This window comes from Pseudoxanthomonas sp. 134C1, assembly GCF_057773065.1.
Genome location: NZ_JBYMTH010000002.1, coordinates 564,940 through 621,995, shown reverse-complemented (window position 1 = coordinate 621,995; position 57,056 = coordinate 564,940). Strand labels below are relative to the sequence as shown.

Sequence of the window (57,056 nt, the reverse complement as noted above, 5' to 3'; positions counted from 1 at the left end):
GCGCAATGCCAGATGGAATGCGGGCTGTCCCACGCTGCCGGGATTCAGGCAGCGCCGTTCGGCGAGAATCCAGTCCTCGTAACGCGGCGTGTCCCAGTCCGGGAGTTCGCTGACACCGCCCAGTTGCCCCAGATGGTGCTGCCAGTGGCGCAATGCGCTCTCGTCGGCGTTGTCGACATCCACGCGATCGAACAGGGGCTGCGCGCCGTGTTGCCGCAGCCAGTCATCGAGTTGATGGCCGAAGGCGCAGAACTGCGCATATTCGCGATCGCCCAGCGCCAGCACCGCATAACGCAGATTCCGCAGCGTCGCCGTTTGTGGCATCACCCGGCGGACGAAGGCCAGGGCGTGATCCGGGGGATCGCCTTCGCCGGTGGTGCTGACCACGAACAGGATCCGGCCGTGGCCGAGATCGGCGGCCTGCAGGGTATCGATGGCCTGTACGTGTGCGGGAACACCCGCGGCGACCAGGCTCTCGGCCGTGCGGTTGGCGAGGACATGCGCGAATCCGGTCTGGCTGGCGTAGACGATCCGCAACGTGTCGGCGGTCGCGACGACATGCGTATCGCCATCGCTGCGCCGATGGCGCGCCGCCAGCCATGCCCAGGCGCCAACGTAGGCCACCAGGACCGCGCCCGCGGCGAACCAGCGGTCACTGCGCGGTGACGCGAGCCACCAGCCTTCGCCCTGAAGTCCCGCCAGCAGCATCACCACGACGAGCAGCCCCGCGAAGACCAGCAGGTTGCCGAGGACCGCGAACGACACGGGAGTAGCGTCGGCGCGGATGTTCATGGCGCCAGATGGGCCGCGAATCGCGTGCTGGCGCGCTCTTCCAGCGAGCCGTGTACGCGGATCACGAAACGCGCGGCCAGTCCCTGGTGCTCGGCGAGTCGCAGGCCGGCGTCGGCACCCAGCACGGTCAACGCGGTCGCCCAGCCATCGGCTTCCATCGCGGTGGAGGCCAGTACCGTCACCGCGGCACGGGTATCGGCGACGGCGAGACCGGTGCGCGGATCGATGGTGTGGGCATGGCGTTGGCCGTCCTGTTCGAACCAATGCCAGCGATCTCCCGATGTGGCGACCGCCAGATCGTCAAGGATGGCAATCCGTGGCGCGAGGCCGGCGGCTTCTTCTTCCTCGGGAGCGGATTCGATCAGCACGCGCCAGGGTTCGCCGTCCGGCTTGCGGCCATAGCCATGGAGTTCACCGCCGATTTCGACCAGCGCCGCGGCGATACCGCGCGCGCGCAGCGCGGCGGCCACGGCATCGACCGCATGGCCCTTGGCGATAGCGGACAGATCCAGTTTCACGCCGCCCGGCTGCAGCAGGCGGCGATGGCCGGCGTCCAGGGACAACCGTTGCCAGCCGACCTCATCGCGGATTGCGGTACGCGCGGCTTCGTCCGGAACTTCGCGCGCACCGGCTTGCGCCCCAAAGCCCCACAGGCCGACCAGCGGGCCCACGGTCGGATCGAAAGCTCCTTCGCTGGCTTCCGCGATCGCGAGCGCGCAGTGCAATACGGTGAAGAAATCCGTTGGCAGGTCCTGCCAATGCCCGGCGGGCGCGCGGTTGAAGCGGCTGATGTCCGAATCTGCTTCCCAGGTGCTCATCTGCGCCACCACCCGGTCCAGTTCCGCCTGGATCACCGCATGCAGGACATGCAGATCCGCGCGCGGCGAAGCAACCAGCCGGACCGACCAGTTCGTGCCCATGGTTTCGCCATGCAGCGCGTGCAGCACCGTGGCGGGAGCGGGGGAGGACAAGGGAACACTCATGCCGTTCGGCGCGTCCCCGGGGGACGCGCCGGCGCCGTGGTTATTGCGGCAGGACTTCCAGCGTGGCCACGTAGCTGAGGCGGCGCTGCCTGGCCTGCGGCAACGAGGTCTTGTCGTCCTGCGCGGTGGTTTCCAGCCAGTACATGCCGGCTTCCGGCCAGGTCACGCTGAATTCGCCGTTGGCGTCGGTGGTGACCTTGATCTCGTCCTGCGCGTTGCGATAGCGCGTGCCGCCGCGGGTGATCTCGAATTCCAGTCCCGCCGCGGGCTTGCCATCCTTGAGCATGCGGAACTTGGCGGGCTCGCCGGCGAACAGATCATTCGGATGGGTGACCGGCACCAGTTCGAGCCCTTCGCCGGTGGTCTTGAGCGCGGTGTCGTTGGGCGAGCCATTGGTCACGAAGGTTTCGATGCGTCCGACCGACTGCGAGACCTGCAGGTTCTTGGCGTCCTTCGGCACCTCGGTGGCGAAGGTGGCGGGGGTGCCGCGCCAGCGCTTGGGCTTGCCGTTTTCTTCCCAGCTGCCGAACAGGCCGCTGTTGACCACCGCGATGCGGTAGGTGCCCTGCTGCTTCAACTCGACGTCGAACACCGTGCGGTACTTGCCGGTGGTCAGGTTCTGCGCATCGACCTTGCTGCCGTCCGGCGCGGTGATGGCCAGGCCTTCGGTGCGCAGCGGCACGTGGTTGAAGTAGAACAGGTCGTTGGACACCGCGGCGTCCACGGTGATCCACGGATTCTGGCCGGCGATCACCGTCTGCGACGGCTGCAGCCAGGCCTTGTGCGCGAACGCGCTCAGCGGCAGTGCGGACGCCAGCGCCATGGCGAGGGTCAGGGAACGCTTCATCGGTTGCTCCGGCTTTCGTTGGGGATGGGAAGACACGGACGCGGTGGCGTCCGCGCGGGAATCACGGCTTGACACTCAGCGTGACCGCGCCGAGCTCGGTGCTGCCTTGCGCCTTGCCGTTCTGGGCGGCGCCCTTGGCCGGCCAGGTGAAGGGAATCTTCAGCAGTTCGCGGCCGCCCACTTCGCGTGCGGCTTCCACTACCAGTGTGTACTGGCCGGGTGCGAGCTGGGCCAGCTGCGGTTGCTTGTCGGTGAACTTCAGCGCGTGCTTGCCGACCGGGCGGGTCGGGCCGGTAACGCCATCCACCGGCACCTTGAGCGTGCGGCCGGACTTGCGCCACCACTGCCGCATGTCCGGCAGCCACTTGGTGCCGTGGCCTTCGGCGGTATCGCGCTGCTGGTACCAGACCGACAGATTCGCGGCGACCTTCTGATCGGTGCCTTCCAGCCAGATGGCGACGTAGGGCCGGTGGTACTCGGCGACGTTGAGCTGCGGCACTTCGACGTTGATGTGCAGTTCGCCGGCATACGCTGGAACGGTCAGCAGCCCGCTCAACGCGAACGTCAGGGTCAGGGACACGGTGGTCTTGGTCATGGGCGGGCTCGTGGAAAGGTCAGTGGATGAAGATCAGGGCCAGCAGTAGCGGCACCACCAGACCCAGGCCGACCATCGGCCAGGTGAGGCGTCGTTGGCGCGCATGCAGTTGCAGTAGGAACAGGCCGGTGATGCAGAACACCAGGCAGGCGACCGCGAAGATGTCGAGGAACCATCCCCACGCCGCGCCGGCGTTGCGGCCCTTGTGCAGGTCATTGAAGTAGGAGACCCAGCCGCGCTCGGTGCTTTCGTATTCCACCGCGCCGGTCTCGCGATCGATGCTCAGCCACGCATCCGCGCCCGGGCGTGGCATCGAAAGATAGATTTCCACGTCCGACCATTCGGCCGGGCGACGGCCGACGCCGATGGAGAACTCGTCGCCCAGCCAGGTGGCGATCGGCGTGGGCAGCGGCGCGTTGCCTTCCTGGCGGTCGCCCAGTTTGGCCAGCAGGGCCGCGGGCAACTGCGCCTGCCGGTTCACCACCTGCGGCTTGGCCTCGATTTTCGAGGCGTGGTTGAGGGTGATGCCGGTGGCCGCGAACAGCAGCATGCCGATGAGGCAGATCGCCGAACTGATCCAATGCCATTGGTGCAGCGTGCGCAGCCAGTAACCCCGGCGCTGCTGCTGGCTGGTGACGGATTTTGCGGGCGCTGGGCTCAAGCGGGCGGGACGGGTCGAAGGGAAGGTGAATTAGACCACAAATGAGAATGCCTCTCAATTGAGGCGGCCGGTCCGCGTGCGGGCGGACCGGCCGGATGCCCGGATCAGAAGCGCAGGTTCAGCGACACCCAGAAGCTGCGGCGCTGCTCCTTCACTGCGTAGTCGTCCACGCAGCTGTACTCGCTCGGGCTGATCAACAGGCAGGACTGCGATACGAAATCCTTGTCGAACACGTTGTTCACCCGGGCATTGAGGGTCAGCGCGTCGGTGGCCTTCCAACTGCCGCCCAGATGGAACACGGTGTAGTCCTCGTAGTAGCGAACGTTCGAGACGGCCGCGCCGTTGACCGATGTGACCACGGTGTCGCGATAGCGGTCGTAGCGGCCCTCGCCGATCAGCGACAGGCTCAGGGCGTCGCTGATCCGCCAGTTCAGACTGGCATTGGCCATGTGTTTGGCCGGGTTGCCCGCGATGGGTGTGCCCTTGGCCGTGCCGCTGGTCTGCTCGGACTTGGTGTACGTGTAGTTGCCGCGCAGTTCCAGGTTGTCCAGCAGATCCACGTGCGCGGCCAGCTCGACGCCGCGGGTCTCGGCTTCGTCTATGTTCACGCTCTGCCCGAAGGTGCTGTAGCCCAGCTCGGCCCAGCCGGGACCGACATCCACGCAATAGCCGCTGCCGGCGGGGGCGACCTCGCAGTTCGGGAAACTGCCGCCACTGGCGATCTTGTCGTCGAACCGGTTGAAGAAACCGGTGACGTTGAAGCCGAAGCGATTGCCCTCGTAATAGGCGGCGAGTTCGTAATTGGTGCTGGTTTCCGGCTTCAGGTTCGGCGAACCGACCAGGGGCAGCACGCCCTGGCCACCGAAGCCGGTCACGCCGGGGAACAGCTGATCCGGACGCGGGGTCTTGTAGCCGGTGCTGACGCCACCCTTGACGGTCCAGGCGTCACTGGCATTCCAGACCAGATAGGCGCGCGGACTGACGTGGCTGCCGAAAATGTTGTGGTCGTCGTAGCGCACGCCCAGGGTGGCGGTCAGCGTATCGGTGAACGACCAGTTGTCCTCGGCGAACACCGACCACATCCGGTGCTTCTGCTTGACGTCGCTTCTGTAGCCGCCGCCATCCATGCCGAACACGCCGTCGATCATGTCGGTGTCGTTGTACTGTCCGCCGACGGTCAGCTTGTGCGTACCGAAGGTCATGTCCAGCATCGTGTCCAGTACATAGCCTTCCAGTTCCATCTTGCGCAGCGGGCGAGGCAGGAACGCGGCCAGGCGCGCGCGTTCGGCGTCGTTGAGCACGCTCAGGTTGCCGCTGGCCATGTTGCAACGGACGGCCTGGCCGCGGCGCGCGCAGACATCGTTCCACAGCGTCTGCAGGTCCGCGCGTTCCTCCAGGGTCAGCGGCAGCGACCGGCCCAGATTGTTGCTGGTGGCGCGGGTCAGGCTGGTCTGCCAGGTGCCGAAGTCATAGCGGCCCTGATGGCTGAGCGACCATTGATCACGCTCGTAGCGCTGCCATGCGGTATAGCCCACACGAGGCTGCACCACCCGACGGGTGACGGTGCCGGCGCCGTCGGGATTGGGAACGGTGGCATTGCCGCTGCGCCACAGGCTTTCCAGGCTGTCGAGGGTACCCGTCTGACCCTTGCGGTTGTCGTACTTCTGCCGCGAGATGTCGTAGTCCAGCCAGAAATCATTGTGCTCATCGAGGCTGAAATTCAGGCGCACGCCGGCATTCCAACGCGTGCTGGCGACCGCCTTGCCGCCGCCGCCGAAGCCCAGCGTGCGTTCCCACATCGAACCGTCCGGCAACGGCAACGCCTTCCATTCCGGGTTCGATTCGTCGGTGTCGTACCAACTGCCGCGCACCGCCAGGCCCAACCGATCCTTCACCAACGGGCCGCTCAGATAGAGGTCGGTGGTGCGCGCATCGCCGAACTGATCTTCCTGCTGGACGGTGAAGCCCTGGGTGATCGAGCCGTGCCACGCGTCCTGGTTGCGGCGGGTGATGATGTTGATGACGCCGCCCATCGCATCCGAGCCGTACAGCGTGGACATCGGGCCGCGCACCACCTCGATGCGTTCGATGGCATCCAGCGGCGGCACGTAGGCAAACTGGCCGCCGCCGAAGTTGTTCGGGTAGAGCTGGCCGACATTGCTCTGGCGGCGTCCGTCGATCAGGACCAGCGTGTACTCCGACGGCATGCCGCGCATGCTGACCGTGGCGGCGCCGTTCTTGTCGGTGGTTTCCATGCCGACGTCGATGCCTTCCACATCGCGCAGCGCGTCGATCAGGTTGGTATAGGGACGTTGGCTGAGTTCCTCGCGGGTGACCACGCTGATGCTGGCCGGCGCGTCGACGATTTTCTGTTCGAAGCCGGCGGCCGTGACAACGACGGTGTCGAGGGTATTGGGGCGGCTGGAGCCGTCCGGCAGATCCTGGGCCATGGCCGGGAGGGACAGCGAGAGCAGCAGGCCGATGGCGAGCCGGTTGCGGCGGGGGAACAGCGGGGACTGAATCGTCTGGGAGCGGATCATGGTCATCGGATAGGCGTATGGATGCCGTTCCGCGCATCGGCGGAACAGGGCGATCGAAGAAAGAAAGGGTGGGAACGCAGGAGCCGCGCGCGCTGCGGCGGCCCGGTCGCGAGCGGATCGTCAGCCGATCAGGCGGTGCGGATCAGGAGAGAAGCGGCAGGAGGCGCCTGGCCGCGATGGCGCTGGCGCGCGGGCGCCGGTTTGGCCGGCGCGCGATCGGGATCATGCAGCGAGGCCTCGCCCGTCCCTAGAACGCGTGGCGGGGACGGCAGGATGATGTCGATGAATATCGCCGGCAAAGAGGCCGGCGCAGGTTCCGCCTGCCGGGAAACCACCTGCGTGCCCGCCCGCCGCTTCTTGGCGGGCTGGTCATCGTGAAGACCGGCCTCGGGGCCGTCTTCATCCGGCGCCTGCTGGAACAGGCCGGAAACGTCCGGCCAATGCCCGAAACCATGGGGCTTGTGACCCGCGATTGCGCCCAGGTGGACGGTGGACAACAGCAGGCACAGCGTCGCCAGCACCGACAGCCAGGCCGCGCCCGGACGCACCTGGCGACGCGCCCGGCGAGCGGGAAGGACAGCGTGGCGAATCGCCTGGAACAAACCGGACCCCTGGGAGACGGCCACCTCGATGGGTGGCAAGCGCGGGGATTTTAATGAGAATCGTTATCAGATGCAAATGAGAGGCAACACGGTTGCCCGGCTCAGGTCTCCGCCCAGCGTCGCAGCAGGTTGTGGTACACGCCCGTCAGCCGGACCAACGCGGCGTTGTCGGCACCGGTGGCGCGCAGCGTCTCCAGCGAAGTGTCCATCTCGAACAGCAGGCGGCGGCAGGCATCGTCGCGGACCATGCTCTGCACCCAGAAGAAGGAGGCGAGGCGCGCGCCGCGGGTCACCGGCTGGACCTTGTGCAGGCTGCTGGACGGATACATCACCAGGTCGCCGGCGGCCAGCTTCACTTCGTGCTCGCCATAGGTGTCGCTGATGATCAGCTCGCCACCCTCGTATTCGTCCGGCTCGCACAGGAACAGCGTGCAGGACACGTCGGAACGGATCGATTGGCCGCGGCCATCCGGCGCGCGGGTGAGCATCACCGAACCGTCGATGTGGAAACCGTACTCGCCGCCGCCCTGGTAGCGGTTGAAACGCGGCGGCACGGTGCGCAGCGGCAGCGCGGCGGCGAAGTAAAGCGGATTGCGTTCGAGCGCGGCGAGGATGCGCTGGCCCAGTTGCTCGCGCAGCGGTGAGGCGTCAGGCAATTGTTCATTGCGCTTGACCTGCGCGCCCTGGACGCCGACGGTCTCGCGGCCATCGGTCCAGTCGGCCTGATCCAGCGCCTGCCGCATTGCCGATATCTCCTGCGGAGCGAGCACCTGGGGGATATGCAGCAGCATGTCTTGCTCCTTGGAAGAAAGCGGGGAGGCTTCCGCCTCCCCGCCGTGACCGCATCAGAACCGCAGGTTCAGGCTCAGCAGCACCGAACGCGGTGTGCCCGGGGTGTAACGGTAGCCGCTCTTGTTGATCGCCGCCACGTAGTCCTTGTCGAACAGGTTGTAGGCATTCAAACGCAGGTCCAGGTTCTGGTTGAACGCGTAGCTGACCACCGCGTCCCACACGGTGTACGACTTGACGAAGTTCGGGGTGCCGACGGCGCCGTCGGTGCCGCGCTTCATCTCGCCGGAGTAGCGCACGCCACCGCCGACGGTCAGGCCGAACGGCAGTTCGTAGGTGGTCCAGGCGGTGAAGGCGCTGTCGGGGGTGTAGCCCAGATCGCGGGTCCTGTCGTTGGCCACGGTCGGGCCGTCCTTCACGGTGGCATCCATCGCGGTGTAGCCGGCCGAGACCGACCAGTCGTCGGTGAGCTTGCCGACCGCCGAGATTTCCACGCCGCGCACGCGCTTTTCGCCGCCCTGGAACGTCACGCCATTCTCGGTGATCACTTCGTTGCTGACGTCGGTCTGGAACACCGCCAGCGTCAGCAGCAGATCATCGTTCAGCAGGTTCCACTTGCTGCCGACCTCGAAGGTCTTGGCCTTCTGCGGGTCGTACTTCGGGTTGTTGGCACTGTTGTCCGCGTTGCTGAGTTCCAGCGCGGTGCCACCCGGAGGCTGCTGCGAAAGCGCGTAGTTGGCGTACAGGCTGGCGACGTTGCCCACCTTGTAGACCGCGCCCAGCTTCCAGTTGACCAGCGTATCGGACGCATCCCGGTCCACGCCCGGCACGATGGTGCCGGCCGGCAGGCTGCCGCAGGTGGGACCACCGCGGCCGCCGCAGGCGACCAGGCTGCTGAAGTCCGTCTTGTAGTGATCCAGACGCACGCCGGCGGTCAGCAGGAAAGCTTCATTGAACTTCAGGGTATCGAAGGCATACAGCGACGAAGTGGTGATCTCGCCCTTGCTGTGCGCGCCATTGTGGCCCCAGCGCAGGCCGCTGGCGTCGGGATCGGGGTTGTACAGATTGGCCGGCGCCCAGGCGGTGCCCGGGATCGTGGCGACGCCCCGGCTTTCCAGTTCCTCGCGCGCGAACTCCAGTCCGGTGCTCAGGTTGTGCTGCACGCGGCCGGTGGTGAAGTCGGCGCGCAGGTTCAGCTGGTTGGTGGCGATCGTGTATTCCTGATCCTTGAAGGTGGGCAGGCTGCGATTGACCGTCCAACCATAGGGATTGTTGATGGCGGGGATGTTCAGCGTGGGCGTGGCGCCGGTGGCGGACAGCATGAATGCAGTCAGCATGTAGTCCTGTTCGTTCTTGCCCCAACGCGCGGTGTTGGTCAGCTTGAGCGTGTCGGAGAAGTCGTGCTCGAAGCGGAAGGTCGCCATCTGCGCGGTCACGTCGTCGTGATCGAAGCGGGTGCCGTAGAAGTTCTCGCTGTCCACGCGCGGTGCCCGCGCGATCTGCGGACGGGCGGGGTCCGGCGAGCTGTAGCCCGGCAGACCGATGGTGGGTACGCCGCCATCGGGCACGTTGTCCTGCTTCACGTACAGCAGATTGAGGAAGTAACGGGTATCCGAGCCCAGACCGAACGCCAGCGACGGCGCCACGCCCCAGCGCTTGTTGTTCACCATGTCGCGACCGGGAACGTCGCTGTCCTGGGCCATCACGTTGAGGCGGAACGCCGCGCCCGGGATGCCGAGTGACTGGTTCCAGTCGGCGGTGATGCGCTTCTGGTCGTCGCTGCCGACGGACAGGGTCGCGCTGATGGCGTCCTTGCGCGAGGCCTGCTTGCTGACCATGTTGATGGCGCCGGTCGGCGCGCTGCGGCCATTGTCGGTGCCGGCCGGACCTTTCTCCACTTCGATCTGCTCGACGTTGAACACGTCGCGCGAGATCGAACCGAGATCACGCACGCCATCGACGAAGATGCTGCTGGAGCTGTCGAAGCCACGCATGAACAGGGTGTCACCGGTGGTGGTGTTGCCGTTCTCGCCGACGAAGAAGGTGCCCACGCCCGGGCTGTTGCGCAGCGCTTCGGTCAGCGTGGTCGCGCCCTGCTGGTTGAACAGGTCGTCGGTGATGATCTGGATGGTCTGCGGCGTGTCCTGCAGCGACTGGGTGAACTTGGGCGAGGCCAGCTTGTCGGCCTTGTACTCGCCGACCGAAGTGCCTTCGACGTGCACTTCCGGCAGGGTGGTCGGATCGGGTTTGGGCGTGTTGTCCGAGGCGACCTGGGCGGTGGCGGGGACGGCCAGCGCCAGGCCGGTCAGCAGGGTGGCGGTGGCAAGGCCGTTCGCCGAACGGGATGCGGGGGAGGCGTGCTTGCGCGACTTGATCGGGGTCATGGGAGTTTGAGTGGTCTGGAAGGGAATTCCCGGAGGCGCGGGGCCACGGGGCAAAGGAATGCGCGGGCGGGTCGTTCCGGAGAGGAACGACCGGGCTGGCTCAGGCGTGGGGAGGTGCGTGGCCGGGGGGCGGGAGACAGCCCCGGGGCCGGAACCGGGAGTCGCGGCCTGATGCGGAGGCGATGCGGCGGATTGGCTGGTCGCGCCGGCGGGCGGCAGGCGTCACGGTCGTGGGATCGGATTCGCGATCCGGAAGCGGTTCGATGGCCGCCACGTCCGTTTCGGGTGGCGCTTGCCATCCCGGGTGGACCGCCTCGTCGGCGCCCGGACGGCTTGCCGGGGGCTCCGGTGCTTCCGCATTCACGAGACGGACGTTTTCGCTGGCAGGGGCGATGTCGGCGGCCTGCGCGAACGGAAGCACGATCAGCCAGGCCAGCGCCCACGACAGCAGCAGCGCCGGCCAGGAAAGGACACGACGGGGGGCGCAGCGGATGCGGGCGGTAAGCGGATGCAAGGGAGCCGGGCGGGTCAGCCGGATAACGAATTTATAATCTTAATGATAATTGTTCTCTTTCGCAAAGGCATTTCGCCGAACGGAAGGCATGGGGCAGCAAAAAGGGCGGATTCCGTGGAATCCACCCTTCAAGAGGTACCGCGGGCTTACTCCCCCGGTCAGTCGCGGTCGTCGCGGGTCCACAGCCCGCCATGTTCCTGCTTGACCGGGAATTTGGGCACCGGCGAATAGGCCGGGGCGCACAGGGCGCGTCCGTCACGGATATCGAACCTGGCGCCATGCAGGATGCATTCGATGGTGGCCTCGTCGCTGTCGTAGTTGCCGGAGGACAGTTCGAAGTCTTCGTGGCTGCAGCGATCTTCCAGTGCGTAGAAATCGCCGTCGTAGTTCATCACCAGGATGGGGGTGCCGGTGACTTCGTCGAACACGGTGCGCATTTCGCCGGGCAGCATCTCGCCCAGCGCGCAGACGAAGGTCCAGTTCCCGCTCACAGTGCCTTCTCCAGGACCTCGAAACGCAGGTCGTCGCGCCTGGGGATGCCGAAGCGCGCGTCGCCATACGGGAACGGCTTCTTGATGCCGGTGCGTGCGTAGCCACGGCGCTCATAGAAGGCGATGAGTTCCTCGCGCACATCGATGACGCTCATCCGGATGGCCGGCTGCCGCCAGTCTTCGCGGGCGACGCGTTCGGCCTCGGCGATCACCGCCTTGCCCACGCCGCTGCCCTGCAGATCCGGCCGGACCGAGAACATGCCGAAATAGCCCGCGCCGTTCTCCACCGCGACATGCGCGCAGGCCAGCAACTGTCCGTCGCGCTCGGCGATCAGGATCCGGCTCCGCGCGCGTTCGATGTCGTGAAGCAGGCCTTCGGGATCGATGCGCTGGCCATCCAGCAGATCGGCTTCGGTGGTCCAGCCCTGCTTGCTGACCTCGCCGCGATAGGCGGAGGTCACCAGGGAGACGAGGGCGGGGATGTCCGCGGCGGTGGCGGTACGGAAGGTCAGCGTGCTCATGCGCCGATCTTACGGAAAACCGCCTCCCAACTGTAGGAGCGACGTCAGTCGCGACCGGGATCCCGGATGGCCCATGCATCCGGACGCGACTGACGTCGCTCCTGCGAGGGAGGCAGGGACGCCGGACTCAGGCCAGCAGGCCGCGTGCCTTTTTCAGCGCGGCGACGAACGCCTCGATTTCGGCGTGCGTGTTGTAGAAGGCCAGCGACGCGCGGCAGGTGGCGGCCACGCCGAAGAACTGCAGCAGTGGATGCGCGCAGTGCTGGCCGGAGCGGATCGCCACGCCTTCCAGATCCAGCAGGGTCGCCAGGTCGTGCGCGTGGGCGCCCTCGATCAGGAACGAAATCACCGCGGCCTTTTCCGGCGCGGAGCCGAAGATGCGCAGGCCTTCGATCTTGCGCAGCTCCTCGGTCGCGTGGGCCAGCAGTTCCGTCTCGCGTGCCTCGATGTTGGCCATGCCGATCGATTCGAGGTAATCGACAGCGGCGCCCAGCCCGACGAAGCCGGCGATGTTGGGCGTGCCGGCCTCGAACTTGTGCGGCGGGTCGTTGAACACCGTGCCGTCGAAGCTGACTTCCTTGATCATCTCGCCGCCACCGATGAAGGGCGGCATGGCCTGCAGGTGCTCGCGTTTCGCCCACAGCGCGCCGGTGCCCGTCGGCCCGCACATCTTGTGGCCGGTCAGCGCGTAGAAATCGCAGCCGATGGCCGCGATGTCCACCGGCCGGTGGGGCACGGCCTGGGATCCATCGACGACGGTGACGATGCCGCGCCTGCGCGCTTCGCGGCAGATATCGCGGACCGGATTGACCGTCCCCAGCACGTTGGAGACGTGGGTGATCGCCAGCAGCTTCACGTCCGGCGTCATCGCCGCGTACAGGCCGGGCAGGTCCAGGGAACCGTCCGGCAGGATCTCCGCCACCTGCACGCGCGCGCCGGTGCGCTGGGCGACTAGCTGCCACGGCACGATGTTGGCGTGGTGCTCCATGCGTGAAACCAGGATCACGTCGCCCGGCCCCAGTCGCGGCAGCGCCCAGGAGTAGGCGACCAGGTTGATCGCGAAGGTGGTGCCGCTGCACAGGACCAGTTCGTCGGCGCGCACGTTGAGGAAGCGGGCCAGTTTGCGGCGCGCGCCCTCGTAGGCATCGGTGGCCTCGGTGCCGAGCGTGTGCACGGCGCGGCTGACGTTGGCGTTGTGGCGGCGGTAGAACGCATCCGTCGCGGCGATCACCGACGCCGGCTTCTGGCCGGTGTTGGCGCTGTCGAAGTAGATCAGCGGCTTGCCATGGACCTGGCGCTCCAGCAGCGGAAAGTCGGCGCGCACGCTCGCCCAGTCGGGTGTGGTGGCCGGATCCCGGTGGGTGGCGGGGCCGGCGGTCATGGCGCGCCCAGCCCGGCCAGGGCGCGGTCGATGCGCTGCGACAGCAGTTCGCGCACCGCCGGGTTGGCGATGACCGCCAGCGGTTCGCGGCAGAACGCGGCGGTGAGCAATTGCTGGGCCTCCGCTTCCGGAAGTCCGCGCGAACGCAGGTAGAACAGGGCATTGGCGTCCAACCGGCCGACGGTCGCGCCATGCGCGGCCTTCACCTCGTCCGCATGGATCTCCAGCACCGGCTGGGTGTCGATCTCGGCGTTCTCGGACAGCAGCAGGTTCTTGTTCGACAGCGCCGCGTCGGTGCCGTCGGCGCCCTCGCGGATCAGGATGCCGCCATGGAACACCGTGCGGCCGCGGCCCGCGCCCAGGCCGCGCCAGGTCAGTTCGCAGGCGGTGTCGCGGGCGATGTGGTCGATGCCCAGGCGGGTGTCCAGATGGCGGCGGCCATCGGCCAGCAACACGCCGTTGGCGACCAGGCGCGCGTTGTCGCCCTCCAGCCGCACATTCAGTTCATGCCGCGACAGCGCGGCGCCGAGTTCCAGATCGATGCGGCGGTACTCGGCGTCGCGGGCCAGCACCGTGTCGGTGCGCAGCAGGTGGGTGGCGCGGTCGCTGTCTTCCTGCACGCGCGCGTGCGCGAGGCGCGCGCCGCGGCCGACATGGACGTGGACCAGGGTATTGGCCAGATGCGCGTGCGGACCGGTGCCGAAGTGATGCTCGAACACCTTGAGCGATGCGCCGGCGCGCAGTTCGATCAGGTTGCGCAGGTGCCAGGCGCGATCGGCGTCGTCGGGCGCGCCGATGAAGACCAGGTGCAGCGGCGCTTCCACTTCGGCGCCTTCGTCCACCCGCAGCAGTACGCCTTCGTTGGCCAGCGCGGCATTGAGGCGCGCGAACACTTCATCGCCGCGTTCGAAGCGCCGCTGCAGGAAGCGCGCGGATTCGCCGCCTTCGGCCAGTGCCTCCGACAGCAGCTGCAGGCTGACGCCTTCGGGAAGATCGGTGGTCAGCGACAGGGCGACCGAATAACGGCCATTGACGAACACCGCGCGCGGGCCGGGAATGTCGGCCAGCAGCATCGGATCGAGCGCGACCAGTGCGTCGACAGGAGCGAAGCTGCGCCGTTCGAGCTGGCGCAGCGGGGTGTACTTCCACGCCTCGGCGCGCGGACCGGGCAGGCCATCGCGCAGGGCGTCGTCCAATACCGCGCGGCGCGCGGCGTCGCCGCTGAAGCCGGTGGCGAGGGAATCCAGCAGGGTGCTCATCCGGCGACCTTTTCGGGGGCCACCCGATCCTTGATCCAGGCGTAGCCGTGCTGCTCCAGTTCCAGCGCCAGTTCCGGGCCGCCCGTCTCGACAATGCGTCCATCGGCCAGCACGTGGACCACGTCCGGCTTGATGTAGTCGAGCAGGCGCTGGTAGTGGGTGATGACCAGGAAGGCGCGATCCGGCGAACGCAGCGCGTTGACGCCATCGGCGACGTTCTTCAGCGCGTCGATGTCCAGGCCGCTGTCGGTCTCGTCGAGGATCGCCAGCTTCGGCTCCAGCACGGCCAGCTGGAAGATTTCGTTGCGCTTCTTCTCGCCGCCGGAGAAACCTTCGTTGACACCCCGGTGCAGAAGTTCGTCGCGCAGGTGCAGCACGGCCAGCTTCTCGCGCACCAGTTTGAGGAACTGCATGGAATCCAGTTCACTCTCGCCGCGCGCCTTGCGCTGGGCGTTGAGTGCCGCGCGCAGGAAGTAGGTGTTGTTCACGCCCGGGATTTCGACCGGGTACTGGAAGGCCAGGAACACGCCGGCGGCGGCGCGCTCTTCCGGTTCCAGCTCCAGCAGCGCCTGGCCATCGAACTCGACCGAGCCGGCGGTGACCTCATAGCCCTCGCGGCCGGCCAGGATGTTGCCCAGCGTGGATTTGCCGGCACCGTTGGGGCCCATGATGGCGTGCACCTGGCCGGGCTTCACTTCCAGGGACAGGCCCTTGAGGATTTCCTTGCCGGCGACGCTGGCGTGGAGGTTTTCGATCTTGAGCATTGCGGTCATCGTCTTGTCGGATGGGGAGCGGGTGGCGGCGGAGTCGCCGCGGCCCTGAATCAGGTAAATGGGGCGCGGAGGGGAAGGGAAGCCGCGGCGTTCCGTTTGCGCCGGAGCCAGGCGCAGGACGCCACGAAAACCGCCAGCGCGGTGATGCCAAGGCCGGCCCACAGGTAGCCGGACTGCGCCACCATGACGCCGGCCACGCTGTCGTAGCAGCGGCCTTCGGCGTTGAAGCAATCGCGCCAGCGCCAGTACCGCTCATGCCAGGCCAGCGCGCACAGCAGCGCCAATGCCAGGCTCGCGCACGACAGCAGGAGCGCCGGCCATGGCAGCGGCCGTTTCATCCCACCGAGCCTTCCAGCGAGACCTCGAGCAGCTTCTTGGCTTCCACCGCGAACTCCATCGGCAGCTCGCGGAAGACCTGCTTGCAGAAGCCGTCGACGATCATGCTGACGGCGTCTTCCTCGCTGATGCCGCGGGCGCGGCAGTAGAACATCTGGTCGTCGGAGATCTTCGAGGTGGTCGCCTCGTGCTCCAGCGTCGCGGTGGGGTTCTTCACCTCGATGTAGGGGAAGGTGTGGGCGCCGCACTGCTTGCCGATCAGCAGGCTGTCGCACTGGGTGTAGTTGCGCGCGTTGGCGGCGTTGCGATCCACCTTGACCAGCCCGCGGTAGGTATTCTGGCCGCGGCCGGCGCTGATGCCCTTGCTGATGATCTTCGACTTGGTGTTCCTGCCGATGTGGATCATCTTGGTGCCGGTGTCGGCCTGCTGGCGATGGTGGGTCAGCGCCACCGAGTGGAACTCGCCGACCGAATCGTCACCCAGCAGCACGCAGGAGGGGTACTTCCAGGTGATGGCCGAGCCGGTCTCCACCTGGGTCCAGGAAATCTTGCTGCGCGCGCCGCGGCACTCGCCGCGCTTGGTCACGAAGTTGTAGATGCCGCCGCGGCCTTCCTCGTCGCCCGGATACCAGTTCTGCACCGTGCTGTACTTGATCTCGGCATCTTCCAGCGCGACCAGTTCCACCACCGCCGCGTGCAGCTGGTTCTCGTCGCGCATCGGCGCCGTGCAACCTTCCAGGTAGGACACGTAGCTCTTGTCCTCGGCGATGATCAGGGTGCGCTCGAACTGGCCGGTATGACCGGCGTTGATGCGGAAGTAGGTGCTCAGCTCCATCGGGCAGCGCACGCCCTTGGGAATGAACACGAAGCTGCCATCGGAGAACACCGCCGAATTCAGCGCGGCGAAGTAGTTGTCACCGGTCGGCACCACACTGCCCAGGTACTGGCGGACCAGTTCGGGATGCTCGCGGATGGCTTCGCTCATCGAGCAGAAGATGATGCCCTTCTCGGCCAGTTCCTTGCGGAAGGTGGTGCCCACCGAGACCGAGTCGAACACCGCGTCGACGGCGACGCCGGCCAGCTTGGCGCGCTCGTGCAGCGGCACGCCCAGCTTGTCGTAGGTATCAATCAGTTCCTGCGGCACCTCGTCCAGCGACTTGTACTTGGCCTTGGGCGCGCTGTAGTAGCTGATGGCCTGGAAGTCGATCGGGGCGATCTTCAGCTTGGCCCAGTGCGGCACCGGCATGGTCAGCCAGTGGCGATAGGCCGCCAGCCGCCATTCGGTCATCCACTCCGGCTCGTCCTTCTTGGCGGACAGCGCACGCACCACGTCCTCGTTGAGGCCGGGCGGCAGCGAATCGGATTCGATGTCGGTGATGAAGCCGGCGTCATAGCGACGTCCCAGCTGTTCCAGGATTTCTGCGTTCTCGGTGGCCATGGGCTGCCTGTGTACTCAACTGCTGGCGACGCGCACGGCGATGGAGCGCCGCGGGGCATCGTCGGGGGAAGCGGGGGGATGGAGCATCTGCGCCAGGGTCACGCCGCGCAGGGCGTCGGCGACCACGTCGTTGATGAGACGCCAGTTGGCGCGTGCGCCGCACTGGTGGGCGATGCCGCAGTGGCTGTCGGCCTGGCTGCATTCGGTCATCGCCAGCGGCCCTTCCATGGCCTCGACGACCTCGATCAGGCTGATGTCGGCGGCGGCCCGGCTCAACCGGTAGCCGCCATGCACGCCACGCAGGCCCTCGACCAGACCGGCCTGGGCCAAGGGCTTGAGCACCTTGCTGACGGTGGGGGGCTCCAGGCCGGAATGATCGGCCAGATCGGTGGCGCTGAGGATCTCGCCCGGCCGTGCGGTGAGCACGGTCAGCACCACGGTGGCGTAATCGGTGAGCTTGGTGACGCGGAGCATGGCGAGGCGGGGATTAAAAACGTACCGAAATTGTACGCTTTACCCCCGCGCCGCGCCAAGCATGAGCTTGTTCAGTTTCGTGCCGGGGCGTCACCGGCGGCGGGCGCGTCCGGAGCACCCTGCGCCTGCGTCTCCGGGAGGACCAGGGAGAAATAGGGCGCGGGCGGGGTCTGGCCGGGCGGCAGATAGGCCGGCGCGGCTTCGCCCGCCGGACCCAGCGAGCGCACGAACTGGTAGATGGCGCGCCGGTCGGTCTCGCTCATGGCCCGCAGGGTGAAGTCCGGCATGATGGGACGGGTGCGCAGATTGCCGCTGTAGGCCAGCCACTGGGCTTCGGTCATTTCCTGCATCCGCAGGCGCAGGTTGCTGGCGTAGGTGGTGCCCCAGGGGCCGTGGTAGCCCAGCGGCGAGCCGGTCAGCCACTGCGCGGTCGGCACCTCGCCCTGGCGCTCGGCATAGCCGGCGGTATGGCAGTCGTTGCAGCCGGCGACCCGGATCAGGTATTCGCCCCGCGCGGTTGCATCGGTGGTTTCCGTTGCGGCCACGGTGGCGGGCGAAGGGGGAGTGGTCGTCGCCGGCTTGCTGGCGCTGGCCTGGCAGCCTCCCAGGAGCAACAGCGAAGACAGCAGACAGAACGGCAAGAGCATAGGGGACGCGGGGTTGGACATGGCGGCGGCTCGGTGGTGGTTTCAGGGTGGTTTGCGATGAGCAGGCGGTTTAACGCGCGGTTCCCGCTTGACCGGACACGCGGGTAAATCCGGGGTTCATGCGCCAGCGGCGGGAACGGAACGAGCGGCCGCCGGTGACCATGCGGCGCCGGCCGGAACAGGGAATGCTTGGGATCCCGGGCCGTCTGAGCGAGAATCCGTGTTCCCGCCGTCCACCGGAACCCGCATGCCCCGCAAGATTGAAGCCCGCCAGTCCGACATTCATGGCAATGGTGTTTTCGCCATCGCGACGCTCAAGAAAGGCGAGCGCGTCGTCGAGTACAAGGGCAAGCGGCGCAGCCACGACGAAGTGGACGAGGATGACAGTGGCGACGTGGAATCCGGCCATACCTTCCTGTTCACCCTCAACGACGAATACGTCATCGATGCCAACCACAAGGGCAACAAGGCACGCTGGATCAACCACAGCTGCGACCCCAACTGCGAGGCGGTCATCGAGGAGCACGACGGCAAAAACCGCAAGAAGGACAAGGTGTTCATCGAGGCCATCCGCGACATCAAGCCCGGCGAGGAGCTGACCTACAATTACGGCATCGTCCTGGCCGAGCCGCACACCGCCCGCCTGAAGAAGGTCTGGGCCTGCCGCTGCGGCAGCAAGAAATGCACCGGCACGATGCTGCAGCCGAAATCGTAACGGCCACTACAGTGCCGCCGCCTGTCATCGGGATGCAGGCGGCGGCCAAATGGTTGACATGACCAACGCCAGTCGGTGACGGCGCGGCGGACCGCTAGGGTGGCACCCAACGGGCATGGGCCCGATGGAACCCTTCGACATGCGCGCGGCAATCCTCAGCCTCTCAATCCTGATGGCGCTGTCCGCGCCGGCCATGGCCATCGATGTGGACGGCCGCATCGATCCGGCCGAATGGCAGGGCGCACGCCACATCACCGACTTCCGCAAGGTGCAGCCGCTGACCGGCACGCCGGCCACCCATCCGACCGAGGCCTGGGTGCTGGCCACCCCCGACGGCCTGGCCATCGCCTTCCGCAACGTCCAGTCCGCCTCCAGCCGTACCCGCCAGCGTGTGCAGCGGGATTTCGAGGATCAGGTGGATCGGGTCAACCTGATGATCGATTTCGATGGTGACGGTCGCACCGGCTACAACTTCACGATTTCGTCGACCGATGGCATCGCCGATGCCGTGATCACCAACGAATTCGAATTCAACGACGACTGGGACGGCAACTGGAAGCACGCGGTCAGCGAGGATGCCGACGGCTGGTCGGCGGAAATGCTGATCCCCTGGTACATCGCGCCGATGCGCAAGGGGGACGGCGACACGCGGCGGATGAAGATCTACCTGGATCGCGTGGTCGGCTCCACCGGCGAGCGTGTGGCCTGGCCGGTCGCCAGTTTCGAGCGCCCGCGCTTCCTGTCCGAATTCACCCCGATCGAAGTGCCGCAGTACAGCCAGTCGTTGCTGGCGATCACCCCGTATGTGTCGGGCCTGTACGACAACATCCGCGGCGACAGCGATTTCGACGGCGGCGTCGATCTGTTCTGGAAGCCGAACGGCCAGTTCCAGATGACCGCCACGCTGAATCCCGATTTCGGCCAGGTGGAAAGCGATGATCTGGTCGTCAATTTCAGCGCGACCGAAACCTTCATCAGCGACAAGCGACCGTTCTTCACCGAGAACCAGGGGCTGTTCGAATACACCACGCCGTCGGATTTCAGCCAGTTGCTCTATACCCGCCGGGTCGGCGGGCCGGCCGATGACGGACGTGGCGCCGGCGATATCACCGCCGCGATCAAGCTCAACGGATCGTTCGGCCAGACCAAGTATGGCGTGTTCGCCGCCGACGAGGCCGATGAGGTGGGGCGCTCGTTCTACGCGCTGCGGCTGGTGCGCGATTTCAGCAATCAGAACCTGGGCATGATGATGACCCGCGTCGATCGCCCGTACTTCGATCGCGAGGCGACCGTGTTCGGCATCGATCACAACTGGCGCCCGACCGCGCGCTGGAACGTGCGCACCCGTGTGTTCGGCAGCCAGATTGACGAGCGTGGCGACACCACGCGCGATCTTGGCGCCACGGTCTGGGCCGACTACGAGATGGATCATGGCTGGCGCCAGCAGTGGATCGCCATGCATTTCGGCAACGACCTGCAGATCAACGATGCCGGCTACCTGTCTCGCAACAGCATGAACTACCTGCACTGGGAGGTGAAGCGACGCTTCGCCGAGCAGCCGGAAAACTCGCGCTATTCCTCCAAGGAGTGGCGCTGGCGGGTGAGCTCGGTCTACAACAACCATGGCGAACGGCTCAACAACCAGTTCCGGATGAGCCGGCAGGGACAATTGCGCAACGGCGCCAGCGAATACGCCCAGATCAACATCAACACCTCGGGCGTCGAGGATCTGCTGACCCGTGGTCATGGTTCGGTGAACGTGCCGGCCCGGTTCAATGCGCACTACGAGTACGAGCGGCCGCGCAAGGGTCACTGGGCGCACGACGTCTACGCGGATCTGGTGAGCGGCGGCCTCGCCGGCAACGACGAGATCGGCTACGCCTTCGAATACCAGGCCACCTACTTCATCAACGATGCTTTCAGCCTGTACGGCGGCTTCTATGCCGATCGCACGCCGGACTGGCTGGTCTGGCAGCGTGACAACCTGATCGGCAGCTTCGAGGGCCGCGAGTGGCACGTGAATGCCGGGCTCAACTGGACCATCAGCGACCGGCAGGAACTGCGGGTCAAGCTGCAGTCGATCGCGCTTGACGCCCGCGCCCGCCAGGCCTACCGGGTGATGGTCGGCGGTGACGCCTTGCGCAGCGACGACGAGATCAACGATTTCAGCCTGAGCAATCTGGGGTTCCAGATCCGCTACCGCTACGAGCTGGCACCGCTGTCGTACCTCTACGTCGTCTATGGCCGCGGCGGGCGCGAGAACAACCGGTTCGGCGACAGCGCCGGCGGTTTGCTGGGCGACGCCTTCGATCTACGTGACGACGAGCAGTTGCTGGTCAAGCTGAGCTATCGCTTCGACCTGTAGCCTCGGGAGAAGATCGGTGATCCCGGATGCGGGGCATCACGAAGCGGCGGGCGAATCCGCCGCTTCGCGTTTTCATTGACCCAGGCGCAGGTGGACCTGTCCATCCTGGATGCGGACGGCGTCGGCCGAAAGGGTGCCGGGGATCTGGGCGAGCGCCTCGGCATCCAGGCGGTAAATGGGTTCGTCCTGCGCGTACTGCTCCAGCAGGGTGTTGACCATCTCGCGGGTCTGCGTGTCCATCGGCTTGTTCTGCCCGCCGTCCTGGAGATCCAGCAGTTCCGGACGCTCCAGGTGCAGGCCGTGGGTCGCGGGGTCGTAGCGCAGACCGCTGGCAACCCGGAAGCGGCCCTGCCGGCTGCCGCTGCCGGCCAGTGAAGCGTCATAGTCGAGATCCATCTGGATGCGATTACCGCCCACCGGAATGGCGATCACCGGACGGCTGAGGATCAGGCGCGCCAGTCCGCCGAGCCAGGCTTCCTTGCGCGGAAACGCCGGCTCCGCGGCGCTCTGCAACTGCGCGGGGGTGAGGGTCAGCGTGTCGGCGGCAATGGCCGCCGGCGGATCCGCATGCGCGATCCGGGCGGAGAAGGGGAGGGTGGCCGCGCTGGCGGCCAGGGCCGCGGCCAGCAGGCGGCGGGAGCGCCGCAGTCGGCGGAGGGTGCGGGTATCAGTGTCCATCCAGTTTCACCACGATTTTTCCATGTTCGACGAGGGTCGCACCGATGCGCTTGCCGCGTGGCAGGCGATCCAGCACGTCGCTGTCGATGCGGTAGAGGGGTTCCTGGCGCGCGTATTCGGCCAGCACGGTATTGATGAGTTCGCGGGTATCGCCGCGCATCACGCTGCCGGATCCGGGGAGATCCACGGTCAGCACTTCGGGATTGTCCAGATGCAAGCCCTGGGTGGCAGGGTCGTAACGCAGCCGGCTGGCGACGGCGAAACGTCCATTGGCGACATTGCCAGCGCCGATTGCACTGACGCCTATGTCGAAATCCAGGCGCAGGCGATCGTCGCCCTCGGCCAGGGTGAGGCGGGGATGGCTGAGGGTGGCCGACACCAGCCCGCCCAGCTTGTCGAATTCACGCGGGAAGCTGCGATCAAGCCGGCGTTGCAGCTGTAGCTCGGTGAAGCTGATCTGATCACCGAAGAAACCGCTGACCGCGTTCATGGTGCCGCAGCCGGCCAGCAGCAACAGCAGGCCGAGCAGTACGGTCGATGCCAATGGACGGTAGCGTGCGGTCATGCGGGGGCCGTTTCCGGGAAAGGGGAACCATCGCACGATAGCGCGTGGATTCTGTCCGTGGGCTAACCGGGCGCGGTGGCACGCGGTCATCCCAGGGTGCGCTGTTCCAGGCCCTGGAGAAACGCATCGACATGCGGACGCAGCGGTGCGAACAGGTCGTCCTGATCCTTGCGATGATCGGCCATCAGGCCGCTCAGCAGCTTGGCGCCGATCACCAGCGCGGTGCGTTCGTCGCCGGTGAAGCCGCGCAGGCGCTGCACGTTCTCGAGCACGCGCATCCAGTCATCGTGGCAGTGATGTTCGAATTCGATGGTGCACCGGCGGGTGCAGGGCAGGCCGTCCGCCTCCACGGGCGTGACGGTGATGCGGTAGCGTTGGGAACGGTTGGCCATGGCGATGGGGAAGCGGCGGGGACACGGGCAAGATAGGCCTGCTCCCGGGCCCGCACGAGGGTTGCTGCCGCGATGGAGTGTTCCGCCGGCCGCTGATTCAGGGTCCCCCCGATGCCGCTCCCGCGCGCAGCCTGGGCAGGGGATCCGGGCATAGATGCCGAAATGCAGGTGCGGCGGCGTGCCCTTCGCGTTGCCGGTGCTGCCCACCGTGCCCAGGGGCGTCCCCGCAGCAACCACGTCGCCGCTGCCCAGGCCCGGAGCCCAATCGTCCAGATGCGCGTAGTAATAGCGTTCCAGGCCCGGTCCTAGCACCCATACCTGGCGGCCGCCCAGACCGTTGTCACGTATCGAGGTAATCACGCCGCGCGTACTGCTGCGCACCGGCGTTCCCCGGCGCGCGAAGATGTCCACGCCGGCGTGTTGCCGATCGATGCCGCGCGGGGCGCCGAAGGTGGCCGCGATGTCGCGCGCGGCGACGCCCCGCACGGGTACCGGCATCGCGGCCGCGGCGGGCAGTCGCGACAACTCCCACAAGGTCCGCAGCGGCAGCAGGAACGGCTGCCGCCATGACCATGCCGCCAGCCAGGCCTGCAATGCCGTCATCGCCAGCGTGCCCAGGACGCGACGGGTACGTGGCGCGGACGCGTCCGGCATGTCAGCCGCGCGCGGTCTGTTCCGCCAGTTGGCGCTCCAGGCGGGTCTTCAGATCCGTATCGAGTTTGAGTTGCCGCGCCAGTTCGTCCAGGTAGGCGCGTTCCATGAAGTTCTGCTCGTCGACCACCATGAGGCTGGCCAGGTACATCTCCGATGCGACCTCCGGGCTGTCCCCAGCCCGCGCGACCTCGGCCGGATCCAGCGGTTTCTGCAACTCCGCCTGCAGCCAGCGCTGCAGATCGGCGTCATCGCCGAGGCGGCGGAATTCGCCTTCGATCACATCGCGCTCGCGCTCGTCGACGTGTCCGTCGGCCTTGGCGGCGGCGATGAGCGCCTGGAGGATGGCCTGGCTGTGGTGCTCGGCCTGGGGCGGCGGCAGGCGATCGACGGTGCGAGGTTCGCTGACGGTGGCCGCGGTCTGCTGCTGGTGATCACGATACGCCTGGTACGCCATCACGCCAATGGCGGCCAGGCCACCGTAGGTGGCGAGCTTGCGGGTCTTGCGGTTCTTGCCGAGCAGCAGGCCGAGCGCGCCTCCCGCGACCGCTCCCTTGCCGAAGTCGGCATTGAGCAGGCTGCCGCCGGTCTGGGATTTGAGCAGTTGTTCCAGGAAGCCTTGAATCTTCATGCGCGGGAATCCTTGGTTGCACGGGAGGGATGGAATGGGGATGGGGGCGTACAAGTGAAGGCACAAGCGTGACCGATGGCAGGGCCGGAGCGGGCCCGTCCGTGACCGCGCCAATGCCGGGAGGATGGCGACGGACAAAAAAAGGGACGGCCTGGGCCGTCCCTTTTTTCGATGCGAGGTGTCGCGCCTGGATCAGGCCGCAGCGTCCTTCAGCTTCTTGAGCGGACGCACCTTCACCTTCACCGAGGCGGGCTTGGCGGCGAACCACTGCTCTTCCTTGGTGAACGGGTTGATGCCCTTACGCTTCGGCTTGGCCGGCACGTTGATGGCGCTGATCTTCAGCAGGCCCGGCAGGGTGAAGGAGCCAGCGCCCTTCTTGCTGATGGAGGCGTGGACAGCGCTTTCCAGCGAAGCCAGCACGGCGCGCACGTCCTTCGCGGCCACGGCGGTGGCTTCAGCGATGTGGGCGACCAGGCCGGACTTGCTCAGCGCTTCCTTGATCGGCTTCGGGGCTGCCGGCTTGGCGGCGGCCTTCGGTGCGGCTTTCTTGGCGGCCTTTTTCGGCGCTGCCTTCTTGGTGCTCTTTGCCATAAGTGTCCTGTTTTTACAGTCTGTAGGTGGGTAATCGGGCCGACCGCGTCGGCAGGCGCAATGTAGGACAAAGAATTCGCGTCGCACAAGTAGCAAGACGCCAAATAGCGCTTTTTTTTTGCGGTTTCCGGCGGATGGCGCGATCCGGGGCGGAAAAACCGCCGCAAAACCGGTCATGGAGCGACGGTGGAGCCGAGATGCGGCGATGACGCCGGGGCGGATCGGTGAGTGCGATCCGCCCTCCGGTCCAAGTCATCCTTTGGTCTCAGTCGTCCTCGGGTTTCGGCTTGTAGGCGTCGACCAGCTTCTGCTGCACGTTGGTCGGCACCGGCTCGTAGTGGCTGAAATCCAGGCTGTAGCGGCCACGGCCGGCGGTGACGGACTTCAGTTCCGCCGCGTAACCGTCCAGCTCGGACAGCGGCACCTGCGCCCGGACGAGGATTTCCCCGCGCACCGTATCGGTGCCGTTGATCCGCGCTCGCTTGCTGGACAGGCCGCCGGTGATGTCGCCGACCTGGGCCTCCGGCGCGGCGACCTCCAGATCCACCACCGGTTCCAGCACCTGCGGCCGCGCCTTGCCGATGGCGTCCAGGAAGGCTTTCTTGCCGGCGGCCACGAAGGCGACTTCCTTGCTGTCCACCGGATGATGCTTGCCGTCCAGGATCACCACGCGCAGGTCCTGCAGGGGATAGCCGGCCACCGCGCCGCTGGCGAGGACCTGGCGCACGCCCTTTTCCACCGCGGGCATGAACTGGCCCGGGATGGTGCCGCCCTTGACCTCGTCGACGAACTCGAAACCCTGGCCACGCGGCAGCGGTTCCACCCGCAGCGACACCTCGCCGAACTGGCCCGCGCCGCCGGTCTGCTTCTTGTGCCGATGATGCCCGTCCGCTCGCGCGGAAATGGTTTCGCGGTAAGCGATGCGCGGAGGCCGGGTCTTCACCTCGACGCCATGGCGATCCTTGAGCCGCTCCAGCATCACCCGCAGGTGCAGATCGGACAGGCCACGTATGACGGTCTCGTTGAGCTCGGCCGTGTGCTCGACCACGAACGCGGGGTCCTCCTCGGCCAGCTTCTGCAGCGCGGTGGACAGCTTCTGCTCCTGGCCCTTGCTGGCAGCCTCGATGGCCAGACCGAACATCGGCCGGGGGAAATCCACCGGCGCCAGGTGGATGTGATCCTCGTCGTGGCTGTCGTGCAATATGGCGTCGAAGTGCAGATCCTCGATCTTGGGAATGGCGGCGATGTCGCCGGGGACCGCCTGCTCGATCTCGGCGTGATCCTTGCCCTTGAGCTTGAACAGGTGCGCGACCTTGAATGCCTTCTTGCCGTCGTCGACGAACAGCGCGCCCTCCTTCTTCACCGTGCCCTGATAGACCCGGAAGATGCCCAGTTTTCCGACGAAGGGGTCGTTGACGATCTTGAACACGTCGGCGATGACGTGCGCCTGCGGATCCGGGCGCGCCTGTACCGCTTCGGTGCCTGCGCCGTTGGTGCGCTGGAACGGCGGCGGATTGCCTTCGCCCGGATGCGGGAACAGCCGCTCGGCCACGTCCAGCAGTTCGGCGACGCCGGTGCCGGTGCGCGCGGAGACGAAGCAGACCGGCACCAGATGGCCCTCGCGCAGGCACTGCTCGAAGGCGTCGTGCAGTTCCGGGCCGGACAGGCCATCTTCGCCGACCTCCAGGAAGTGCTCCATCACGGTTTCGTTGATCTCCACCACCTGGTCGATGATCTTCTGGTGCCACTCGGCCACCGGACCCAGATCGGAATCGCCCTGCGCCTGGCCGAAGCAGTCCACCACCCGGCGACCACCCTCGGCCGGCAGGTTGAGCGGCAATACCTCCGCGCCGAACGATTCGCGCAGGTCGTCCAGCACGCGTGCGCAGTTTGCGCCGTCATGGTCGATCTTGTTCACGACGATGGCGCGGCACAGGTTGCGCTGGCGGGCGCGCTCCATCAGCCGGCGGGTACCGTGGGCCACCCCCGTATCGGCATCGACCACGATCAGCGCGGTCTCCACCGCTGACAGCGCCGACAGCGCCGGACCGCGGAATTCCGGGTAGCCGGGCGTGTCGATGAGGTTGAGATGGATGCGTTCGCCGGACGCGGCCAGGTGATCGGTGCTGGCAATGGCGGTATCGATGGAATGACCGCGGGTCTTTTCGATTGGATCGTGATCGGACACGGTGGTGCCGCGTTCGATGCTGCCTGCCGCCTGGAGGGTGCCGCCGGCATGCAGCAGGGCTTCGAAGAGCGTTGTTTTGCCGGCGCCGGGGTGGCCTGCCAGGGCCACGTTGCGGATTTGGGGTGTGCTGTAGGACATGAGGCCGTTCCTCCCGTGAATGAGGGTCGAAGGGCCGTCATGGCTGTCCGGGCCGGCGCGACCCGTGAGCGTGCGCTCGGCGGGCGGTCATGGCGGGAAGCCAGCATCGGCCGCGCTGGCGGCGGGGTCAAGTCGCAACGCGCAACCAGCGCTACACATGCCGCGGTGTAAGCTGCCGTTCCCCTGGACGAGGAGCGACAGCCATGGCTTTGAAACGTTACGCGGACGCGGTGTGGAAGGGCGACCTGCAGGCCGGCAAGGGCAACATCAGCACACCGCAGAGCGGCCTGTTCGATGCCCAGAACTATTCGTTCAAGACCCGCTTCGGCGACGAGAAAGGCACCAACCCGGAGGAACTGCTGGCGGCGGCGCATGCCGGCTGCTTCAGCATGGCGCTGTCGGCGGTGCTGGGAAAGGCCGGTTTCACTCCGGACATCATCCAGACGCGGGCGGAGGCGACGATGGAGCCGGGAATGGATCCGGGGCCGACGATTACCGGCATAAAGTTGATCGTGTCGGCACGGGTGCCGGGCATCGAAGCCACGCAGTTCGACGAGATCGCTCATCAGGCCAAGGCGGGTTGCCTGATCTCGCGCGCGCTGTCGGTGCCGGTCTCGCTGGAAGCGACCCTGCTTGCCTGAGTGGAACGCGCCCGCCTGGAGCGCGTTGTTCCTGCATGGCGGCGGCGGAGGCGGCTGGGAGTGGAATCGCTGGTGCGGGGTCTGGCGCGCGCATGGCATACAGGTTCATGCGCCGGACCTGCAGCCGGTATCCGCGGGTATCGAGGCGACGGAATGGGATGACTACCGCGGCCAGGTCGAGGCATGGCTGCGGGCGCTGCCACGCCCGCGCGTGCTGGCGGGCGCAAGCCTGGGTGGTCTGCTTGCGTTGCAGACCGCCGGTGACGCCGATGCGCTGGTCGTGATCAATCCATTGTTGCCGGCGCCATGGCATCGGGAGTTGCCGACGCGGAACTGGCCGGACCGGGTGCGCTGGCGCAGCGGCGCGCGCCTGAGTTCCACCCGCCGCGCGATGCCCGAGGCGGATGCGGCGTCGGTCCTGTACGCACTGCGGCGTTGGCGTGACGAATCCGGCGCGGTGCTGCGTGCGGCCCAGGCCGGCATCGCGATCGAGGCGCTCCGATGCCCGGCCCTGTTCGTCGCCTCGCGCGACGACGATGATGTGCCCGCACAGGCGGTGCGCCGCCTGGCGGGGCAGTCCGGGGCGACCTGCGTCGAGGTCGCCGGCGGCCATCTGGCGCCGTTGCTGGGAAGCGGCGCGCAGCGGGTGGCCAGGCAAGCTGTCGAATGGCTTAATGCGCCGGCCTGAGCCGTTTGAGTTCAGTCTGTTTTCACCCGTCCGACTCGACGATGCGTCGCACGCCATCCCGGCGTGGGGAGCCCGCCATGAACCGCCTGTCCACCTCTCTGCTTGCCTTCGGCCTGCTGGCCTCCGGCGCCGCGTCGGCGCAGACCTATTCCAGCGGCGATCGCTATTCCGGCGGTGACTACGACTATGCGCGGGTGATCCGGGTGGACCCCATCATCGAGGGCGATCGCTACGGCGGCCGTTCGGTCAGCACCGCGCAGCGCTGCTATTACCGGGACGCGGACGATCAGTACGTTTCCGACGATGGCTACTACGGTGACGATCGCTATCGGGACGACCGTGATGGCGATCGCTACGGCGACGACCGCTATCGCGGCACCGACACCGGGCGGACGGTCGCCACCGTGATCGGCGGTATCGCCGGCGCCGTGCTCGGCAGCAAGATCGGCGACGGCAGCGGCCGCTACGTGGGCACCGCGGTGGGATCGATGGTCGGCGGCATGGCGGGCCGTTCCATCTACGACAACACCCAGCGCAACCGCCAGGTCCGGCGCGGCACCGTGCGGGTCTGCGATCCCCAGCCGGTCAACGGCGGCTACAACGGTCATGACGGCTACGACGGCGATGGTCGCGTCACCGGTTATGACGTGACCTACGAGTACGCCAATCGGACCTACCACACGCGCACCAGTTATCACCCCGGCGACCGGATCCGCGTGCGGGTGGATGTGCGACCGGAGTAAGCCGAACGCGGCGCAAAAAGGGGCCTTCGGGGCCCCTTTTTGTTTTCCGGCGCTTGAATGCGCCCGCCTTCGAACGCATAGTCGCCCGGTTCATTCACACGGGAGCAGGGGATGCGCAGGACTTTGCTGGCGATGGTGTTGGGTGCGGTATCGGGAGTGACTCTGGCGGGTGAGGTCACCGTCCTGACCGCCGATCGCATTCATACCTCCGATCCGCAGCGGCCACGGGTGCGGGCGATGGCCTGGGACGAAGATGGCAGGCTGCTCGAACTGGGCGAGGCCGCCGCACTGCTGGCGAAGTACCCGCAGGCCGCGCGCATCGATGCGTCCGGCAAGACCGTGATTCCCGGACTCATCGACGCGCATGGGCACCTGATGGGCCTGGGTTTCGCGCTGATGCGCGCGGATCTGACCGGCACCCGCAGCAAGCAGGAGATCCTGGAGCGCCTGCGCGCCTACGCCGGTCAATTGCCGGCGGGTGCGTGGCTGCTCGGCGGCGGCTGGGATCAGAACGATTGGCCGGAGAAGGTGTTTCCCACCGCCGCGGATCTGGACGCCGCCTTCCCCGATCGGCCGGTCTGGCTGGAGCGGGTGGACGGCCATGCCGGCTGGGCGAATTCGGCCGCGCTGCGCGCGGTGGCAGCCAAATCCGGGAAGCCTCTGGACGGGGACTGGCAGCCGGCGGGGGGACGCATCGAACGCGCGGACGGCAAGCCTGCGGGCGTGTTCGTCGATGGCGCGATGGGACTGGTCCACGACGTGGTGCCGCCCGCCGACGATGCAACCCGCGAGCAGGCCGCCGCCAAGGCCTTCGAGGCCGCGGTGCGGCACGGCCTGACCGGTGTGCACGACATGGGCGTATCGCGCGAAGACCTGGCGCTGTTCAAGCGCTTCGCCGATGCCGGGCGCCTGCCGCTGCGCGTGGACGCGTATGCGGACGGCGATGGCAACGCGCTGGCGGATCTGTGCGCGAACGGTCTCTATCGCCACTCCGGCGGACGCCTGGGGATGCGCGGCGTGAAGCTGTACATCGATGGCGCGCTGGGCAGCCGCGGCGCGGCCATGCTGGAAGACTACAGCGATGATCATGGCAACCACGGCTTGCTGGTCACCGATCCCGCCACCTATGAGACATCCGTGCGCAAGGCCCTGGGCTGCGGCGTGCAGGTGGCGACCCACGCGATCGGCGATCGCGGCAACCGGATTGTGCTGGACACCTATGCGAAGGTGCTGGGCGACAAGGCCGGTTCCGATCATCGCTGGCGGATCGAGCATTCGCAGATCGTGGCGCTGGAGGACATTCCGCGCTTCGCCAAGCTGGGCGTGATCGCTTCGATGCAACCCACCCACGCCACTTCCGACATGCCCTGGGCGGAGGATCGCGTGGGGCCGCAGCGGATTCTCGGCGCATACGCGTGGCAGCGTTTCCTGCACAGTGGCGCGCGTCTGGCGCTGGGTTCGGACTTCCCGGTGGAGTCGGTGGATCCGCGCCTGGGCCTGTACGCGGCGGTCACCCGCCAGGATCGCGATGGCCAGCCGCCGGGTGGATGGCAGCCGGATCAGCGGCTCAGCGCCGCCGAGGCGGTGCGCGGATTCACCGCCGATGCGGCCTGGGCGGGACGCGACGAAAAGGAAGTCGGGCAACTGGCCCCCGGCCTGCACGCCGATTTCGTGATCCTGGACGAAGATCCGCTGGCGGTGCCTTCCGCGCAATTGGATGATCTGCACATCCGTTCGACCTGGGTGGACGGCAAGCCGGTCTACGAATCGCGCTGAGCGCACCATGGCTCGCGCTGGCGCGGGCCACATCGGGTCTGGCCCGGGCGGATGGCCGGAGCGGTTGCCCCGGCCTACCAGTCCAGCGTGCCGCTCACCACGGTGCGCACGTGCCCGCCCGACCAGACGTCGCCGTTGGCATCGATGTGCAGTTGCAGCCGCGCGTCGTGGCCGACTTCGCGGCCCTGGCTGACGGTATAGCGGTTGCGACCGCCGGGCAGCGCGCCGCGTTCGGCCAGCCAGGCGGCCAGGGTGGCGTTGGCGGCGCCCGATGCGGCGTCCTCGAACACGGCGGGCGCACCGACGAAGGCACGCACCACCAGATCGTAGGGATGGCCCGCGGCGGCCCGCGCGAACGCGCAGACGCCCATGCTGTCGGTGGCCTTGGCCAGCGCCGCGATGGTGTTCCAGTCGGGTGTCGCCGCGCGCAGGGTCTGCTCATCGCGGATTTCCGCCAGCCACCAGCGCCGGCCACCATCGACCAGTGCGGGAGGCAACCCGCCCGCCGGCAGGCCGGACAGGGCCGCGGCGAGCGCGGCATCGGCTTCCGGTTCGCCAATCCGCAACACGCGGGCGCGGGGGGTGCGCACGGCGATGTTGCGCGCGGCGCCTGCGCCGTCCACCCGCAGCGGCAGACGGCCGGCGATGCCCTCCTGCACCAGCAGGCCGTCGCGCGGCGACGCCAGGCCGGCTTCCAGCACGACATGGGCGGTGCCGACGCTGGGATGGCCGGCGAACGGCACTTCGCGGCGCGGACTGAAGATGCGCAGGCCGTAACTGGCCTCCGCCGAAGGCGCGGGGAACACGAAGGTGGTTTCCGGCAGACGGGTCCAGCGGGCGATCGCCTGCATGGCGTCGTCGTCGAGTCCTTCGGCATCCAGGACCACGGCGAGCGGATTGCCGGCGCCGGGACGATCGGCAAAAACGTCCAACTGGACGTAGCGGCGGAGGGTCATCGGGGGAATCTCGGTGGGGGCGCGCAGCTTACCAAGTCGCGCTGCCGGCGATGACCGCCTGGACGCGGCCACCGATCCAGATGGCGCCTGCCTCATCGGCCTCGACCGTGACCCGGCCGTCGCGGCCCAGTTCGCGTCCCTGGCTGGCCATGTAGCGACCTTCCCGGCCGGGGAAACGGCCGGCGGCGAGCAAGGCCGCGCCGATGGCGGCGTTGGCGCTTCCGGTGACCGGGTCTTCGGGAATGTCGTCGGCCGGGCAGAACGCGCGCACCGCGATCGCGTGATCCGCCGCGGCATCCGCCAGGCCGAACACCGCCAGCCCGATCGCGTCGGTCGCGCGGGTCAGGGAGGCGATGGCGGCCAGATCGGGCGCCAGGGCCCGGACCGCGGCGGCGTTCTCCAGTTCCACCAGCCACCATCGAGGGCCGTTGTTCCAGAGCGCGGCGGGCATCGGGCCCCGCGGGAGCGGAGCGAGCACGTGGGACAACAGATCCCGTGTGCCCTCCGGCACCGGTTGTGGCACGGCGTCGGGCGCGCGCAGTCGCAGCAGTCGGTCCGCGCCGCGACCTTCCACCCGCACCGGCAGCAGGCCGGCCGCGCATTCCTGCACCAGCGCGCCGGTGTCCGGCGCCAGTCCGGTCTCCAGCGCCGCCCACGCCGCGCCGATGCTGGGATGGCCGGCGAAGGGCAGTTCCTGGCGCGGGGTGAAGATGCGGATGCGGTAGTCCGCCCCGGCCGAGGTGGGCGGCAGGAAGAAGATGGTTTCGGACAATCGGGTCCAGGCCGCGAAGGCCTGCATCGCGGCGGCATCCAGGTCGGCCGCGTCCAGCACCACGCCCAGCGGATTGCCGGCGCCGGGACGGTCGGCGAAGACGTCGAGCTGCAGGTAGCGGCGAGGGCGCATGGATCGTTGTCCGTCGGTGCCGGTCCGGGCCAAATTCGGCGGGGCGTTCGGCTAGAATCGAGGGTTCACGCCCGAATGTTTCGGGCATTTCCCCGCCATTCTATCCATGCCCTCCGCCCCTATCGCGCCTGATCCCTGGATCGTCCTCAAGTTCGGTGGCACCTCGGTGTCCCGTCGTCATCGTTGGGACACGATTGGCCGGTTGGCAAAAAAACGGGCGGACGAGCGGGGCGCGCGCGTGCTGGTGGTGGTGTCGGCGCTATCCGGCGTCACCAATGAACTGACCGCGATCGCCGATGGTGCGGTCGACAGCGCCGAGCGTGTCGCGAAGCTGGAACAGCGCCACCGCGAATTCGCCGTCGAACTGGAACTGGACGCCGAGGTGGTGTTGGGTGTCCGCCTGGCGGCGCTGAGGGATCTGCTGACCGATCCGCGTGCGGCCACCCGCGCGCTGGACTGGCAGGCCGAAGTGCTGGCGCAGGGCGAGCTGTTGTCTTCCACGCTGGGCGCGGCCTACCTGAAATCGCAGGGACTGGATTTCGGCTGGATGGACGCGCGCCACTGGCTGCAGGCCAGCATCCTGCCCAACCAGAGCGCGTGGGCGCAGCGCTTGTCGGTGTCCTGCGCGACCGCGCCGGACCAGGACTGGCGCCGCGCGTTCGCCGCGCAGGACTGCGCGATGCTGCTGACCCAGGGCTTCATCGCCCGGCATGGTGATGGCGGCACGGCGATCCTCGGACGCGGTGGTTCGGATACCTCCGCGGCCTACTTCGGCGCGCTGCTCGGCGCGCGCCGGGTGGAAATCTGGACCGACGTGCCCGGCATGTTCAGCGCCAACCCGCGCGAAGTGCAGGACGCGCGCCTGCTGACTCGGCTGGACTACTACGAAGCACAGGAAATCGCGACCACCGGCGCCAAGGTGCTGCATCCGCGCTCGATCAAGCCATGCCGCAACGCCGGCGTGCCGATGGCGATCCTGGACACCGAGCGTCCGGATCTGCCCGGCACGAGCATCGACGACAAGGCCGCCACGGTGCCGGGCGTGAAGGCGGTGAGCCGCCGCAACGGCATCGTGCTGGTGTCGATGGAAGGCATCGGCATGTGGCAGCAGGTCGGCTTCCTGGCCGACGTATTCGCCCGTTTCAAGAAACATGGCCTGTCGGTGGACCTGATCGGTTCGTCGGAGACGAACGTTACCGTGTCGCTGGATCCCAGCGAGAACCTGGTCAGCACCGACGTACTGGCGGCGCTGTCGGCGGATCTGGCGGAAGTTTGCCGGGTCAAGGTGATCGCGCCGTGCACCGCGATCACCCTGGTCGGCCGCGGCATGCGCTCGCTGCTGCACAAACTGTCGGACGTGTGGGCGATGTTCGGTCGTGAACGCGTGCACCTGATTTCGCAGTCGTCCAACGACCTCAACCTGACCTTCGTCATCGACGAGGCCACCGCCGACGGCATGCTGCCGGTGCTGCACGCCGCGCTGATCGACAGCGGCGCGATGCCGACCGACGAGACCAGCGTGTTCGGTCCGAGCTGGCGCGAGATCAACGGCGCGATCCGCCGCCGCGGCACACCGTGGTGGCAGGCGCCGAAGGAACGCGAGCGGCTGCTGTCGCTCGCCCGGATCGGTACGCCCCGCTATGTCTACCACCTGCCGACCGTGCGGGCGCGCGCCCGCGCGCTGGCCGGCATCGCCGCCATCGATCGCCGCTTCTACGCGATCAAGGCCAATTCGCATCCGGCCGTGCTGCGCGCGATCGCGGCGGAAGGTTTCGGCCTGGAGTGCGTGTCGCAGGGCGAACTGGAGCGCGTGTTCGCGGAGGTGCCGTCGCTGGCGCCGGCGAACGTGCTGTTCACCCCCAGCTTCGCGCCGCGCGGCGAGTACGCGTTCGCGCTGTCGCGCGGCGTCATCGTCACCCTGGACAACGTCGAGGCGCTGCAGAACTGGCCGGAAGTCTTCCGCGGCCGCCGGTTGTGGGTGCGTATCGATCTGGGGCGCGGCGATGGCCACCACGACAAGGTCAAGACCGGTGGCAAGACCTCCAAGTTCGGACTGCCGCTGGCGCGCCTGGACGAGTTCCTCGCCACCGCGCGCGCGCTCGACATCCGCATCGTCGGCCTGCATGCGCACCTGGGCAGCGGCGTCGAGACGCCGCTGCACTGGAAGCAGGTCAGCGACGAACTGGGCGGATTGGCCGATCAGATCGGCACCATCGAAAGCATCGACATCGGCGGTGGCCTGCCGATTCCGTACGCGGCCGAGGACGAGCCCTTCGATCTGGAGTCCTGGGCGATCGGTCTGGCCGAGATCAAGGCCGCGTATCCGGCCTATCAGCTGATCATCGAACCCGGCCGCTACCTGGTGGCCGAGTCCGGCGCGCTGCTGACCCATGTCACCCAGGTGGTGGAGAAGCAGGGCATCCGGCGGGTGGGCGCGGACGCCGGCATGAACGCGCTGATCCGCCCGGCGCTGTACGACGCCTGGCACGACGTGGCCAACCTGAGCCGACTGGGCGACACGCTGGAGGACAACTTCGACGTGGTCGGTCCGATCTGCGAGTCCAGCGACGTGTTCGGCAAGCGCCGGCGCCTGCCCTCGGCGACCGCCGAAGGCGACGTGCTGGTATTCGCCGATGCGGGCGCGTACGGGTTCTCGATGGCCAACACCTACAACCTCCGCGATCTGCCGGCGGAGGAAGTGCTCGACGAGGCCGCGGGCGATGAAACCGCGCGCTGAGTTCGTGCTCACCACGGCGGCCATCGCGCTGGCGCTGGCGATCGTCGCCTTCGTGGCGATGCTCCACCAGTGGAACGTTTCGCAGTGGCCGGCCGGAGCGCTGGAGGCATTGAAGTGGGCGCCCGCGGCCTTCTTCGCGGCGTTGCTGGGGGCGTTGGGCACGACCGCTTGGCACCGGCGCGCGCTGGCGCGCCAACGGCGCTGGTCGCCCGGTGGCATGACCCTGCGCACGCTGCTGTTGTCCTACCTGGCTTTCCCGTTTCTCCTGGGCGCATGGGTCGCCGCCGTCTCCGCCGGCGACCAGATCTGGGCGGCCAGCCCGGCGCCGGTGGAGGACAGCCTGTCCTGGCTGCCGCTGACCATGCTGCTGTTCACCGTGTTCGCCATCGTGCTGGGCGCGGTGCCCGCTTTCATCCTCGAATACTTCGTCAGCCGCCGCTATCTGCGCCGGCAGGCCGCCGTCACCACAGGTTCCGCATGAGCAATTTCGATCGTTCCTCCATCCGCTGTTTCCGGTTCGCCCGTTGTTCCCTCGATCCGGAAACCGGCGTCGCGCGTCTGGTCTACGCCTTCGACGACGGCCCGGAACTGACCGAGACGGTGACCTTCCCCGGCGCGCCGTTCGCCCTGGACGGCGCGCGCGCGCAGGCCGCGGAACAGGCGCTGCGCCTGCTGCACCTGCTGACCGGCGTGAGCTACTACAAGGCCGCGGTGCCGCCGGAAATCCGCATCGACGACTACGCCATCGACGCCGATACCGCGGCGATGATGGAGGAAATCTATGTCAACGGACTGGGCGAATTCGCCTATCGCAACGGCCTGGACCTGCATGGCCGGGTGCGTTTCCCGGTGGGCAAGGCCAAGCCCGATGCGGCGGCGCCATCGCTGGGGCTGCGCCGGCACGCGCTGGTCGCGATCGGCGGCGGCAAGGATTCGCTGGTCAGCATCGAGGCGCTGCGCGGCGCGGGCGTCGAACAGACCGTCACCTGGGTGGGAGGTTCGCAGCTGATCGCGGCCTGCGCGGCGCGCACCGGCCTGCCGACCTACAACCTGGGCCGCGCGCTGGCGCCGGAGCTGTTCGAGTACAACCGGCAGGGCGCCTGGAATGGCCACATCCCGGTCACCGCGATCAATTCGGCGATCATGGTGCTGGCGGCGCTGCTGCGGGATGCCGACCAGGTGGTGTTCTCCAATGAGCGTTCGGCCAGCTACGGCAGCGTGATTCCCGGCACCGGCGAGGTGAATCACCAATGGTCCAAGGGCTGGCGCTGCGAGCAACTGCTGGGCGATTACGTGCAGCGGCATGTGGCCGCGGACCTGCACTACTACTCGCTGCTGCGGCCGCTGTCCGAGTTGGCGGTGGCGCGTCAGTTCGCCCGCACCGATCACTACGACGCGCATTTCTCCAGCTGCAACCGCAATTTCCACATCCTCGGCGAGCGCCCGGTGAACCGCTGGTGTGGTGTCTGCCCGAAATGCCACTTCGTGTTCCTGGCATTGGCGCCGTTCATGCCCAAGCCGCGCCTGGTGGGCATCTTCGGCCGCAACCTGCTGGATGATCCGGGCCAGATCGGCGGCTTCGACGCATTGCTGGAATACCAGGATCACAAGCCATTCGAATGCGTTGGCGAAGGCCAGGAATCGCGCGCCGCGATGGCTGCGCTGGGCGACCGACCCGAATGGCGCGAGGACGCACTGGTGGCCCGTTTCAACCGCGAGATCCGGCCACAGCTGGATCCGGCCGAACTGGCGATCGCGCCGCTGCTGGAAGTAGGGGACGAGCACCGCATTCCCGCCGCGCTGTGGGAGCGACTGCGTGCGAATTTCGCAGCTTGAGGGGCGTCGGGTCGCACTGTGGGGCTGGGGCCGGGAAGGCCGTGCGGCCCATGAGGCCATCCGCGCCCGCCTGCCCGCGCTGCCGCTGACGCTGTTCTGCGGCGCGGTCGAAGCGGATTACGCCGCCGCGCTCGGCGATGGGCAATTGCGCATCGTCACCACGGTCGATGCGGATGCGCTCTCCGCGTTCGAGATCGTGGTGAAGTCGCCCGGCATCAGTCCCAACAAGCCGGAAGCCCTCGCGGCCGCGGCGCGGGGCACCCGCTTCATCGGCGGCACCGCGCTGTGGTTCGCCGAGCACGCTGGCGCCGACGGCATCGCCGCGCACGCCCTCTGCGTGACCGGCACCAAGGGCAAGAGCACCACCACTTCGCTGCTGGCGCATCTGCTGCGCGCGGCCGGGCATCGCACCGCGCTGGCCGGCAACATCGGCCTGCCCCTGCTGGAAGTGCTGGATCCGCAACCGGCGCCGGAATACTGGGCCATCGAGCTGTCCAGCTACCAGACCGGCGACGTGGCCGCCAGCGGCGCGCGCCCGGACGTGGCGGTGGTGTTGAACCTGTTTCCCGAGCACCTGGACTGGCATGGCAGCCAGGCGCGCTATGTCGAGGACAAGCTGGCGCTGGTCACCCGCGCGCATCCGCGCGTCGCCGTGCTCAATGCGGCCGATCCGCAACTGGCCGCGCTGTCGTTGCCGAACAGCGAGATCCACTGGTTCAATACCCCGCAGGGATGGCATCTGCGCGGCGACGATCTGTATCGCGGTGAGCAGCGGGTGATGGACACCCTCCCGGTGCCGGTGCCAGGCCGACACAACCGCAGCAACCTGTGCGCGGTGCTGACCGCGCTGGACGCGCTGGGCATCGATGGTGCGGCGATCGCGCACGCCGCGCGGGATTTCCGGCCCTTGCCCAATCGCCTGCAGACCCTCGGCGAGCGCGACGGCTATACCTACGTCAACGACTCGATCAGCACCACGCCGCATGCGAGCCTGGCGGCGCTGGAATGCTTCGCCGGCAAACCGATCGCGCTGCTGGTCGGCGGCCATGACCGCGGTCTGGAGTGGGATGGGTTTGCCGCCCGCATGGAACACGAGGCCCCGCGGGTCATCGTCACCATGGGCGCCAACGGGCCCCGCATCCACGCCTTGCTGGCGCCGCTCGCGTCGGCCGGCGGCTTCATCCTGCTGGCGGCGGAAAGCCTGCCGGACGCGATGGTGCAGGCGCGCGCGCATCTGCCCGCGCCGGGTGTCGTCCTGCTGTCGCCGGGCGCGCCCAGCTATGGTCCGTATCGCGACTACGTGGCGCGCGGGCGCCATTTCGCCGAACTGGCCGGATTCGATCCGGCGCTGATTTCCGCGATTCCCGGCATCGGCATCGCCTGAGCGCGGCGACCACGCCGCTGCACGCTCGCGGCGCCCGGACCGGCGTACACTCCGCCGGTCTTTCCCGCGAGGAATTGTCATGCGTCCATTGTCCGTGTTGGCGGCCCTGCTCGCCGCGTTGTGGGTGTTCCCGCTGCTTGCCGCGCCGCAGGCCAGGCCGCTGGAATGGAAGGTAGGCAAGCAGACCTTTTCCGGTTTCCTGGTTTACGACGACGCCAGCAAGGAACAGCGCCCGGGCCTGCTGATGGTGCCCGACTGGCTGGGGGTGACCGACGACGCGGTGGCCAAGGCCAAGCAGGTGGCCGGCGACGACTACGTGGTGCTGGTGGTCGACATGTATGGCAAGGGCGTGCGTCCACAGAACCCGGACCAGGCGCTGGCCCAGGTCAAACCGCTGTACGCGGATCCGGCGGCGATGCGCGCGCGCATGGACGCGGCGCTGGCCGCGCTGAAGGGACAAGCCGGCAAGGCGCCACTGGAAGCGGGAAAGATCGGCGCGTTCGGCTTCTGCTTCGGCGGCTCGTCGGTGCTGGAACTGGCGCGTGGTGGCGCCGAAGTGTCCGGCGTGGTGACTTTCCACGGTGGCCTGGACACGCAATCGCCGGCGAAGGCGGGCGCGGTGAAGACGCCGATTCTCGTTCTCAATGGTGCGGAGGATCGCGGCACCGCGCCTCACATCGCGGCGTTCGAGAAGGAAATGAACGAGGCCGGGGCGGACTGGCAGTTCGTCAACTTCAGCGGCGCGGTCCACTGCTTCGCGTTGGAGAACGCCAATCGGCCGCCGGGCTGCGTCTACAACGCGCGCGCGGCCAAGCGTGCCTACCGGATGATGGACGACTTCTTCGAGGAAGTGTTCGGCGACTGAGCCTGCGCCACCGCGATCGCATTGGCGATCGCGGTACGCGCCTGCGGGCTGTTGCGCCAGCAGGTGGCGCCCAGCATGGCGGCGATCTGCGCGTTGATGTCCGCGAGCGTGGCCCCGGCCAGATCGGCGAGGGTGTGGTAGCCGATCTGTTCCAGCCGCGCGATCACGGTGGGGCCCACCCCATGCGCGGCCAGCAGCTGTTCCCGCTCGTGCGCGGCGAACGTCATCAGTGGTTGCGTTCGACCGCGTACCGGGCCAGTCCGCGCAGGGCGGCGATGGCGTCGTTTTCGGCCAGGTCGTCCAGGCTGCGCTCGGCGGCATCTGCGTATTCGCGGGCGCGTTGCTGGCTGTATTCCAGTCCGCCGGTGGCGCGGATGGCCGCCAGCACTTCCGGCATCGCCGAGGCGTCGCCTTCCTGCACGATGACGCGCAGGCGTTCGGCCGTGGTGGCATCCGAATGGCGGATGGCGTGGATCAACGGGAGGGTCGCCTTGCCTTCGGCCAGATCGTCGCCCAGGTTCTTGCCCAGGTCGGCGGCGTCGGCGGTGTAGTCCAGCACGTCGTCGGCGATCTGGAAGGCGTAGCCGAGGTTCATGCCGTAGTCGTAGAGCCGCTGCTGGATCGCCGCGTCAACCTGGGACGCCAGCGCCCCCAACTGGGTGCCTGCCGCGAACAGGACCGCGGTCTTGCGCTCGATGACCCGCAGGTACGCGACTTCGTCGGTATCCGGATTGTGCACGTGCAGCAGTTGCAGCACTTCGCCCTCGGCGATGCGGTTGGTGGTGTCGGCCAGGATCCGCATCACGTCCATGCGGTCCAGTTCCACCATCAACTGGAAGCTGCGTGAATACAGGAAGTCGCCCACCAGCACGCTGGGTGCGTTTCCCCACAGCGCGTTGGCGGTGCTGCGGCCACGCCGAAGGTCGGATTCATCCACCACGTCGTCATGGAGCAGGGTGGAGGTATGGATGAATTCGATGATCGCGGCCAACTGGTGGTGATGCGGCCCCACCGGTCCGGTGGCCCGGCCGGCCAGCGCCACCAGCATCGGGCGCAGGCGCTTGCCGCCGGCGGAGACGATGTGGTCCGCGATCTGGTTGATCAGCACCACGTCCGACGCGAGCCGACGCCGGATCAGGGCATCGATGGCGGCCATGTCCCCGGCGGCGAGGGACTGGATCTGGGGCAGGGCCAGGGCGGAGCGCGGGGATTCGACGACGGACATGGGAAATCGGGCAGGGAAGTGCCTGAATTATAAGGCGGGCGGGACAGGGAATTCCTACAGGAGGTCACGGAGCCACCTGATGGTCAGGCCGGCGCGGGTATACTTCACTCGTCCATGCCCGCGTCAGGCGGGCGCTCACCTACGGAAATCAGCGCTATGGCCCGCGGCATCAACAAAGTCATCCTGGTCGGCAACCTCGGCAACGACCCCGAAACCAAGTACACCCAGGGAGGCATGGCCATCACCCGGATCAGCCTGGCCACCACCAGCGTCCGCAAGGATCGCGATGGCAACCAGCAGGAACGCACCGAATGGCACCGCGTGGTGTTCTTCGGCAAGCTGGGCGAAATCGCCGGCGAATACCTGCGCAAGGGCAGCCAGGTGTACGTGGAAGGCTCGCTCCGCTACGACAAGTACACCGGCCAGGATGGCGTGGAGAAATACTCCACCGACATCGTCGCGGATGAAATGCAGATGCTGGGCGGTCGCGGTGAAGGCGGCGGCGGCGGCGGTGGTGGTGGTGGCATGGACCGCCCCCAGCGCCCGCAGCGACAGGAATATTCCCAGCAGGCCCCGCGCCGGCAGGCCCCGGCCCAGCAGCCCGCGCCGATGGACGACTTCGCCGACGACGATATTCCGTTCTGATCGCGACGCCCGCCTGTCCGCCCAGAAACCCGCCGCATGGCGGGTTTCCTGTTCTGGGGCACCACGCGGGCGGCTGGAACGACAGGTTCATGCCGTCCCCGGCTCCGGCCGCTACAATCCGCCGAGCATGATTCGGCAAATCCGGCATCGATGTCGTTGCCCGTCGTGCGGACCAGAGCCTTCACAAGGCCACCTTCCTTCGCGTGGCCTGGGACACGACAACAGCTTGAGGGGCAAGGCGTGGCAACTTGGCTAGTGACCGGCGGGGCCGGATTCATCGGCGGCAACTTCGTACTGCGCGCCGTTGCCGATGGCATCAGGATCATCAACCTGGATGCGTTGACCTATGCCGGCAATCTGGACACGCTGTCTTCGCTGGCGGGCAATGCCAACCACATCTTTGTCCATGGAGACATCGGCGACCGGGCGCGGGTGGCGTCGCTGCTGGCGGAGCACCGGCCCGATGCCGTGCTGAACTTCGCCGCCGAAAGCCACGTGGATCGCTCCATCGACGGACCCGGTGCCTTCATCCAGACCAATGTCGTGGGGACGCTGGGCCTGCTGGAAGCCGTCCGCGATCACTGGCGCTCGTTGCGCGAAACGGAAAAACATGGCTTCCGCTTTCTCCACGTGTCCACGGACGAGGTTTACGGATCGCTGGGCGATACAGGCAGATTCACGGAAACCACGCCGTATGCCCCGAACTCGCCTTATTCGGCGTCCAAGGCGGCTTCAGACCATCTGGTGCGCGCGTTCCACCACACCTATGGCCTGCCCGCGCTGACGACCCACTGTTCCAACAACTACGGTCCCTATCATTTTCCCGAGAAACTGATCCCGTTGATCATCCAGCGAGCCCTGGCTGGTGAACCCCTGCCGGTGTACGGCGATGGCAGGAACGTCCGGGACTGGCTGTTCGTGGCCGATCACTGTGCGGCCATCCGCAGCATCCTGGAGAGGGGGCGGATTGGTGAAACCTACAATGTCGGTGGCAACGCGGAGCGGCAGAACATGGAGGTGGTCGAGACCATTTGCCGCCTGCTGGATGATCGCCGGCCACGGCACGATGGCAAGCCGCGCAGCAGCCAGATCACCTTCGTCGCCGATCGCCCGGGGCACGACCGTCGTTACGCCATGGATGCTTCCAAACTGCGCGATGAGCTTGGCTGGGAACCGCGATACACATTCGAACAGGGCATTGCCGAAACCGTCGACTGGTACCTGGGAAACCAGGAATGGGTGGCCCGGGTGCTGGACGGCAGCTACCGTCTGGAACGCATCGGCATGACGGCCTGAACAGGAATTCGCATGAGCGCACGCAAAGGCATCATTCTGGCGGGAGGTACCGGCACCCGTCTGTACCCGATCACCCGGACCATCAGCAAGCAGCTGTTGCCGGTCTATGACAAACCGATGATCTACTACCCGCTGAGCGTGCTGATGCTGGCGGGGATCCGCGAGGTCCTGATCATCAATACGCCGCACGAGCAGGCGCTGTTCCGCGATCTGCTGGGTGACGGTTCGCAGTGGGGCATGCGCATCGAGTATGCCGCGCAGCCCAGCCCGGATGGTCTCGCCCAGGCGTTCGTGATTGGCCGGGAGTTCCTGGCCGGTGGTCCGAGTTGCCTGGTGCTGGGCGACAACATTTTCCACGGGCACGGTTTCAGCCAGATTCTCAGACGCGCCGATGCGCGGGTGGAGGGCGCGACCGTATTCGGCTATTGGGTGCGTGATCCGGAGCGCTACGGCGTGGCCGAATTCGACGCGGCCGGCAAGGTCATCGGCATCGAGGAAAAACCCTTGAAGCCGCAATCCAACTACGCGGTCACGGGCCTGTATTTCTACGACGGTCGGGCCAGCGACTATGCGGCTTCGCTGAAGCCGTCCTCCCGTGGCGAGCTGGAAATCACCGATCTGAATCGTCGCTACCTCGAGGAAGGCCAATTGCATCTGGAACCGCTGGGACGCGGTTATGCATGGCTGGACACGGGCACCTACCAATCGCTCCTGGAAGCATCGACCTTCATCGGAACCATCGAAGCCCGGCAGGGATTGCGTGTCTGCTGTCCCGAAGAAGTCGCCTACGGAAACGGCTGGATAGATGGCGAACAATTGCGGCGCCTTGCCGAACCGCTTGCCAGGAATGGCTATGGCGAGTACCTGCTCGGGCTCCTGAACCGGGGAAGCGTGCCTTGAAGGTGATCGAGACTTCGCTGCCAGGCTGCGTGGTGATCGAGCCCACGGTGTTCGGAGACGATCGCGGTTTCTTCTATGAAGCATGGAACGCGGCGCGGTTCGACCAGCATGGGCTGACCGGCAGGTTCGTGCAGAGCAACATCTCCGCCTCCGATCAGGGCGTACTGCGGGGCCTGCACTACCAGTGGCCGAATCCGCAGGGCAAGCTGGTCAGCGTGCTGGAAGGCGAGGTGTACGACGTGGCCGTGGACATCCGCCGCGGGTCGCCGCATTTCGGGCGTTGGACGGCGGCGGTCCTGAGTGCGGAGAACAAGCGCCAGTTCTGGATTCCGGAGGGGTTTGCCCACGGTTTCGCGGTTCTGTCCGAACGGGCCGTTTTCAGCTATCTATGCACCGCCGGCTATGACAAGGCGGGCGATGCCGGCATCCGCTGGGACGATGCGCGCATCGGCATCGACTGGCCGCTCCGGGAACCCATCCTGTCGGACAGGGACGCCCGTGCGCCGTTCCTGGACGACGTGGCGCCCGAGCGCCTGCCGACCTTCGGCACATGAAAATCCTGCTCCTCGGCGCCAACGGTCAGGTGGGCCATGAGTTGAGGCGAAGCCTGGCCGGCTTCGGAACGATCCTGGCGGCTACCCGCAGCGGCATGCTGCCGGATGGCGTGCCCTGTGAAGTGGCCGACTTCGACCAGCCCGATTCGCTGCGCGCGTTGCTCGAGCGGACCAGGCCGGACCGCATCGTCAACGCAGCGGCCTATACCGCGGTCGATCGTGCCGAGGACGACGTCGAGGCGGCCTTCCGGACCAATGCGCAGGCCCCCGCGATACTGGCCATGTACAGCGCGGAACGAGGTATTCCCCTCATTCACTACTCCACGGACTATGTCTTCGATGGTCGTGGTGAGCGACCCTATCGCGAGGAGGATCCCACCGCGCCGCTGGGCGTCTACGGTGCGTCCAAGCGGGCGGGCGAGGAGGCCATCCAGGCGTCCGGCGCACCCCACCTGATCTTCCGTACGGCCTGGGTCTATGGTGCGCGCGGCAGCAATTTCCTGTTGACGATGCTGCGCCTGGCGCGGGAACGCGACGAGTTGCAGGTAGTATCGGATCAACGGGGGACTCCGACGCCGGCCGATCTGATTGCCGACGTGACGGCGGAGGTGATGGAGCGGCACCCCGAGGCCCGCGGTATATTGCATCTGACCGCCGGTGGCGAAACCAGCTGGCATGGATTCGCCGAAGCCATCGTGGCGGGTGCCCATCGGCGGGGATTGATTGCGAAACACCCACGGGTGCTGCCGATTCCCTCGTCGGCGTATCCCACCCGTGCATCGCGTCCGGTGTATTCGCGGCTGGACAACGGCAGGTTGGAATCCTTGCTGGGGCAACCGATGCAGGCCTGGGAATCCGGCCTGGAACAGGTACTGGATCACATTTCCCCGTAATTTGGCATTAAACTCCCGTAATCCGGCTTATCTGCTGGATTCAACCATGGGGGATTGAATGAAAATGGGGAAATGGAAGTGGGCCGGCGTTGCGGCCGCGATGGGGATCTCATGCGCGGCGCAGGCGGTCGAACTGATTCCGGTCAAGGATTTCGTCAAGCATCCGACCTACAGCAGCGTGAAGATCTCGCCGAATGGCGAGTATCTGGCGATGACCGTCGACCGCGGCGATCAGGATGTCCTGACCGTGCTGCGGACCAAGGATCTGAGCATCGTCAAGATCAACCAGCTGCCCGAAGAGAAGAGCGTGGGCAGTTTCTACTGGACTTCGCCGGATCGCCTGCTGTTCAACTCGATCAAGAAGATCGGCAGCTATGCGCGACCCTTCGCGACCGGTGAATGGTATTCGGTGAATGCCGACGGATCGCAGCCGCGCCCGCTGATCTTCTACGGCACCCGCGACGCCACCCAGCGTGGCAAGCAGGTCGGCAACGAAAGCTTCGGCCTGCTGGACACGCTCAAGGACGATCCGGACAACGTCATGATGACCGCGACCTATGCGCGGTCGTCCACCGGTGCCGGTACCGAGATCGTGCTGATGGACACGCTGAGCGGACGCCGCAAGTCGCTGGCGCGCGCCCCGCGCGATGACTGCGGTATCGCGCTGGACGAGAAGAAGGAACCGCGCTTCGCGGTCTGCTACGACCGCTATGACGAGGAAGGCAACTTCTCCGACGCGCACAACGAGCTGTATCGGCGCGACGCCAGCGGCAAATGGACGCTGATCAACAGTTCCAAGGCCAGCGGCAAGCGCATTGAAATCCTCGGGACGGCCGCGGACGGCACCGTCTACGCCACCCAGGGTGACGGCAAGAAGCCGTCGGCGTTCGGCACGCTCAACACCAACGATGGCAGCTTCACGGTGCTGCACCAGGATCCGGTGTCGGAAATCTCCACGCTGATCCAGGCCGCCGACGGCGACACCGTGATCGCGACGGTCACCGAGGCCGGCGCGCCGCAGGTCAAGCTGATCAACGAGGAACATCCGGACGCGGAGCTGTACGCCTCCCTGGCGGCGGCGTTCCCGGGCCAGTTCGTCGACTTCGCCAGCGCCACCCAGGACGGCAAGAAGATCGTCGTCTCGGTGCGCAGCGATGCCAACCCGGGCGAGCTCTACCTGTATGACCGCGATACCGGCAAGGCCCGGTTCCTGATGAAGAACCGCCAGTGGATCGACGCCAGCAAGATGGCCTCGGTCAAGCCGGTCAGCTTCAAGTCGCGCGATGGCCTGACCATCCATGGCTACCTGACCCTTCCCAACGGTTCCGACGGCAAGAACCTGCCGATGATCGTCAACGTCCACGGTGGCCCCATGGGTCCGCGCGACGACTGGGGTTTCCAGTTCGAGAACCAGCTGTTCGCCAACCGCGGCTACGCGGTGCTGCAGGTGAACTATCGCGGTTCCGGCGGCTTCGGCAAGGCGTTCGAGGAAATGGCCTACGGGCAGTGGGCCGAAGGCATCATGAACGACATCCTCGATGGCACCCATTGGGCCATCCAGCAGGGCTACGCCGACAAGGACCGCATCTGCATCTACGGCGGCAGCTTCGGCGGTTACGCCTCGATGATGGCGCCGGCCCGCGAGCCGGGGCTGTACAAGTGCGCGTTCGGCTACGTGGGCAACTACAGCGCCGCGATCCAGATGAAGCTCAGCGACACCAGCAAGCGCGAGGACGGCATGAAGTACCTGATCCGCGCCTACGGCAGCACCAAGGCCGAGCAGGATGCGATGTCGCCGATCAACCACGTCGACAAGCTGAAGTTGCCGATCTACCTGGCCGCCGGTGCGCGTGACGCGCGCTGCCCGCCGGAGCACACCGAGGCGATGGCCAAGGCGCTGACCGCCGCGGGCAATCCTCCGGTCGGCATGATCATCCAGTCGGGTGAAGGCCACGGCTTCTACAAGGAAGAGAACAATCTCAACCTGTATACGAAGATGCTGGATTTCTTCGCGCAGAACATCGGCGGCAACGTCACCGTCGGTTCACCGCAGAAAAGCCAGTAAGGCAAGCGGAAATGCAGAAAACGTGGCGCCTTGGGCGCCACGTTTTTTTGTCAATGCACCCCGTGCATCATCCGCCGAAGCAGCGGCGAGAACAGGAAGGCGACCAGGCCGCAGCCCACGCCGATCGCGGTCATCAACCAGAACAGATCGGCATAACGTCCGGCGGCATCGGCCATGACCAGGCTGCCGCCTTCGGGTATGTCGATGGCGGCGAGCTTGCCGAACAGCGCCGCGAGCGCTTCCGAGAACGCGGTGGCGAGGAACCAGGTGCCCATCATCAGGCTGACCACGCGCGGGACCGACAGCTGGGTCACCGCCGACAGGCCCACCGGCGACAGGCACATCTCGCCGATCTCCAGCACCAGATAGGCCAGCACCAGCCACCATACGCTGGCCATCTGTCCGCTCTCGCCGACGAGATGGGCGGCCCAGGCCAGGGGAATGAAGGACAGCCCGGCGATGACCAGGCCCAGCGACGACTTGAACGGTTTGGACGGATCCCGGCCACGCCGGCCCAGCCAGGCCCACAGCGCGGCGAAGACCGGTGCCAGCAATACCAGGAACAGGGCGCCGAGATAGGTCAGCGAGCCGGCGGTCTGCGGCAGCACCACGCAATCGCGCAGCAGGAAGATCAGCATCGCCACCACCACCGCGATGAACACGACCCGCGGCGCGGACGAATCGGGATCGCGATCGGACAGCCGTGCGGCAACCACGAAGCCCAGCGGCGCCAGCAGCAGCGACCAGGTCGACCAGGGCGCGCGGGCCAGCAACGCGATCGCGTCCGCGCCCCAATGGCCGCTCCAGTTCATCGCGGCTGGTGCCTGCACCAGCGCGGGCACCACATCCTTGGTCAACAGACGGTCGGTGAAGGTCACCCAGGAACCGTAAGTCTGCTCGTACAGGGTGAAGAAGATCAGCGCCATGAAGATCAGCGCCATCAACGCCAGCATCCGCTGCCGTTGCACCGGCGTGCACTGGGTCGACAGGAACCAGCCGAACCAGGCCAGCACGCATGCCAGCACCACCAGCATCAGCAGCAGCGCCAGCGAAATTTCGCCGCCCAGCGAGAACGCGCCGTTGGCCGCGGCCCACATCAGCCACGCCACCGGCAGCACGCCCAGCAGCGCGCCGACGTAGATCAGCCACTCGCGCGGAAGGCCGGCGACGCGTTCGCGCAGTCGTTCGGGTGCGGCCGGTTCCGCATGGCCGTGCAGGTACTTCTGGCCCCACAGGAACATGCACAGGCCCAGCAGCATGCCGATGCCCGCGGCACCGAAACCATAGCGCCAGCCCAGGGTTTCGCCCAGGTAGCCGCAGACCAGCGAGGCGAACAGCGCGCCCAGGTTGATGCCGGCGTAGAACAGACTGAAGCCGGCGTCGCGGCGCGGATCGTTGTCCGCATACAGCCGGCCGACGATGGTCGATATGTTGGGCTTGAGAAAGCCCACGCCCATGATGATCAGCGCCAGGGACAGGTAGGTGATGCGCAGCGAGCCCTCGTCGCGCGTGATCACGCCCCCCACATGGGTCGCGGCATGGCCTTCGAAGGCCATGCCGACGTGGCCGGCCACCAGCAGCAGGCCGCCGAACACCACCGCCTTGCGCATGCCCAGCCAGCGGTCGGCGAGCACGCCGCCAATCACCGGAATGCAGTACACCAGCCCACCGTAGGCGCCCAGCAGATCCAGGCCGGCCTTGTCGCCGAACAGGTGGTACTTGGTCAGATAGAGCAGCAACAGCGCCTTCATTCCGTAGAAGGAGAAGCGCTCCCACATCTCGGTGAAGAAGCAGATGTAGACCCCCTTGGGGTGGCCGAGGAAGTCCTCGCGGGCGGGCAGGGGCGTGGCGGGAGCGGAGGCTGGGAGCATGGACGGACGGGCGATGCGGAACCGGCCGAGTATAGCCACGCGGGCCTTTCCGGCTGGACTTGCCGGGGCGTAGCCGATAGTTTGTCGGGCTTCTGTATCCCCGGAACCGCGTCATGAACCAGGCTGCGACGCCTCAACTTACCTTCCGTGCCGTACTGCTGGCCATCGTGCTGGCGGTGGTCCTGTCCGCCGCCAACGCCTACCTGGGCCTGTTCGCCGGTCTGACCATCGCCACCGCCATCCCGGCCGCGGTGGTGTCCATGGGCGTGCTGCGGGTGCTGGGAGGTGGCTCCATCCTGGAGAACAACATCGTCCAGACCGGCGCTTCGGCGGGCTCGTCGATCGCCGCGGGCGTCATCTTCACCATCCCCGCGCTGGTCATCATGGGCTACTGGCCCGACTTCAAGTACTGGTGGGTGCTGGGCATCGCCGGCCTCGGTGGCCTGCTGGGCGTGCTGTTCTCGGTGCCGCTGCGCCGCTCGATGATCGTCGAGGACCCGCTGCCGTTCCCGGAAGGCAAGGCCGCCGCCGAAGTGCTGAAGGCCGGTGACAATCCCGGCCCAGGCCTGAAAATCCTGGCCCTGTCCGGCGTGATCGGCGCGGTGGTCAAGCTGGCCGCGGCCAGCGGCCTGCGCATGATTCCGGACACCTGGACCCAGTCGGCCTACGTCGGCAGCTCCAAGATCACCGCCTTCCTCGGCACCAACCTGTCGCCGGCGCTGCTGGGCGTGGGCTACATCGTCGGCCTGAACGTCGGCATCGTGGTGCTGTCGGGCGCGGTGCTGTCCTGGCATATCGCCATCCCGCTGTACCAGGCCTTCTTCACCGGTTCGGATCCGGCGCTGGCCGCATCCATCGCGAATGCTTCGTCGGCCGACGCCGCGTTCGCCATCTGGGGCGCCAAGGTCCGCTACCTGGGCGTGGGCGCGATGCTGGTCGGCGGCGTCTGGACCCTGTTCTCGCTGCGCAAGTCGCTGCTCAAGGGCATCAAGAGCGGTTTCGCCGCCGCCCGCAGCAGCAGCGGCGCCGGCGGCCAAGCGCTGCTGGAGACCGAACGCGATCTGCCGATGAAGTGGATGCTGGTCGCGCTGGTGGTGTTCACCCTGCCGCTGCTGGGTCTGTACCAGGCGATCGTCGGCCAGTGGCACGTCAGCGTGCCGATGACCCTGATCATGATCGTGGCGGGCTTCCTGTTCGTGTCGGTGTCGGCCTACCTGGCCGGCCTGATCGGCTCCTCCAACAACCCGGTCTCGGGCATCACCATCTCCACCATCCTGTTCGCCTCGGCGGTGCTGGTGCTACTGCTGGGCAAGAGCGGCATGTCGCCGGTCGGCGCCGGCGGCGCCCCGCTGGGCGCGGTCGCGGCGATCATGATTGGCGCGGTGGTGTGCTGCGCCGCGGCAGTGGGCGGCGACAACCTGCAGGATCTCAAGGCCGGCTACCTGGTCGGTGCGACGCCGTGGAAGCAGCAGCTGATGCTCGGCATCGGCGCGTTCTCCTGCGCGCTGATCATGGCGCCGGTACTCAACCTGCTGGCGCAGGCCTACGGCATCGGCGCGCCCACCCCGGAGCATCCCAATTCGCTGGCCGCGCCGCAGGCCAACCTGATGGCATCGGTCGCGCGCGGCCTGTTCGGCGGCGAGCTGCCGTGGGCGATGATCGGCATCGGCGCGCTGGTCGGCGCGCTGGTGATCGCGTTCGACGAATGGCTGAAATCGCGCAAGGCCCGTTTCCGCGTGCCGGTGCTGGCCGCGGCGATCGGCATCTACCTGCCGCTGGAACTGATGGTGCCGATCTTCCTCGGCGGTTTGCTGGCGCATCTGGTGGAACGCTTCCACAAGGTCCGCGCCGACGACGAGGACGGTCGCGACCGCGTGCATCGCCCGGGCGTGCTGTTCTCGGCCGGTTTGATCACCGGCGAGGCGCTGATGGGCATCGCCATCGCGATTCCGATCGTGGCCTCGGCCCGCGCCGACGTGCTGGCGCTGCCGGAGGCCTGGCACTTCAGCCAGTGGATCGGACTGGCGGTGCTGGCCGTGGTCGGCTGGCTGCTGTATCGGACCGGCAAGCGCGGCGAAAAGGCCTGAACCAGGCGCCTGGCCGCGCCGCGGCGGCGCGGAGGCATGACCTCATGCCTTTGCGCCGGGCCGCCGTATCGGCCTAACATCGGGGTTTTCCTGTTTGCCCGGAGTCCCGGATGAAATTGCGTCTCGCTGTACTGCCCCTCTGCCTGCTGGCGACCCTGCCGGCGCTCGCCGCCCAGCGGGGCCTGGACATCCGCGATCTGGCCGCGCTGGATCGCGTCTCCTCGCCGACGCTGTCGCCGGATGGCCGCGCGGTGGTGTTCGCCAAGCGCCAGATCGACAAGGAACTGACCAAGGCCGGCAGCGCGCTGTACGTGCGCAATCTGCTGACCCGTGACATGGCGCCGCCAAAGCGGCTGACCCCGGAAGGCTGGAGCGTCAACTCTCCGTCCTTCTCGGCGGACGGCCAGACGGTCTACTTCCTCAGCAGCAAGTCCGGCAGCCAGCAGCTGTATGCCATCCCGACCAGTGGTGGCGAGCCGCGCCAGCTGACCGGCTTCGCGCTGGACGTGGGCAGCTACAAGATCTCGCCGGATGGCAACCACATCGCCTTCAGCGCCGACACCTTCGCCGACTGCAAGGCCGACTTCGCCTGCACCCAGAAGAAGCTCGACGCCACCGCCGCGAAGAAGAACACCGGCGTGCTGTTCGACAACATGTTCGTGCGCCATTGGGATACCTGGGCCGACGGCCGCCGCAGCCGCCTGTTCGTGGCCGCGCTGCCCGCCGCCGGCGCCCAGCCGGTCGCCAGCGCGACGTCGCTGACCGACACGCTGGATGGCGATGCGCCGTCCAAGCCGTTCGGCGGCGCCGACGAGTACACCTGGGCGCCGGATGGCAAGTCGCTGGTCGCCAGCATGCGCGTGCAGCCCAAGGGCGAGCCGTGGTCGACCAATTTCGATCTGTACCGCCTGCCTGCCGACGGCAAGGGCACGCCGGCCAACCTGACCACGGGCAACCCGGCCTGGGATACCGGCCCGGTATTCAGCGCCGACGGCAAGACGCTGTACTACCGCGCGATGAAGCGTCCCGGCTTCGAGGCCGATCGCTTCGCGCTGATGGCGATGGACGCCGCTGGCGGGCAGCCGCGTGAAATCGCCGCGGCGTGGGATCGTTCCGCCGACGGCATCACCCTGTCTGCCGATGGCAAGCGCATCTACACCACCGCGCAGGACATGGGCGAGCATCCGCTGTTCGTCGTCGACATCGCCAGCGGCAAGGCGGAGAAGGTCGTCGGCAACGGCAGCGTTTCCGCGTTCGAGATCGCCGGCGATACCTTGGCCTTCACCCGCAACTCGCTCAAGAGCGGCGATCAGCTGTTCACCACCTCGCTGGGTGGCGCGCCCGAGCGCGCGATCACCCAGAGCGCGCAGGACATGCTGGCGGACGTGTCCTTCGGCGACTTCGAGCAGTTCAGCTTCAAGGGCTGGAACGACGAGACCGTGCACGGTTACGTGGTCAAGCCGTACAACTACCAGGAAGGCAGGAAGTACCCGGTCGCGTTCCTGATCCACGGTGGTCCGCAGGGCAGCTTCGGCAACGGCTGGAGCTACCGCTGGAATCCGCAGACCTACGCCGGCCAGGGCTATGCGGTGGTGATGATCGATTTCCACGGTTCCACCGGCTACGGCCAGGCCTTCACCGATGCGATCAGCCAGCACTGGGGCGATCGCCCGCTGGAGGATCTGCAGAAGGGCTGGGCCGCGGCGCAGCAGAAGTATTCGTTCCTCGATGGCGACAAGGCCTGCGCGCTGGGCGCCAGCTACGGCGGCTTCATGGTCAACTGGATCGCCGGCAACTGGAACCAGCCGTGGAAGTGCCTGGTCAACCACGACGGCGTATTCGACCAGCGCATGATGGGTTACTCCACCGAGGAACTGTGGTTCACCGAGTGGGAGCAGGGCGGCACGCCGTACGCGGTGCCGGCCAGCTACGAGAAGTTCAACCCGGTCAATCACGTCAAGGACTGGAAGGTGCCGATGCTGATCGTGCACGGCCAGCTCGACTACCGCATTCCGGTCGAGCAGGGCCTGGCGGCGTTCACCGCGCTGCAGCGCCAGGGCATCAAGTCGCAGTTCCTGTACTTCCCGGACGAGAACCACTGGGTGCTGAAGCCGCAGAACAGCGTGCAGTGGCATGACACCGTCAACGCCTGGCTGAAGCAGCACATCGGTCAGTAACGCACACGGGGCACGCCGCCAGCGCGGCGTGTCCTTTTTTTTGTGCCAGGGAAACGGCTGGGCCGGGGCACGCTTTCATCACCAGGGGAGACATACCGGATGGCGGCAGCAGGCACCGGCGGCGCACTCATCAACAACGACATCATCGTGTTCGGCCTGATCGCGGCCACCCTCGGCGCGATCTTCTGGACCTCGAGCAGCGAAAACCGCTACCTGCGGAAGTTCTACGGTTTCGTGCCGGCGCTGTTGCTGTGCTACTTCATTCCCGGCGTCTACAACACCGTCGGCTTGATCGATGGCGAGAACACCAAGCTCTACAACCCGGTCGCGCGCGACGTGTTCCTGCCGGCCGCGCTGGTGCTGCTGACCCTGAGCATCGACCTGAAAGGCATCCTCGGCCTGGGCTGGAAGATGCTGGTGATGTACGTCGCCGCCGTGCTGAGCATCATGCTGGGCGCGGTGGTGGCATTCAAGGTGATGGGCTGGTTCCATCCCGAGACCGTCGCTGGCGACACCTGGGCCGGCATGGCCGCGTTGGCCGGCAGCTGGATCGGCGGTGGCGCCAACATGCTGGCGATGAAGGAAATCTTCGAGGTCAACGCGACCACCTTCGGCCAGTTCGCCGTGGTCGACGTCGGCGTCGGCTACGTGTGGATGGCGGTGCTGATCTTCTTCGCCGCCCGCGCGCCCGCGCTGGATCGCCACAGCGGCGCCGACACCTCGGCCATCGACGAACTGCGCGAGCGCATCGCCAGCTACCAGGCCCAGCATGCGCGCATTCCCACGCTGTCGGATCTGATGGTGCTCGGTGGCGTGGCGTTCGGCACGGTGGGTCTGGCGCATGCGGTCGCCGCGCCGTTGGCGGATTGGTTCGCCGCCAACGTCGCCTGGTCACCGATGCTGAGCCTGGACAAGCCGTTCGTGTGGGTGGTGCTGCTGGCGACCTTCGCCGGCCTGCTGCTGAGCTTCACCCGCATGCGCACGCTGGAAGGTGTGGGCGCCTCCAAGTGGGGCTCGATGTTCCTGTACTTCCTGATCGCCTGCATCGGCATGCAGATGGATTTGCTGGCGCTGCTGGAACGCCCATGGCTGTTCCTGCTCGGCGTGATGTGGATCGCCGTGCACATCGTATTGCTCTGGGGCGTCGGCAAACTGCTGCGCACGCCGTTCTTCTATTTCGCGATCGCCTCGCAGAGCAACATCGGTGGTCCGGCCTCGGCGCCCGTGCTGGCGACCGCGTTCCACCCGGCGCTGGCGCCGGTGGGCGTGCTGCTCGGCACGCTGGGTTACGCCACCGGTACCGGCGCGGCCTATCTGGTCGGCATCATGCTGCGCGCGATGGCGGGGCAGGGCTGACGGCGGGAGGGTATCCGGTCGCGACTTGCGTCGCTTCCATGGAAACAACAAAAAAGGGCGAAGCCTTGGCTTCGCCCTTTTTCTGTCGGACAGCGGACCACATCAGCAACAGCGGAATCCGCTTTTGCCGCCGTAGCGCGCCTCCTGGCGTTCGCGGAAGAAGGTCTTGTAATCCATGATCTCGCGATCCGGATGCTTCTCCAGCATGTGCCGGACATAGTTGTCGTAGTCCGGCACGCCACAGCACAGGCGCGCGGTCTGCACCAGGCGCCGCCATACCCGGCGATGCGCCTGATAGTGGCTGACGGGAACGAGCGCGGTGCCCATCACAGATTCGCCAGTTGCTGCGGATCGACCTGCACGTACGGCGTTTCCTTGTCCGTGCGGACCGGGTTGCGACGTGCGGCCAGGATGGTCTTGATGGAATAGAACAGCACCGCCGCGACCACGAACAGGAACAGCGCGGTCAGGCCGGTGTTGACGTAGGCGTTGACCACGATCTTGTGCATTTCGCCCATGGTCTTGGCAGGGGCAGTGATGCTGCCGGAAGCGATGGCCGCCTGGTACTTGTGCGCCTGCGCAAGGAAACCCTGCGCCGGGTTGCTGTCGAAGATCTTCAGCAGTCCCGCGCTGGTCGTGCACAGCAGCAGCCACACCGCCGGAACCGCCGTCACCCACGCATAGCGGTCACGCTTCATCTTGAACAGCACGACCGTACCCAGCATCAGCGCGATGCCGGCCAGCATCTGGTTGGAAATGCCGAACAGCGGCCACAGGGTCTTGATGCCGCCGAACGGATCGGTGACGCCGGTGTACAGCAGGTAGCCCCACAGCGCCACGCAGCCGGCCGTGCCGATGATGTTGGCGGTCCAGGATTCGGTGCGGCGCATCGCCGGGATGAAGTTGCCCAGCAGATCCTGCAGCATGAAGCGGCCCGCGCGGGTGCCGGCGTCGACGGCGGTCAGGATGAAGAGTGCTTCGAACAGGATCGCGAAGTGATACCAGAACGCCATCGTGTCCTCGCCGGGCAGCACGCTGTGCAGGATCTGGGCAATGCCCACCGCCAGCGTGGGCGCGCCGCCGGCCCGGTTGAGGATGGTGCTCTCGCCGATGTCCCTGGCGGTGGCGGTGAGCACGTCGGGACTGATGGCGAAGCCCCACTCGCTGACCTTGGCGGCGACCGCGACCACGTCGCTGCCGACCGCGGCCGGCGGCGCGTTCATCGCGAAGTACACGCCCGGCTCGATGATCGAGGCCGCGACCAGCGCCATGATGGCGACGAACGACTCCATCAGCATGCCGCCGTAGCCGATGTACGGCATGTGGCGTTCGCTGGCCAGCAGCTTGGGCGTGGTGCCCGAGGAAATCAGCGCGTGGAAACCGGAGACCGCGCCGCAGGCGATGGTGATGAACAGGAACGGGAACAGGCCGCCGGTCCAGACCGGGCCCATGCCGGTGCGGGCGTATTCGGTCAGTGCCGGCATCTTCAGATCGGGCATCACGATCACGATGCCGATCGCCAGCGCGACGATGGTGCCGATCTTGAGGAAGGTGGACAGATAGTCGCGCGGCGCCAGCAGCAGCCACACCGGCAGCACCGAGGCGACGAAACCGTAGCCGACCATCATCCAGGTGATGGCTTCCTTGGAGAAGGTGAAGGCCGGTCCCCAGGTGGGATCGGTGGCGACCTTGCCGCCCAGCCAGATCGCACCGAGCAGCAGGATCAGGCCGACGACGGATATTTCGCCGATGCGGCCCGGGCGGATGTAGCGCATGTAGATGCCCATCAGGATGGCGATGGGCATCGTCGCGACCACGGTGAACATGCCCCATGGACTCTCGGCGAGCGCGTTGACCACCACCATCGCCAGCACCGCCAGGATGATGATCATGATCAGGAAGGCGCCGAACAGGGCGATGGTGCCGGGAATCTGGCCCATTTCCTCGCGCACCAGATCGCCCAGCGAACGCGCGTCGCGACGGCTGGAGATGAACAGGACCATGAAGTCCTGCACCGCGCCGGCCAGCACCACGCCGACCACCAGCCAGAGCAGGCCGGGCAGATAGCCCATCTGCGCGGCCAGTACCGGACCCACCAGCGGGCCGGCGCCGGCGATCGCGGCGAAGTGGTGGCCGAACAGCACGTGCTTGTTGGTGGGTACGTAGTCCAGGCCGTCGTTGCGGAGTACCGCCGGGGTGGCGCGGGTCGGATCGAGCTGCATCACCCTGTTGGCGATGAACAGCGCGTAGAAGCGGTAGGCGATCAGGTAGATCGAAACCGCCGCGGTGACGATCCAGATGGCATTGATGTGTTCGCCCCGGCGCAGTGCGACCGTGCCCAGCGCGAACGCGCCAAGTACGGCCAGGGCCGCCCAGCCGAGTTTCGACAGACCTTTCATGAATCCACCCTCCACGGAGACTATCGCTAGAGTCCTCCGATGCTGGGGGAGGGTCAATCCGTAAGCCGGATTCCCGGCTTCGACTTTGGTCGAAACCGGCCCGCCGTCACCCGCGTC

General features: G+C 67.0%; 51 protein-coding genes and 1 pseudogene (1 of these 52 running past the window's edge). 20 read left to right on the top strand and 32 right to left on the bottom strand.

What is annotated here, in order from left to right; translation table 11 throughout:
• From AC3DEZ_RS06725 to AC3DEZ_RS06640, 18 genes are all read right to left on the bottom strand, one after another.
• Positions 1-792, bottom strand: partial view of a sulfite reductase subunit alpha gene (locus tag AC3DEZ_RS06725; protein WP_488387520.1) — the 5' portion only. It extends 840 nt beyond the left edge of the window; only the first 792 of its 1,632 coding nucleotides appear in the window; the start codon lies at positions 790-792; its stop codon lies off the left edge, out of view.
• Entirely contained in the window at positions 789-1,775 is a 987-nt protein-coding gene (locus AC3DEZ_RS06720; protein WP_488387519.1) for an FAD:protein FMN transferase, read from the bottom strand. The genes AC3DEZ_RS06725 and AC3DEZ_RS06720 overlap by 4 nt, the downstream gene beginning before the upstream one ends.
• Positions 1,776-1,815: 40 nt before the next feature.
• A complete protein-coding gene (locus AC3DEZ_RS06715; RefSeq protein WP_488387518.1) occupies positions 1,816-2,622 on the bottom strand; it encodes a DUF4198 domain-containing protein in 807 nt (268 codons plus the stop codon).
• A 61-nt stretch (positions 2,623-2,683) separates the two neighbouring features.
• On the bottom strand, positions 2,684-3,202 hold the full coding sequence (locus AC3DEZ_RS06710) for a DUF2271 domain-containing protein (protein WP_488387576.1): 519 nt from the start codon (positions 3,200-3,202) through the stop codon (positions 2,684-2,686).
• Between the two features lie 34 nt (positions 3,203-3,236).
• On the bottom strand, positions 3,237-3,878 hold the full coding sequence (locus AC3DEZ_RS06705) for a PepSY-associated TM helix domain-containing protein (RefSeq protein WP_488387517.1): 642 nt from the start codon (positions 3,876-3,878) through the stop codon (positions 3,237-3,239).
• 104 nt (positions 3,879-3,982) lie between these two features.
• Positions 3,983-6,418 carry a TonB-dependent receptor domain-containing protein gene (locus AC3DEZ_RS06700; RefSeq protein WP_488387516.1) on the bottom strand — a complete coding sequence of 812 codons (2,436 nt, stop codon included), beginning with the start codon at positions 6,416-6,418 and terminating at the stop codon, positions 3,983-3,985.
• Between the two features lie 128 nt (positions 6,419-6,546).
• Positions 6,547-6,966 carry a hypothetical protein gene (locus AC3DEZ_RS06695; protein ID WP_488387515.1) on the bottom strand — a complete coding sequence of 140 codons (420 nt, stop codon included), beginning with the start codon at positions 6,964-6,966 and terminating at the stop codon, positions 6,547-6,549.
• 155 nt (positions 6,967-7,121) lie between these two features.
• A complete protein-coding gene (locus AC3DEZ_RS06690) occupies positions 7,122-7,811 on the bottom strand; it encodes a Fe2+-dependent dioxygenase (RefSeq protein ID WP_488387514.1) in 690 nt (229 codons plus the stop codon).
• Between the two features lie 54 nt (positions 7,812-7,865).
• A complete protein-coding gene (locus AC3DEZ_RS06685; protein ID WP_488387513.1) occupies positions 7,866-10,193 on the bottom strand; it encodes a catecholate siderophore receptor Fiu in 2,328 nt (775 codons plus the stop codon).
• Between the two features lie 672 nt (positions 10,194-10,865).
• Complete coding sequence (locus AC3DEZ_RS06680; RefSeq protein ID WP_488387512.1) at positions 10,866-11,198, bottom strand: non-heme iron oxygenase ferredoxin subunit; 333 nt, start codon at positions 11,196-11,198, stop codon at positions 10,866-10,868.
• Positions 11,195-11,719, bottom strand: a complete 525-nt coding sequence (locus AC3DEZ_RS06675) for a GNAT family N-acetyltransferase (protein WP_488387511.1) — start codon at positions 11,717-11,719, stop codon at positions 11,195-11,197. Before AC3DEZ_RS06675 ends, AC3DEZ_RS06680 begins: the two co-directional genes overlap by 4 nt.
• 127 nt (positions 11,720-11,846) lie before the next feature.
• Complete coding sequence (locus AC3DEZ_RS06670) at positions 11,847-13,100, bottom strand: cysteine desulfurase (protein ID WP_488387510.1); 1,254 nt, start codon at positions 13,098-13,100, stop codon at positions 11,847-11,849.
• Positions 13,097-14,359 carry a Fe-S cluster assembly protein SufD gene (gene sufD, locus AC3DEZ_RS06665; protein WP_488387509.1) on the bottom strand — a complete coding sequence of 421 codons (1,263 nt, stop codon included), beginning with the start codon at positions 14,357-14,359 and terminating at the stop codon, positions 13,097-13,099. The genes AC3DEZ_RS06670 and sufD overlap by 4 nt, the downstream gene beginning before the upstream one ends.
• On the bottom strand, positions 14,356-15,123 hold the full coding sequence (gene sufC / locus AC3DEZ_RS06660; protein WP_488387508.1) for a Fe-S cluster assembly ATPase SufC: 768 nt from the start codon (positions 15,121-15,123) through the stop codon (positions 14,356-14,358). The genes sufD and sufC overlap by 4 nt, the downstream gene beginning before the upstream one ends.
• Positions 15,124-15,182: 59 nt before the next feature.
• Entirely contained in the window at positions 15,183-15,470 is a 288-nt protein-coding gene (locus AC3DEZ_RS06655) for a hypothetical protein (protein ID WP_488387507.1), read from the bottom strand.
• Positions 15,467-16,906 carry a Fe-S cluster assembly protein SufB gene (gene sufB / locus AC3DEZ_RS06650; protein ID WP_488387506.1) on the bottom strand — a complete coding sequence of 480 codons (1,440 nt, stop codon included), beginning with the start codon at positions 16,904-16,906 and terminating at the stop codon, positions 15,467-15,469. Before sufB ends, AC3DEZ_RS06655 begins: the two co-directional genes overlap by 4 nt.
• A 15-nt stretch (positions 16,907-16,921) precedes the next feature.
• The gene (locus AC3DEZ_RS06645; RefSeq protein ID WP_488387505.1) at positions 16,922-17,380 is read right to left on the bottom strand and encodes an SUF system Fe-S cluster assembly regulator; all 459 of its coding nucleotides are present in this window, start codon (positions 17,378-17,380) and stop codon (positions 16,922-16,924) included.
• 71 nt (positions 17,381-17,451) lie between these two features.
• Complete coding sequence (locus tag AC3DEZ_RS06640; RefSeq protein ID WP_488387504.1) at positions 17,452-18,048, bottom strand: hypothetical protein; 597 nt, start codon at positions 18,046-18,048, stop codon at positions 17,452-17,454.
• A 226-nt stretch (positions 18,049-18,274) separates the two neighbouring features.
• Between AC3DEZ_RS06640 and AC3DEZ_RS06635 the strand changes: the two genes are divergently transcribed.
• On the top strand, positions 18,275-18,742 hold the full coding sequence (locus tag AC3DEZ_RS06635) for an SET domain-containing protein (protein WP_447104981.1): 468 nt from the start codon (positions 18,275-18,277) through the stop codon (positions 18,740-18,742).
• Between the two features lie 139 nt (positions 18,743-18,881).
• Positions 18,882-21,107, top strand: coding sequence for a DUF5916 domain-containing protein (locus AC3DEZ_RS06630; protein WP_488387503.1), 2,226 nt, complete (start codon positions 18,882-18,884; stop codon positions 21,105-21,107).
• Positions 21,108-21,179: 72 nt separating this feature from the next.
• On the opposite strand, the gene AC3DEZ_RS06625 is transcribed toward AC3DEZ_RS06630, so the two are convergent.
• From AC3DEZ_RS06625 to fusA, 7 genes and pseudogenes are all read right to left on the bottom strand, one after another.
• Positions 21,180-21,785, bottom strand: coding sequence for a DUF1439 domain-containing protein (locus AC3DEZ_RS06625; protein ID WP_488387502.1), 606 nt, complete (start codon positions 21,783-21,785; stop codon positions 21,180-21,182).
• A complete protein-coding gene (locus tag AC3DEZ_RS06620; protein ID WP_488387501.1) occupies positions 21,775-22,350 on the bottom strand; it encodes a DUF1439 domain-containing protein in 576 nt (191 codons plus the stop codon). Before AC3DEZ_RS06620 ends, AC3DEZ_RS06625 begins: the two co-directional genes overlap by 11 nt.
• Before the next feature lie 86 nt (positions 22,351-22,436).
• Positions 22,437-22,898: a DUF3861 domain-containing protein gene (locus tag AC3DEZ_RS06615; RefSeq protein ID WP_488387575.1), complete on the bottom strand. Its 462-nt coding sequence runs from the start codon at positions 22,896-22,898 to the stop codon at positions 22,437-22,439.
• Positions 22,887-23,396, bottom strand: a pseudogene (locus AC3DEZ_RS06610) (M23 family metallopeptidase); the annotation flags it as partial. The gene AC3DEZ_RS06615 and the pseudogene AC3DEZ_RS06610, both read right to left, overlap by 12 nt.
• Position 23,397: 1 nt before the next feature.
• Entirely contained in the window at positions 23,398-24,024 is a 627-nt protein-coding gene (locus tag AC3DEZ_RS06605) for a tellurite resistance TerB family protein (RefSeq protein WP_488387500.1), read from the bottom strand.
• A gap of 192 nt (positions 24,025-24,216) precedes the next feature.
• Positions 24,217-24,615 (bottom strand): HU family DNA-binding protein, encoded by a 399-nt coding sequence (locus tag AC3DEZ_RS06600; RefSeq protein ID WP_141453719.1) that lies wholly within the window; start codon positions 24,613-24,615, stop codon positions 24,217-24,219.
• A gap of 265 nt (positions 24,616-24,880) precedes the next feature.
• Entirely contained in the window at positions 24,881-26,941 is a 2,061-nt protein-coding gene (fusA, locus tag AC3DEZ_RS06595; RefSeq protein WP_488387499.1) for an elongation factor G, read from the bottom strand.
• A 203-nt stretch (positions 26,942-27,144) separates the two neighbouring features.
• Here fusA and AC3DEZ_RS06590 point away from each other — a divergent pair, with 203 nt between their 5' ends.
• The 4 genes from AC3DEZ_RS06590 (at position 27,145) to AC3DEZ_RS06575 (ending at position 30,789) form a co-directional block, all read left to right on the top strand.
• Entirely contained in the window at positions 27,145-27,582 is a 438-nt protein-coding gene (locus AC3DEZ_RS06590; protein ID WP_488387498.1) for an OsmC family protein, read from the top strand.
• Complete coding sequence (locus AC3DEZ_RS06585) at positions 27,575-28,270, top strand: alpha/beta fold hydrolase (RefSeq protein WP_488387497.1); 696 nt, start codon at positions 27,575-27,577, stop codon at positions 28,268-28,270. Before AC3DEZ_RS06590 ends, AC3DEZ_RS06585 begins: the two co-directional genes overlap by 8 nt.
• 77 nt (positions 28,271-28,347) lie before the next feature.
• Positions 28,348-29,013 carry a glycine zipper 2TM domain-containing protein gene (locus AC3DEZ_RS06580; RefSeq protein WP_488387496.1) on the top strand — a complete coding sequence of 222 codons (666 nt, stop codon included), beginning with the start codon at positions 28,348-28,350 and terminating at the stop codon, positions 29,011-29,013.
• A 111-nt stretch (positions 29,014-29,124) separates the two neighbouring features.
• Positions 29,125-30,789, top strand: coding sequence for an amidohydrolase (locus tag AC3DEZ_RS06575; protein ID WP_488387495.1), 1,665 nt, complete (start codon positions 29,125-29,127; stop codon positions 30,787-30,789).
• 74 nt (positions 30,790-30,863) lie between these two features.
• Here AC3DEZ_RS06575 and AC3DEZ_RS06570 read toward each other — a convergent pair whose 3' ends face one another.
• Both AC3DEZ_RS06570 and AC3DEZ_RS06565 read right to left on the bottom strand, forming a co-directional pair.
• On the bottom strand, positions 30,864-31,745 hold the full coding sequence (locus AC3DEZ_RS06570) for a PhzF family phenazine biosynthesis protein (RefSeq protein ID WP_488387494.1): 882 nt from the start codon (positions 31,743-31,745) through the stop codon (positions 30,864-30,866).
• Between the two features lie 28 nt (positions 31,746-31,773).
• Complete coding sequence (locus AC3DEZ_RS06565; protein ID WP_488387493.1) at positions 31,774-32,649, bottom strand: PhzF family phenazine biosynthesis protein; 876 nt, start codon at positions 32,647-32,649, stop codon at positions 31,774-31,776.
• A 106-nt stretch (positions 32,650-32,755) separates the two neighbouring features.
• On the opposite strand from AC3DEZ_RS06565, the gene AC3DEZ_RS06560 reads away from it, so the two are divergent.
• The 5 genes from AC3DEZ_RS06560 (at position 32,756) to AC3DEZ_RS06540 (ending at position 39,471) form a co-directional block, all read left to right on the top strand.
• Entirely contained in the window at positions 32,756-35,386 is a 2,631-nt protein-coding gene (locus AC3DEZ_RS06560) for a bifunctional aspartate kinase/diaminopimelate decarboxylase (RefSeq protein WP_488387492.1), read from the top strand.
• On the top strand, positions 35,370-35,867 hold the full coding sequence (locus AC3DEZ_RS06555) for a hypothetical protein (RefSeq protein WP_488387491.1): 498 nt from the start codon (positions 35,370-35,372) through the stop codon (positions 35,865-35,867). Before AC3DEZ_RS06560 ends, AC3DEZ_RS06555 begins: the two co-directional genes overlap by 17 nt.
• On the top strand, positions 35,864-37,222 hold the full coding sequence (murL, locus tag AC3DEZ_RS06550; protein WP_488387490.1) for a UDP-N-acetyl-alpha-D-muramoyl-L-alanyl-L-glutamate epimerase: 1,359 nt from the start codon (positions 35,864-35,866) through the stop codon (positions 37,220-37,222). The genes AC3DEZ_RS06555 and murL overlap by 4 nt, the downstream gene beginning before the upstream one ends.
• Positions 37,203-38,606 (top strand): UDP-N-acetylmuramoyl-L-alanine--D-glutamate ligase, encoded by a 1,404-nt coding sequence (gene murD, locus AC3DEZ_RS06545; protein WP_488387489.1) that lies wholly within the window; start codon positions 37,203-37,205, stop codon positions 38,604-38,606. The genes murL and murD overlap by 20 nt, the downstream gene beginning before the upstream one ends.
• 79 nt (positions 38,607-38,685) lie before the next feature.
• Positions 38,686-39,471 carry a dienelactone hydrolase family protein gene (locus AC3DEZ_RS06540; RefSeq protein WP_488387488.1) on the top strand — a complete coding sequence of 262 codons (786 nt, stop codon included), beginning with the start codon at positions 38,686-38,688 and terminating at the stop codon, positions 39,469-39,471.
• On the opposite strand, the gene AC3DEZ_RS06535 is transcribed toward AC3DEZ_RS06540, so the two are convergent.
• Positions 39,426-39,698, bottom strand: a complete 273-nt coding sequence (locus tag AC3DEZ_RS06535; protein ID WP_488387487.1) for a helix-hairpin-helix domain-containing protein — start codon at positions 39,696-39,698, stop codon at positions 39,426-39,428. The two genes, AC3DEZ_RS06540 and AC3DEZ_RS06535, sit on opposite strands and share 46 nt — an antisense overlap.
• Complete coding sequence (locus tag AC3DEZ_RS06530; protein ID WP_488387486.1) at positions 39,698-40,696, bottom strand: polyprenyl synthetase family protein; 999 nt, start codon at positions 40,694-40,696, stop codon at positions 39,698-39,700. Before AC3DEZ_RS06530 ends, AC3DEZ_RS06535 begins: the two co-directional genes overlap by 1 nt.
• Before the next feature lie 156 nt (positions 40,697-40,852).
• Here AC3DEZ_RS06530 and AC3DEZ_RS06525 point away from each other — a divergent pair, with 156 nt between their 5' ends.
• From AC3DEZ_RS06525 to AC3DEZ_RS06500, 6 genes are all read left to right on the top strand, one after another.
• Positions 40,853-41,341: a single-stranded DNA-binding protein gene (locus AC3DEZ_RS06525; RefSeq protein WP_488387485.1), complete on the top strand. Its 489-nt coding sequence runs from the start codon at positions 40,853-40,855 to the stop codon at positions 41,339-41,341.
• 240 nt (positions 41,342-41,581) lie between these two features.
• Positions 41,582-42,637 (top strand): dTDP-glucose 4,6-dehydratase, encoded by a 1,056-nt coding sequence (gene rfbB, locus AC3DEZ_RS06520; RefSeq protein WP_488387574.1) that lies wholly within the window; start codon positions 41,582-41,584, stop codon positions 42,635-42,637.
• 12 nt (positions 42,638-42,649) lie between these two features.
• Positions 42,650-43,537 (top strand): glucose-1-phosphate thymidylyltransferase RfbA, encoded by an 888-nt coding sequence (gene rfbA / locus AC3DEZ_RS06515; protein ID WP_488387484.1) that lies wholly within the window; start codon positions 42,650-42,652, stop codon positions 43,535-43,537.
• Positions 43,534-44,091 carry a dTDP-4-dehydrorhamnose 3,5-epimerase gene (gene rfbC / locus AC3DEZ_RS06510; RefSeq protein WP_488387483.1) on the top strand — a complete coding sequence of 186 codons (558 nt, stop codon included), beginning with the start codon at positions 43,534-43,536 and terminating at the stop codon, positions 44,089-44,091. Before rfbA ends, rfbC begins: the two co-directional genes overlap by 4 nt.
• On the top strand, positions 44,088-44,984 hold the full coding sequence (rfbD, locus tag AC3DEZ_RS06505) for a dTDP-4-dehydrorhamnose reductase (RefSeq protein ID WP_488387482.1): 897 nt from the start codon (positions 44,088-44,090) through the stop codon (positions 44,982-44,984). Before rfbC ends, rfbD begins: the two co-directional genes overlap by 4 nt.
• 100 nt (positions 44,985-45,084) lie before the next feature.
• Positions 45,085-47,049, top strand: a complete 1,965-nt coding sequence (locus AC3DEZ_RS06500; protein WP_447105005.1) for an alpha/beta hydrolase family protein — start codon at positions 45,085-45,087, stop codon at positions 47,047-47,049.
• Between the two features lie 50 nt (positions 47,050-47,099).
• Here AC3DEZ_RS06500 and AC3DEZ_RS06495 read toward each other — a convergent pair whose 3' ends face one another.
• A complete protein-coding gene (locus AC3DEZ_RS06495; protein ID WP_488387481.1) occupies positions 47,100-48,920 on the bottom strand; it encodes a peptide MFS transporter in 1,821 nt (606 codons plus the stop codon).
• A gap of 113 nt (positions 48,921-49,033) precedes the next feature.
• On the opposite strand from AC3DEZ_RS06495, the gene AC3DEZ_RS06490 reads away from it, so the two are divergent.
• The 3 genes from AC3DEZ_RS06490 to AC3DEZ_RS06480 all read left to right on the top strand — a co-directional run bounded on the left by AC3DEZ_RS06490 (position 49,034) and on the right by AC3DEZ_RS06480 (position 54,540).
• A complete protein-coding gene (locus AC3DEZ_RS06490; protein ID WP_488387480.1) occupies positions 49,034-51,007 on the top strand; it encodes an OPT family oligopeptide transporter in 1,974 nt (657 codons plus the stop codon).
• Between the two features lie 110 nt (positions 51,008-51,117).
• Positions 51,118-53,184, top strand: a complete 2,067-nt coding sequence (locus tag AC3DEZ_RS06485) for a S9 family peptidase (RefSeq protein WP_488387479.1) — start codon at positions 51,118-51,120, stop codon at positions 53,182-53,184.
• 99 nt (positions 53,185-53,283) lie between these two features.
• Complete coding sequence (locus AC3DEZ_RS06480; RefSeq protein ID WP_488387478.1) at positions 53,284-54,540, top strand: DUF819 family protein; 1,257 nt, start codon at positions 53,284-53,286, stop codon at positions 54,538-54,540.
• 102 nt (positions 54,541-54,642) lie between these two features.
• Here AC3DEZ_RS06480 and AC3DEZ_RS06475 read toward each other — a convergent pair whose 3' ends face one another.
• Complete coding sequence (locus tag AC3DEZ_RS06475; protein WP_447105011.1) at positions 54,643-54,867, bottom strand: YbdD/YjiX family protein; 225 nt, start codon at positions 54,865-54,867, stop codon at positions 54,643-54,645.
• Positions 54,867-56,939 (bottom strand): carbon starvation CstA family protein, encoded by a 2,073-nt coding sequence (locus tag AC3DEZ_RS06470; protein WP_488387477.1) that lies wholly within the window; start codon positions 56,937-56,939, stop codon positions 54,867-54,869. The genes AC3DEZ_RS06475 and AC3DEZ_RS06470 overlap by 1 nt, the downstream gene beginning before the upstream one ends.
• Positions 56,940-57,056: the final 117 nt, after the last annotated feature.

Excerpts from the sequence above, each read along its gene's own strand:
- AC3DEZ_RS06720 (WP_488387519.1), bottom strand. The coding sequence starts at position 1,775 with ATGAGTGTTCCCTTGTCCTCCCCCGCTCCCGCCACGGTGCTGCACGCG.
- AC3DEZ_RS06715 (WP_488387518.1), bottom strand. The coding sequence starts at position 2,622 with ATGAAGCGTTCCCTGACCCTCGCCATGGCGCTGGCGTCCGCACTGCCG.
- AC3DEZ_RS06700 (WP_488387516.1), bottom strand. The coding sequence starts at position 6,418 with ATGATCCGCTCCCAGACGATTCAGTCCCCGCTGTTCCCCCGCCGCAAC.
- AC3DEZ_RS06690 (WP_488387514.1), bottom strand. The coding sequence starts at position 7,811 with ATGCTGCTGCATATCCCCCAGGTGCTCGCTCCGCAGGAGATATCGGCA.
- AC3DEZ_RS06685 (WP_488387513.1), bottom strand. The coding sequence starts at position 10,193 with ATGACCCCGATCAAGTCGCGCAAGCACGCCTCCCCCGCATCCCGTTCG.
- AC3DEZ_RS06675 (WP_488387511.1), bottom strand. The coding sequence starts at position 11,719 with ATGAGCACGCTGACCTTCCGTACCGCCACCGCCGCGGACATCCCCGCC.
- AC3DEZ_RS06670 (WP_488387510.1), bottom strand. The coding sequence starts at position 13,100 with ATGACCGCCGGCCCCGCCACCCACCGGGATCCGGCCACCACACCCGAC.
- sufD (WP_488387509.1), bottom strand. The coding sequence starts at position 14,359 with ATGAGCACCCTGCTGGATTCCCTCGCCACCGGCTTCAGCGGCGACGCC.
- sufC (WP_488387508.1), bottom strand. The coding sequence starts at position 15,123 with ATGCTCAAGATCGAAAACCTCCACGCCAGCGTCGCCGGCAAGGAAATC.
- AC3DEZ_RS06655 (WP_488387507.1), bottom strand. The coding sequence starts at position 15,470 with ATGAAACGGCCGCTGCCATGGCCGGCGCTCCTGCTGTCGTGCGCGAGC.
- sufB (WP_488387506.1), bottom strand. The coding sequence starts at position 16,906 with ATGGCCACCGAGAACGCAGAAATCCTGGAACAGCTGGGACGTCGCTAT.
- AC3DEZ_RS06645 (WP_488387505.1), bottom strand. The coding sequence starts at position 17,380 with ATGCTCCGCGTCACCAAGCTCACCGATTACGCCACCGTGGTGCTGACC.
- AC3DEZ_RS06640 (WP_488387504.1), bottom strand. The coding sequence starts at position 18,048 with ATGTCCAACCCCGCGTCCCCTATGCTCTTGCCGTTCTGTCTGCTGTCT.
- AC3DEZ_RS06635 (WP_447104981.1), top strand. The coding sequence starts at position 18,275 with ATGCCCCGCAAGATTGAAGCCCGCCAGTCCGACATTCATGGCAATGGT.
- AC3DEZ_RS06630 (WP_488387503.1), top strand. The coding sequence starts at position 18,882 with ATGCGCGCGGCAATCCTCAGCCTCTCAATCCTGATGGCGCTGTCCGCG.
- AC3DEZ_RS06625 (WP_488387502.1), bottom strand. The coding sequence starts at position 21,785 with ATGGACACTGATACCCGCACCCTCCGCCGACTGCGGCGCTCCCGCCGC.
- AC3DEZ_RS06620 (WP_488387501.1), bottom strand. The coding sequence starts at position 22,350 with ATGACCGCACGCTACCGTCCATTGGCATCGACCGTACTGCTCGGCCTG.
- AC3DEZ_RS06605 (WP_488387500.1), bottom strand. The coding sequence starts at position 24,024 with ATGAAGATTCAAGGCTTCCTGGAACAACTGCTCAAATCCCAGACCGGC.
- AC3DEZ_RS06600 (WP_141453719.1), bottom strand. The coding sequence starts at position 24,615 with ATGGCAAAGAGCACCAAGAAGGCAGCGCCGAAAAAGGCCGCCAAGAAA.
- fusA (WP_488387499.1), bottom strand. The coding sequence starts at position 26,941 with ATGTCCTACAGCACACCCCAAATCCGCAACGTGGCCCTGGCAGGCCAC.
- AC3DEZ_RS06590 (WP_488387498.1), top strand. The coding sequence starts at position 27,145 with ATGGCTTTGAAACGTTACGCGGACGCGGTGTGGAAGGGCGACCTGCAG.
- AC3DEZ_RS06580 (WP_488387496.1), top strand. The coding sequence starts at position 28,348 with ATGAACCGCCTGTCCACCTCTCTGCTTGCCTTCGGCCTGCTGGCCTCC.
- AC3DEZ_RS06575 (WP_488387495.1), top strand. The coding sequence starts at position 29,125 with ATGCGCAGGACTTTGCTGGCGATGGTGTTGGGTGCGGTATCGGGAGTG.
- AC3DEZ_RS06570 (WP_488387494.1), bottom strand. The coding sequence starts at position 31,745 with ATGACCCTCCGCCGCTACGTCCAGTTGGACGTTTTTGCCGATCGTCCC.
- AC3DEZ_RS06565 (WP_488387493.1), bottom strand. The coding sequence starts at position 32,649 with ATGCGCCCTCGCCGCTACCTGCAGCTCGACGTCTTCGCCGACCGTCCC.
- AC3DEZ_RS06560 (WP_488387492.1), top strand. The coding sequence starts at position 32,756 with ATGCCCTCCGCCCCTATCGCGCCTGATCCCTGGATCGTCCTCAAGTTC.
- AC3DEZ_RS06555 (WP_488387491.1), top strand. The coding sequence starts at position 35,370 with ATGAAACCGCGCGCTGAGTTCGTGCTCACCACGGCGGCCATCGCGCTG.
- murL (WP_488387490.1), top strand. The coding sequence starts at position 35,864 with ATGAGCAATTTCGATCGTTCCTCCATCCGCTGTTTCCGGTTCGCCCGT.
- AC3DEZ_RS06540 (WP_488387488.1), top strand. The coding sequence starts at position 38,686 with ATGCGTCCATTGTCCGTGTTGGCGGCCCTGCTCGCCGCGTTGTGGGTG.
- AC3DEZ_RS06535 (WP_488387487.1), bottom strand. The coding sequence starts at position 39,698 with ATGACGTTCGCCGCGCACGAGCGGGAACAGCTGCTGGCCGCGCATGGG.
- AC3DEZ_RS06530 (WP_488387486.1), bottom strand. The coding sequence starts at position 40,696 with ATGTCCGTCGTCGAATCCCCGCGCTCCGCCCTGGCCCTGCCCCAGATC.
- AC3DEZ_RS06525 (WP_488387485.1), top strand. The coding sequence starts at position 40,853 with ATGGCCCGCGGCATCAACAAAGTCATCCTGGTCGGCAACCTCGGCAAC.
- rfbA (WP_488387484.1), top strand. The coding sequence starts at position 42,650 with ATGAGCGCACGCAAAGGCATCATTCTGGCGGGAGGTACCGGCACCCGT.
- rfbD (WP_488387482.1), top strand. The coding sequence starts at position 44,088 with ATGAAAATCCTGCTCCTCGGCGCCAACGGTCAGGTGGGCCATGAGTTG.
- AC3DEZ_RS06500 (WP_447105005.1), top strand. The coding sequence starts at position 45,085 with ATGGGGATCTCATGCGCGGCGCAGGCGGTCGAACTGATTCCGGTCAAG.
- AC3DEZ_RS06495 (WP_488387481.1), bottom strand. The coding sequence starts at position 48,920 with ATGCTCCCAGCCTCCGCTCCCGCCACGCCCCTGCCCGCCCGCGAGGAC.
- AC3DEZ_RS06490 (WP_488387480.1), top strand. The coding sequence starts at position 49,034 with ATGAACCAGGCTGCGACGCCTCAACTTACCTTCCGTGCCGTACTGCTG.
- AC3DEZ_RS06485 (WP_488387479.1), top strand. The coding sequence starts at position 51,118 with ATGAAATTGCGTCTCGCTGTACTGCCCCTCTGCCTGCTGGCGACCCTG.
- AC3DEZ_RS06480 (WP_488387478.1), top strand. The coding sequence starts at position 53,284 with ATGGCGGCAGCAGGCACCGGCGGCGCACTCATCAACAACGACATCATC.
- AC3DEZ_RS06475 (WP_447105011.1), bottom strand. The coding sequence starts at position 54,867 with ATGGGCACCGCGCTCGTTCCCGTCAGCCACTATCAGGCGCATCGCCGG.
- AC3DEZ_RS06470 (WP_488387477.1), bottom strand. The coding sequence starts at position 56,939 with ATGAAAGGTCTGTCGAAACTCGGCTGGGCGGCCCTGGCCGTACTTGGC.